At 47.8% G+C, this 50,487-nt stretch carries 29 protein-coding genes and 1 pseudogene; 19 read left to right on the plus strand and 11 right to left on the minus strand.

Annotation, left to right across the window (positions count from 1 at the left end; genetic code table 11):
• Positions 1 to 26 precede the first annotated feature (26 nt).
• A pseudogene (locus CWB99_RS19450) lies at positions 27 to 848 on the minus strand (ectonucleotide pyrophosphatase/phosphodiesterase); the annotation flags it as partial.
• A gap of 169 nt (positions 849 to 1,017) precedes the next feature.
• Complete coding sequence (locus CWB99_RS19455; RefSeq protein WP_138552721.1) at positions 1,018 to 2,058, minus strand: S66 family peptidase; 1,041 nt, start codon at positions 2,056 to 2,058, stop codon at positions 1,018 to 1,020.
• Between the two features lie 169 nt (positions 2,059 to 2,227).
• Between CWB99_RS19455 and CWB99_RS19460 the strand changes: the two genes are divergently transcribed.
• Positions 2,228 to 4,414 (plus strand): carbohydrate binding family 9 domain-containing protein, encoded by a 2,187-nt coding sequence (locus tag CWB99_RS19460; RefSeq protein ID WP_138552720.1) that lies wholly within the window; start codon positions 2,228 to 2,230, stop codon positions 4,412 to 4,414.
• 49 nt (positions 4,415 to 4,463) lie between these two features.
• Here CWB99_RS19460 and CWB99_RS19465 read toward each other — a convergent pair whose 3' ends face one another.
• Positions 4,464 to 6,512 carry a winged helix-turn-helix domain-containing protein gene (locus CWB99_RS19465; protein WP_171045402.1) on the minus strand — a complete coding sequence of 683 codons (2,049 nt, stop codon included), beginning with the start codon at positions 6,510 to 6,512 and terminating at the stop codon, positions 4,464 to 4,466.
• 423 nt (positions 6,513 to 6,935) lie between these two features.
• Here CWB99_RS19465 and CWB99_RS19470 point away from each other — a divergent pair, with 423 nt between their 5' ends.
• Positions 6,936 to 10,433 carry a PKD domain-containing protein gene (locus tag CWB99_RS19470; protein WP_138552718.1) on the plus strand — a complete coding sequence of 1,166 codons (3,498 nt, stop codon included), beginning with the start codon at positions 6,936 to 6,938 and terminating at the stop codon, positions 10,431 to 10,433.
• A gap of 100 nt (positions 10,434 to 10,533) precedes the next feature.
• Here the strand turns inward: CWB99_RS19470 and CWB99_RS19475 are convergent, their stop codons facing one another.
• Positions 10,534 to 11,910 carry a pyridoxal phosphate-dependent decarboxylase family protein gene (locus tag CWB99_RS19475; protein WP_138552717.1) on the minus strand — a complete coding sequence of 459 codons (1,377 nt, stop codon included), beginning with the start codon at positions 11,908 to 11,910 and terminating at the stop codon, positions 10,534 to 10,536.
• Positions 11,911 to 11,996: 86 nt separating this feature from the next.
• On the opposite strand from CWB99_RS19475, the gene CWB99_RS19480 reads away from it, so the two are divergent.
• Together CWB99_RS19480 and CWB99_RS19485 are read left to right on the plus strand one after the other, a co-directional pair.
• Positions 11,997 to 13,427: a PLP-dependent aminotransferase family protein gene (locus CWB99_RS19480; protein ID WP_138552716.1), complete on the plus strand. Its 1,431-nt coding sequence runs from the start codon at positions 11,997 to 11,999 to the stop codon at positions 13,425 to 13,427.
• Between the two features lie 34 nt (positions 13,428 to 13,461).
• Positions 13,462 to 14,115 carry a hypothetical protein gene (locus CWB99_RS19485; protein WP_138552715.1) on the plus strand — a complete coding sequence of 218 codons (654 nt, stop codon included), beginning with the start codon at positions 13,462 to 13,464 and terminating at the stop codon, positions 14,113 to 14,115.
• Positions 14,116 to 14,118: 3 nt separating this feature from the next.
• Here the strand turns inward: CWB99_RS19485 and CWB99_RS19490 are convergent, their stop codons facing one another.
• A complete protein-coding gene (locus tag CWB99_RS19490; RefSeq protein WP_138552714.1) occupies positions 14,119 to 14,739 on the minus strand; it encodes a LysE family translocator in 621 nt (206 codons plus the stop codon).
• Between the two features lie 232 nt (positions 14,740 to 14,971).
• Between CWB99_RS19490 and CWB99_RS19495 the strand changes: the two genes are divergently transcribed.
• From CWB99_RS19495 to CWB99_RS19520, 6 genes are all read left to right on the plus strand, one after another.
• Positions 14,972 to 15,289, plus strand: coding sequence for an antibiotic biosynthesis monooxygenase family protein (locus tag CWB99_RS19495; RefSeq protein ID WP_138552713.1), 318 nt, complete (start codon positions 14,972 to 14,974; stop codon positions 15,287 to 15,289).
• 56 nt (positions 15,290 to 15,345) lie between these two features.
• Positions 15,346 to 16,056, plus strand: a complete 711-nt coding sequence (locus CWB99_RS19500) for a helix-turn-helix transcriptional regulator (RefSeq protein ID WP_138552712.1) — start codon at positions 15,346 to 15,348, stop codon at positions 16,054 to 16,056.
• Between the two features lie 260 nt (positions 16,057 to 16,316).
• The gene (locus CWB99_RS19505) at positions 16,317 to 18,779 is read left to right on the plus strand and encodes a TonB-dependent receptor (RefSeq protein WP_138552711.1); all 2,463 of its coding nucleotides are present in this window, start codon (positions 16,317 to 16,319) and stop codon (positions 18,777 to 18,779) included.
• Positions 18,780 to 18,918: 139 nt separating this feature from the next.
• Positions 18,919 to 19,116 carry a hypothetical protein gene (locus tag CWB99_RS19510; RefSeq protein WP_138552710.1) on the plus strand — a complete coding sequence of 66 codons (198 nt, stop codon included), beginning with the start codon at positions 18,919 to 18,921 and terminating at the stop codon, positions 19,114 to 19,116.
• A gap of 148 nt (positions 19,117 to 19,264) precedes the next feature.
• Positions 19,265 to 20,002 carry a substrate-binding periplasmic protein gene (locus CWB99_RS19515; RefSeq protein WP_138552709.1) on the plus strand — a complete coding sequence of 246 codons (738 nt, stop codon included), beginning with the start codon at positions 19,265 to 19,267 and terminating at the stop codon, positions 20,000 to 20,002.
• 18 nt (positions 20,003 to 20,020) lie between these two features.
• Entirely contained in the window at positions 20,021 to 20,803 is a 783-nt protein-coding gene (locus tag CWB99_RS19520) for a substrate-binding periplasmic protein (protein WP_138552708.1), read from the plus strand.
• Positions 20,804 to 20,810: 7 nt separating this feature from the next.
• Here the strand turns inward: CWB99_RS19520 and CWB99_RS19525 are convergent, their stop codons facing one another.
• Positions 20,811 to 21,305 carry a GAF domain-containing protein gene (locus tag CWB99_RS19525; protein ID WP_138552707.1) on the minus strand — a complete coding sequence of 165 codons (495 nt, stop codon included), beginning with the start codon at positions 21,303 to 21,305 and terminating at the stop codon, positions 20,811 to 20,813.
• Positions 21,306 to 21,380: 75 nt separating this feature from the next.
• Between CWB99_RS19525 and CWB99_RS19530 the strand changes: the two genes are divergently transcribed.
• From CWB99_RS19530 to CWB99_RS19555, 6 genes are all read left to right on the plus strand, one after another.
• Entirely contained in the window at positions 21,381 to 26,096 is a 4,716-nt protein-coding gene (locus CWB99_RS19530) for an ATP-binding protein (protein ID WP_138552706.1), read from the plus strand.
• Positions 26,097 to 26,163: 67 nt separating this feature from the next.
• A complete protein-coding gene (locus tag CWB99_RS19535; RefSeq protein WP_171045403.1) occupies positions 26,164 to 27,369 on the plus strand; it encodes an EAL domain-containing response regulator in 1,206 nt (401 codons plus the stop codon).
• Positions 27,366 to 27,740: a response regulator gene (locus CWB99_RS19540; RefSeq protein WP_138552704.1), complete on the plus strand. Its 375-nt coding sequence runs from the start codon at positions 27,366 to 27,368 to the stop codon at positions 27,738 to 27,740. The genes CWB99_RS19535 and CWB99_RS19540 overlap by 4 nt, the downstream gene beginning before the upstream one ends.
• 33 nt (positions 27,741 to 27,773) lie before the next feature.
• Positions 27,774 to 28,964, plus strand: coding sequence for a response regulator (locus tag CWB99_RS19545; RefSeq protein WP_138552703.1), 1,191 nt, complete (start codon positions 27,774 to 27,776; stop codon positions 28,962 to 28,964).
• Between the two features lie 83 nt (positions 28,965 to 29,047).
• On the plus strand, positions 29,048 to 31,201 hold the full coding sequence (locus CWB99_RS19550; protein ID WP_138552702.1) for a DUF6351 family protein: 2,154 nt from the start codon (positions 29,048 to 29,050) through the stop codon (positions 31,199 to 31,201).
• A 59-nt stretch (positions 31,202 to 31,260) separates the two neighbouring features.
• Positions 31,261 to 31,629: a gamma-glutamylcyclotransferase family protein gene (locus CWB99_RS19555; RefSeq protein WP_138552701.1), complete on the plus strand. Its 369-nt coding sequence runs from the start codon at positions 31,261 to 31,263 to the stop codon at positions 31,627 to 31,629.
• Between the two features lie 55 nt (positions 31,630 to 31,684).
• Here the strand turns inward: CWB99_RS19555 and CWB99_RS19560 are convergent, their stop codons facing one another.
• Entirely contained in the window at positions 31,685 to 32,320 is a 636-nt protein-coding gene (locus tag CWB99_RS19560; RefSeq protein ID WP_212748528.1) for a hypothetical protein, read from the minus strand.
• Positions 32,321 to 32,543: 223 nt separating this feature from the next.
• Between CWB99_RS19560 and CWB99_RS19565 the strand changes: the two genes are divergently transcribed.
• Positions 32,544 to 34,088, plus strand: a complete 1,545-nt coding sequence (locus CWB99_RS19565) for a M20/M25/M40 family metallo-hydrolase (protein ID WP_171045404.1) — start codon at positions 32,544 to 32,546, stop codon at positions 34,086 to 34,088.
• A 61-nt stretch (positions 34,089 to 34,149) separates the two neighbouring features.
• On the opposite strand, the gene CWB99_RS19570 is transcribed toward CWB99_RS19565, so the two are convergent.
• A complete protein-coding gene (locus tag CWB99_RS19570) occupies positions 34,150 to 36,372 on the minus strand; it encodes a M14 family zinc carboxypeptidase (protein WP_138552699.1) in 2,223 nt (740 codons plus the stop codon).
• Positions 36,373 to 36,674: 302 nt separating this feature from the next.
• Positions 36,675 to 38,687 carry an ATP-binding protein gene (locus CWB99_RS19575; RefSeq protein WP_138552698.1) on the minus strand — a complete coding sequence of 671 codons (2,013 nt, stop codon included), beginning with the start codon at positions 38,685 to 38,687 and terminating at the stop codon, positions 36,675 to 36,677.
• 216 nt (positions 38,688 to 38,903) lie between these two features.
• Between CWB99_RS19575 and CWB99_RS19580 the strand changes: the two genes are divergently transcribed.
• Together CWB99_RS19580 and CWB99_RS19585 are read left to right on the plus strand one after the other, a co-directional pair.
• Entirely contained in the window at positions 38,904 to 39,665 is a 762-nt protein-coding gene (locus CWB99_RS19580; RefSeq protein ID WP_138552697.1) for a hypothetical protein, read from the plus strand.
• Positions 39,666 to 39,836: 171 nt separating this feature from the next.
• Complete coding sequence (locus tag CWB99_RS19585) at positions 39,837 to 40,580, plus strand: substrate-binding periplasmic protein (protein WP_138552696.1); 744 nt, start codon at positions 39,837 to 39,839, stop codon at positions 40,578 to 40,580.
• Here CWB99_RS19585 and CWB99_RS19590 read toward each other — a convergent pair.
• Positions 40,573 to 41,514 carry a class I SAM-dependent methyltransferase gene (locus tag CWB99_RS19590; protein ID WP_138552695.1) on the minus strand — a complete coding sequence of 314 codons (942 nt, stop codon included), beginning with the start codon at positions 41,512 to 41,514 and terminating at the stop codon, positions 40,573 to 40,575. The two genes, CWB99_RS19585 and CWB99_RS19590, sit on opposite strands and share 8 nt — an antisense overlap.
• 108 nt (positions 41,515 to 41,622) lie before the next feature.
• Positions 41,623 to 50,487 (minus strand): Ig-like domain-containing protein (locus CWB99_RS19595; RefSeq protein ID WP_138686218.1); only part of this gene is annotated, 8,865 nt, incomplete at its 5' end.

Below are 50,487 nucleotides of genomic sequence, written 5' to 3' on the forward strand. Positions count from 1 at the left end.
ATGATTTAGGAAACAACGCCTAGCCAGACCTGAGTTCCACTGTTCTTTACTATAAAGTCGCTCAGATCAATGCCCAGATCAGAAAGCTGCAAACTCAGCTCAGGATCCAGCTGAGCCATGCCATGGTCTGACACAATGATAAGGTTGACGTCCTGCTCTACTTCGCGCTGTATGCGCCGCGCCAGCTGACCTATCAATTTATCCACCTTTTGCACCGCCTCATAAGTCTGTTGTGCATCAGGACCAAAGTCATGGCCCATGGTGTCGACGAGTGAAAAATATCCGGCAACAAAGCGAGGGCGAGTCTGCTCTGGCAATTTCAGCCACTGAATAATTTGATCAATGCGCTGCTGATAATCACTGTGCTTTGAATAGTGGTAAAAATAGCTGGGAGTCATACCATTGAAGCGGGCATCGGATTCGGGCCAGAAATAGGTTGCCGCTTTTAACCCGTGCATTTGCGCCAAATTCCAAAGCGGGATCCCTTTTAACCAGGAGCTGTCATCCTGACCATGCCCCATTTTGTAACACTGGTTACGGTCTTTGTCGCAAAAGTGGTTGCCCACAATACCATGATTGGACGGCAGCAAACCGGTTACAATAGACAGGTGATTGGGAAAAGTCTTGGTAGGATATACAGGCTCCAGATACTCGGCCCTCACTCCCTGCGCTGCCAAAGAAGCCAGATTCTTTGCATTATGCTTTTCAATGTAGTCCCAGCGAAAGCCATCCAGTGAGAATATCACCACACTTTGCTCAGATGCCTGACCAGGTGACGCCTTAACTGATGCTGCCTTAACAGGTAATGTAAAAGCAGTACTAAAAACCGTGGTAATAAAAATCAGCAAAGCCGATAGTACGCGAGTTGTCATCATGCCCATTTGTTCCTAAAACAATAAACCAACGGGCGCACTGTAAAACTAAAAGATGAATAAAATGAAGGACCTTTTGCCGAGACAGGGCATATTTTCGACTAATCACAGATTTTCAGGACGAGTCACCCCGCCCCGTTTTCAGTTATCGTAGATGCTGAACCAGAGCCCACTGCTCACCTGTGCAACTCACTTCAGCCAGCGCACCATTGATCATCACCAGATTGGGCGCAATATGAGAAACATCCACCCCCGTCACAACCGGAATCGTCAAATCCCCTAACGCCATTTTGACCGCAGTATCTCCGTCAAACGCTTTTCCGGCACACCCCGAAACAGCATTGCGACCGATAAGGATACCAGCGGCGTGTTCAAACGCACCGCGTAATTTGAGACTCTGTAAAGCCCGGTAATAGCCAGTTGGCGACTGCTCGGCGTTTTCAAAATAAAAGATAAGCTTGTCATCCGGGTACCTGTCGAGCAGCCTTTGCGGATCAAAATACTCAGATCCAAACATCAGCATATGCGTGTCCAGGCAACCTCCCAACAAGCGCCCGCTAAACGACACTGAGCCATCAAGCTGTGCATCGTGATTTAATCGCTGCCAGCTACTTTGCTCCGTCAGATTAAAAACCGCTTCGCTGTCTTGCGCATAATTGCTGTAACCTTGTTCAAAAAAAGGCGCTGGATATTGCGTAAACGAACCGCCTGATGCCGTATGCAGGTGTTTAAACGTGTTGGCAGTCAAGGGATCCGACTGTGCCAGTGAAAGCTGCATCAGGTTAGTGCAATGACACGTAGCCCAGCCCAGCTTACTGGTAAATGCACTCAGCACGGTGCTGATATCTGAAAACCCCATTAGCCATTTAGGCCGGGCATGTTGCAGTGCCTCCCAGTCGAGCAAGGGCAACACGTCCATGGCAATTTCACCGCCCCAGGGGGCCATAATGGCATCAACCTGATCGTCCATTAAAAACCGCATAAGCTCGTCAGCGCGCTGAGCTACCGGTGCGCTGACATGCAGCTGGTCGTCCCTTAAACACTGACCTTCGAGCACCTTAAACCCACGTAGCACCAGGTCTTGTAACACTCTATCAAGGCGGGCGTGCAAAGGTGTTGGTACACCACTGGAAAAGGCGGTTACAGCAATAGTACTGCCAGAGGTTAAGGGAGCGGGATAGTACATAAGGCATCCTTTTTACATGCTAAAAATTTAAAACCATTTAATTCATCACGTTAGGCATGTATTAATCACATAATTTCCTCACTTTGTCACCTCGTTTCGCGCCTTTCTCACGCTTTTTGTACTTGTTCAGACAACAATGAGCTCAGCTTTTTACGAAACGGATAAAACAATGAATAAGTTGAACGCACTAAGCTTAACACTCTGTACTTTATATACGACCTGTGGCGCGGCCCAGCAATCGTCTGAGCACATTCGCCCCTGGCAACAATTTACACAAAGCGAAACGGCGATCCCCCGTCTAAACAATGCACCACTGATAGATGGTGAGCTTTCAACCGCTGAGTGGCAAAATGCGCGTGTGATCACGGAGTTTGTTGAATTCCGTCCAACCGTTGGCGGGACACCCAGGTATCCGATCACGGCATATGTTGCCTACGATGAGCAATACTTTTATGTTGCAGCAAAAATTACCCAACCCGCCAATACCATTATGGACAGAGTACTCACTCAGGGTGAGCGGATCTGGAATGAAGATTATTTTGGCCTCATCATAGACACCAACCATGACAAGTCAGACGGCTACCTGTTTCATGTTACTCCTTCTGGTGTGCGTGAAGACGGCCTGGTCAATGGTACCGAGTATATCGCCGAGTGGAAAACGCTGTGGTACGCCAAGACTCAGCAACAGGATGACGGCTGGACCGTTGAAATTGCAATCCCCATGCAGTCTATGTCTTTTGACCCGGATGCCAAAAACTGGGGGTTACAACTACGCCACAAACTATCCAGCCCCTATGTGCAATCTTTCTGGAATCTCAATAACCCCAACTCGTATGGCTGGCATGCCTCACAAACTGCGCCGATCTCCGGGCTCAATAACTTAGATCAGGGTCTGGGGATCGAAGTCAAACCCGGCTTTGCATACAAAGAAACACAGACTGAGAGCCGCTTTGAGCCCTCACTGGATGCGACATACCGGTTTACTCCAAGTCTGACAGGTCAGCTCACACTCAATACAGATTTTTCGGGTACAGATGTCGATGAAATTGAGATGAACATGACGCGGTTTGGCCAGTACTACAGTGAAAAACGCGATTTCTTCTTGCAGGATAGCCAGATTTTTCGCTTTGGTGGTATGGACGATGACGATTACAACGGTATGCCCTTTTATTCGCGCCGTATTGGTCAGGGCCCGCAGTCAGGTGTGCTGGATGTAAACTGGGGGACCAAATTAACAGGCCGGATTGGCAATACAGACCTGGGCTTACTGAGCGTCAATCAGGAACGTGACGGCCATCTCGAGGAAACGACTCAGCTTAGTGTGGCCAGAGCCAAGCAACATATTGGCGAGCGCCACCAGCTGGGCGCTATATTCACCCATGGCAGTGCCGATGACAATCACAGTCAGGCACTGACAGGTATTGACTATCGCTTTGATGATTTACTATTTGGTGAAGAGCAATTTATCGCCAATGCCTTCTATCAGTCTGTTGACGTCCCCAATGAAACAGCCGACAGCGATGGCAAATCCTATGGCCTGGCATTGAAACTGCCCAATGATAAGTTTTACCTGGATACCAAGTATCGTTATATCGGCAAAGACTTTAATCCGGCGATGGGCTTTGTGAACCGAACCGACCTTAAATACTATCACCTCACCAGTCACTATCGGGTTCGCCCACAATCAGGCTGGCTGGGAGACAATCTCAACCTCTATCAGGTCAGAACCTATTACAAACGCTGGGAAAATACCGAAGGTGAGAAGAAAGGTCAGCAACTGTTCGTGCAACCTTTAGTCATACAAACTAAGTCTCACGATTATTTCTCCATCAGTTACGATATGTACAACAAAGTGCTCAGAAACCCCTTTGAGTTTCGCGACAACATTCAGTTTGCCGAGGGAGAATATGATTACAATCAATGGAACATTTATTATGAAACAGCCAGTGACCGGCCCGTTTTTGTTAGTGGCCGACTCGTCAAAGGGGAGTTTTTTGACGCTGATCTGGAGCGCTTTAGCCTGACTATTAATACCCGCCCCAACAAGCATTTGTACGTGCAACTTGGCCGTCATATGTACTATTACGAGCGCGCCGGCGAAAAGAGCAACATGTACAACACCCGACTAAAAGTGAACATTGCCTTTAACAGCGAGTGGTCATGGAACTCTCTGTTGCAACACAACACCCAATCCGACAGCTTCTCGCTCTTTAGTCGGTTGCGTTACGAGCCTGCACCGGATGAGCTTTACCAGCTAAGTATCAACAAGGGATATGATCTTGAGGACGGCTGGCACGATAAAAAAAGCGTTTTTTCCGAAACAGCCATCAAACTAAATTACACCTATCGCTGGTGATCTGGCCCTTAGCTACGAGCGTTGTCAGTTAGCTGCAACGCTCATACCATTACCTGGCAACGGTTTGATAGACATCACTTCTGAAAGCGGCTTTTCGGCCATAAATCACCTGCGCATCATGCACATCAAACCCCATATATGCGCCAATATCTTGCCTGGATAAAGGGTGTAAGCCTTCGTCGGTGATCTTGTACCTGGCCAGCTCATGCCACTCTTTGGTCATCAGGTAAACCACTCCCTGTTCCAATTCCAGATTCGAAAAAGGCTCCAGCTGACCGACTTTTTCGCCCTGAGCCTGCTCCAGACCATTCAAGATACTGGCGAAAGGAAAGCGATACAGTTCATAGTCCATGTTGGTCAGATAAACATAGTCAGGCATTGCGGGATCGGTCATCGCTGACATCCAGCCATGTGGCAGTTGTGCAACCTGTTGCATCTGCCGGTTATATATCTGCACACGCTTAAGTTCGTTTTGCTTTACCGACAAGGCAAACAAACTATTGCTCAACCAGCTCTGACGGTAAATGTAACCATCAAAAAACAACGTATTGCCTTGCTGCGCTTCGTTGGTTGGGATCAGCCACATTGCATGGTTGTCGTGATTGATTAGTAGCAACTCATCATCTGGTGACAGCGTCATATCCCTGAGGCGTACATGATCAGGCAACCTGGGAAGCGGCCTGGCCTGCTCTTGTGGACGCTGATAATACACCTGGGAGCTGCCTGAGCGATCAGAAATGAAATAGACGCCACTTTCGGTATGCGCCAGACGAGGTGAACGGTCAAGTCCGTTGCTGTTGTCCAGCATAAAGCCGGTTTCCAACCACTGTAGCTCGATGTCTTTATCATAAGTGGTGAAGATATAGTCCACGCCATTACTATGACGCGCAATATTACAACAAATCTTGTCACTGAGGCTGCTCAGCAAAGTCTCACGCTTATCATCGAACGACTGATGAAACATCTGAGTACGAGGATTGGAAGATGAAAATACAATGCCCTTGTAAGCGTGGTCCCAAATTGCCCCATGCATCAAACCGGTACGAGAGAGCTGCAAAACCTGCTTGTTTGAAACAGGGTCATAGGTAATAACCCGGCTGTTTCCATCATTAGTATGTGCGGTCAGTAACAGTGTATGTGTGTCGGAGTGAGCATCCAAATACACAAGACGCCAGGATGATTCTAGTTTGACCGGCAATTTGCTAATCTCGCCCGAGAAGCTCAGTGTGTATAAATCGTTTTTGTGCTCAAAACGACGTTCATGCGCCAGCGCATATATGCGGTCTTCGGCCGCAGCATAAATACTGTCGTGATAAATCAGCTCACAGTTGTATAGTGCCTCTGTGGGTGCCTTAAGTTGCTGTGTTGTCAGGTCAAGTCGAGCTTTAAACCAACCACATTGTTCTTTGTAATACCCTTTAAAAATCAAAAACTCACCCTGACTGCCCAATAGCTGTTGGAGGTGGTAATCTGGTGTTTCAACAATCTGAGGCAAGGCATCATTTTGCGCACCATAATTTGCAACCCACAAACTACGTCTCTGCTCTGCGGTGATATTTAAGAATGCAAGGTGTTCGTGCTCTGACAAGACAACGGGGAACATTTTACCGCCACTAACCCGGCTCATTGCCTGACTTTCTCCGTACTGCCATGAAGGTTCACCGCCATAATGCCAAATCAAACCTGCCAGCAAGCCAACAAGTAATACCACACTAGACATAAGAAACCGGCTTAAGGAAGGTTTTTGCTCTGATTGCTGTGAGGAAGAAACTCTGGGATTTTCTACCCCCACCTCGATTGGCGCAATAAAGCGATAACCTTGTTTGGGGACGGTTTGTATATATTGGGGCAGCTTAGGGTCATCACAAAACGCTTTTCTCAGGTTAGCGACCAGCTTATTGATGGCGTTATCGGTGACAATAGATCCCTGCCAAATCACACTCTGTAGTTCGTCACGTCCAATAATACGATTGGGGTTATCGATGAAAAATTGCAGTAGCGAAAGCTGTCTTGGGTCCAGTGTGACGCTGTGATCACCGTTAATGAGTTCGTTAGTTTGGTGATAGAGGCGAAACTCGCCAATTTGAATAAAATCCATGGACTTCTCGTCAATCATGCCTCTTGTTGCTCTACTCACCATGAATAGAGCGCGTATTGGGCAATGGGCTACTTATTATTCTTCTGTTCTGTTATTGCTTCACGACAGTGTGTTGTACCTTACACTTTTTTATACTCACTTAGAGATGAGCCCGAGCGAAACAATGCATCCCTAGTCTATAATCATCTCAATGCATTGCAACCCACCCGTAAAATATCAATACAAAAATCTGCCAGAGCCAGGGAATAAGCAGGTGACATCCTGCCTGCCATAAGAAAACAGGCGTGATACTCCCTCTTGTTGATGGCCAAGAATTGTACAGATTTTAAATTCACTTTTGCCGCTTATAAACTATGCTTACCCTGCTCACAAAACAACCAAAGGAAGTGCGAGTTTATTTCGCTAAACAGAACAGGTGTGTTTATGAAAAGTTTAAAATTGTTGCTGGCAGTCTTTTGCCTGACAGCCCTCATAGCCGGGTGTGGGGGGTCATCAGACAGTGGCCCATCTCCCAGCCCAAATCCAAACCCGAACCCTAATCCAACAACTAATCAAGCTCCGTCAGTCAGCATTACTGGCGATAGTGAAGCACTGGAACAAACCGCCGTTTCGCTCAAGGCCAATGCCACAGACAGTGACGGCGACATTGCCAGCTATAGTTGGAGTATCACTTCCGGACCGACAGCTACACTGAATAACAGCACCACCAGTGATGTCAGTTTTACAGCCCCAGAAGTCACACAAGACACTCCTATGGTGCTTTCCGTTACCGTCACCGATAACGACGGCGCTACGGCTACTACGACAAAAAACTTTACAGTAAAGCGTTTAGTCAGATCGGTTACGCTAACCGGTGTAGTGACCGATGCTCCGATTGCAAACGCCGCTTTAACGGTTTACGTGGGTGACGAATCCTTCCCGACAACTGCGGGTAATGATGGTACTTATACCATCCAGTTAGATGTTGACGATTCAGCCGTAAACAGACTCATTCGTATCAAAGCCAATGGTGGACCAGATCAAGAGAATGTCGAATTTTACTCTCAACTGGAAAGCTTCGAGTCGGTCACTGAGCAGGCAGGGGGCGACGGGGTCGTCAATAGCACCGAGAACTTCGGGGTTAACATTACCAATGTCACAACTGCTGAATATGCTCTGGTCACAAACGCTGTCGGCGGTATTCCACAAACGACCAGCGAGTTAAACAATGCACTGGTTGGCGTTGATGCCAATGAAAAACTCACCCTGTCAGCATTGATCAAATTGGTTATCGACGGCAGTGGTGATAAGAAGTTTTCACTTCCCCAGGGCGTAAGCAACACATTTCAACTGGTTTCCAGCCAAGCTGCCACCACCGAGCTGACCAACACCATCAACGACGACGACCCAACACTGATTGACAAGACCAAAGAAGAAATCAAAAACGACGATAAGCTGGTAGATAATGGCGAAGGCTCTATTGCGGGCTCCTATTTTATTGGCTCAACGCGATACTTCCGCAGTCACTTCACAGAACTGACATTGAATGAAGATGGAACCGGGACTTTCACCGATCATACTACTGGGACTATTACCTGGAGCCAAGCCACGAATGGCGCAGTCAGTATCGTGTTTGGTGATGGTATCTTCTCGCCAAGACACAGCTGTAAAAATTCCGAAGGCATGAACTTCAGCTGTTACTCACGTTATAAAACCGCCTCCTTTAGCATTTATGATGACAATAGCTTTGCCAAAGCCATCAGCTTGACGGCGGTACGAGACGAAATTAAAGCCGATGATGATACCGTACTTAATGCTGATGTCAGTGATACAGAAGATTTCACTCTGGTTGTGCGCGGCAATACCATTAGCCCCACAACAGCCCAAATGCAGGGGGTTTGGCACTTTGACCAAATGTACTACCTGATGGGCGGTGAAACTGGTAACGAATACTATCAACCGCAAACCAGTCAAATGATGTTTAATCAGGATGGAAGCGGTAAATCCACGCTACCCGATGGTACTGAACGAGATTTCAGCTGGCAGATCAGTGACAATAACCTGGTTGTGATGCTCGCCAAGACGGACACTATGGAGGCGCAAACGCTGACCTACTGGCTGTTGAAGTCGCTGCAAAACGGCTTTCAGTTCTGGGCAATTACAAACGATGCGGTAGCAACCACGCCGGATAAAATGGCCTCCATGACACATCGCCGCCGCACCGGGATTATGATGCCCGAGCAAGAGATAACGTTAAACGACTCTATGGTATTAGGTAGGCTGACAAGCTATTTTGGCGCAAATTTACTTCAAGATAGGTTCTTTTTCGACAATTATATCAACGGTACCAGCTTTAATGGCCTTGTTGATCAAACGAGCGTTTGGGAATTAGATGGACGTAGACTATCTATCAACAACTATTACGACTCAATGGCAAACAAATTCGTTTACCAATGCCCTGAAGGGGCTGACCCGCAAGTGTGCCGACTCAATAGCAGTAACATTTATGATGTCATAGCAATAGATGGAGACAGCTGGTACATACGAAACCAGTTGACCATTATCAATAGCTCAGATCCGGGTAGCACCTACCTACTCAAATACGCTAAGTCCAACTCAGTACTAACCTCATTTGAATATGCCTGGTTGCAATACCGCCAATTTATTTTACTTAACTCTAACTCAGAAATTGAATACAAGTATTATATCCATGAGACAAATGACATGGATATGACCAAGCGTGTTATTCGTGATGATAACTTCAGTGAAGTTGGTACTTTTTCCGTTAAAAGTGGCAAACTACATTCAGATATATCCGGCTCTGTCACTGTAAGTGACCTGAAAGGCTTTGACCGTGACTATATTAAAGTCTGTAATTACCCACTGGACACCAACTGCGACCAAGGTGAAGAATCGACTTACTACCTCAACAGTCAGGCTGCAAACAAGGCCAGCATGATAACACCACCCGTGCCGACTTATTCGACTGATATGCTCACCGGTGCCTGGTACGACCCTAACGAGCCAGACTTTGTCGTGGTGATCCGGGATGGAAAATGGGTGCATATGGAGTTGAAATCGGATGATGCACCTGACGCAACGGCGGGTCTGGAAGTAGGCTATGCCAACTGGGATGAAAGCACCGGCGAGTTTACAGTCGATATGGTATTTGACGCCAATGGCTCGTATGGCTTTGACTCTAAGCTCAAGCACATCATAACGATTGACGGCAATACCCTGACGATAGATGTTGAAGGCGAGCCTTCTTTTACCTTGACTCGCCTTGCTGATGCAAATAACCCCTTAGTAGGTGCGTTTGTTGAGTATCCACTCAATCAAGGTCGGATCTGGATCACCGCATTCATGCCTGGTAACAAGTTTTTTGAAGCCGACTTTGAAAGTGAAGACCCAGCCATGGCCGGCATTAATTATGGTAGCTATAACTATGATGCCAGTACTGGAAAAACTACCCTCACCTTCGAGCTTAACCAGCTTGCAGACAGCGACACTATGTTTGCAATGTTCCTCAACGGTGATGTGATCCAGTGGAAAGATGGTAACGACCTGGGCATAGTCCAGCGTGTTAAACCTATGTCTGGTCAGCCCATGTTCGATAGCCATACATTGATGTACGAGCGTTTTGCGCTGATCAACGGCGCACAAACCATGTACGTTGAGCTACATTCTACCAATTCACTGGCTGAGATAGTCACAGACGGGCAAACCCGTGCCTACACCTGGTCTGTTAATCAGGGTCAGCTTATGCTGATGGCCAATACCCCATCTGCGGGACTCAGCGCTGAAGGGTATGTAATTTCACCGAGTTCAACGCTCGACGATGGCTGGAAAGTCTCTGTTCTGAAGATGATGGAGCCTGACCCTGCTACGGGGAATGACGCCGTCGACTCATATATGCGCTTTGATGCGGATATGCGCAGATAGCTTGACCTTACTGCGACCCTGTCACCGGCAGGGTCGCATTTATACCCATTTTACTTATTACCCATCCACCTGATGACGCATCAAATTGCTGATGGATCAGCTAAGCGCCCTTTACTAATCTGGCGAGCTCCGAAATTGCCAGCTCGACATCCGCCTGCTCAGTACGCCAGTTACTGAAAGCACAGCGGATCGCGGCCCTGCCCTGCCAAACCCCGGGTGTCATAAAGACCTGACCTGCCTCATTTAATTGCGCCAGTAATGACGGTGTATCATGCTTATTTGAAGCACTTGCAGAAAACAGCACAACATTAAGGTTGCATGGCTTAAGTAGCTCATACTCTGACGATGCAGCAATCCAATTGGCCAGCGCACTGGCTTGCGCGATATTACGTTGGATCTGCGTTTTTATGCCTTGCTTGCCATAAGCAAGTAATGTAGCCCAGACAGGCAATGCTCGAAACCGCCTGGAATTTTCGATACCCAGAGACATAAAAGGTCGCACATTATCATCATTGGCCAGATAGGGCGCATCAACATTACAAGTCGCAAACAGGGTTTGTGGGTGACGCGTAAGGAACACCCCGCAGTCGTACGGCACGTTTAACCATTTGTGGCAATCAAGCGTGATACTGTCTGCCAGCTCAATGCCCTGAGTTCTGCCAGCAGCGCCTGTTAAAAGACGCTCGAAGATGCCAAACGCCCCATCTACGTGCAACCAGGCCTGATGTTCACGGCATAGTTGCGCCACCGTGACTAAATCGTCAAAATCTGTGCCGGTGACTGTGGCCGCACTGGCAATCACGACCTTTCCCTGACTTGTGCATTGGCGAAGCTTTAACGCGAGATCCTGAGTATCCATAGCTTCAGTATCACTTTGGAAAGCTACTTTCACCCAGCTATCCTGACCGAAACCAGCCAGCCCGAGCGCCTTGACCATACTGGCATGTGGCGTCGCTGAGAACACAGTGCAATCCAAGTCTTTACATCCCGCTTTTGCCACATCAATTCCCTGGCGACTTCCCGCATATTGTCGTGCCGTCATCGCCCCAAGCACGTTAGCAGCGGTGGCCCCTGTGGTCATCACCCCTTCGAATGCAACGGGTAGTTCAAATAGCGATACTAACCAGTCGATGGCCTGACGCTCAACATCACTTGCTATCGAATCACCCCCTTTGGACACATTCTGATTGTATAGCGTGACCAGCCAGTCAGCATAAGTCGCCACAGGGTTTGCGCCTCCGGTAACAAACCCCCAGTAACGCCCTCCGTTACTGGCAGATAATTGAGGCGCGATTTCTGTGCTAAAAATTTGCCTGAACTCCTCAAATCCAGCAGGCTCATCGCTAAGCCCCCGGCGTTTCAGGCAGGCAACCGGATTACTTACCCGCCGTGTATCCAGTGACAGATTGAATGCCTGACATTCTAGCTCAAGTGCACCAAGCATCTGTGCAAATGTCGGTTGTGATAGTGACTGCATAATGACTCCTTTTGACTTTACCCCTAAACCTTAACGTGATAGAGAAAAGAGAACAGATACAAAAAATAGAACTTTTTAGATAACAGATGGGTAGACAAGCAAAATACAAAGCCCTGGCCGGGCAATTCATCACCGCCATAGAAGCCGGTGAATATGAGTTCGATCAGCCTCTTCCGTCTTTGCGTCAGCTGAGTGCGTTGTATCAGGTAAGCATGACCACCGCACTTGCCTGCTACCGATACCTTGAATCTCTGGGTTATATCACGGCCGACCCAAAACGTGGTTTTTTCCCCTGCTTTAACCCACAACACGCCTCTGCTATTGAATATGCGCAGTTTAATGCCAAGGCGTGCACTTTGCCCAACCCCCCTCCCAGCCGGGCCAGATCAGGCTTTGCAACAGCACAACTTGACCCAACCCTGATAGACTCGCAACAACTACGTGCCTCGCTGGCGAGAACGATGCGAAGCGATCATACATTGTTCAACTATGGCGACCCGCTGGGTGAGCAGCCGTTTCGGCAGGCATTATCAGAGCACCTAAAAACACAGGGGTTTGTGATACGTGCACAGGAGTTAGTCATCACTCAGGGCTGTCTGGATGCCGTTAAAACGGCGCTGGAACTCGTCACCAAAGAACAAGATATCGTTGCTGTGCCTTCTCCTTGTTATACAGGCTTGCTTGATATACTCAGCGTGATGGGCAGACAAGTGCTTGAGATCCCAAGCAATCAGGATGGTATCGATCTGGTTCAGCTGGAACATGAGATGGCCCGGCATCAGGTTGCTGCCTGCCTGATCAGTGCTAATTTCCAAAACCCAACGGGTCACAGCCTGAGTACACAGCAAAAAGCAGCATTAGCGAACATGGCCAGTCAGTATCGCATTCCCATCATTGAGGACGATGTATATCGCGAGCTGTGTCATACCGGCACCACCCCCTTACCTATCAAACACTTTGATCAGGATGGCTGGGTGGTCTGGTGCAGTAGTATCTCTAAAACGCTGGCGCCAGGGCTGCGCCTTGGCTGGTGTGCGCCCGGGCGTTTCCACCAGAAGTACAGCGACCTGATCCGCATTCGCTCTTTGGGGTGTAATCGTCCGCTCCAGCTGGCCCTGGCCGACTACATAAGTCGGGGTCATTATGCCCGGTACCTTAAAAAGCTCAATAACACACTTGCGTCACAATGCAATCAGTACATACAGCTACTAACCAGGCTATTACCTGATAAGGTGAGAGTGAATCGTCCACAGGGAGGGCTGGTACTTTGGTTAGAGCTGCCAGACATCAATACCAAACAGCTGCAGAAGCAACTTAAAGAAGAACGAATATACATCCTGTGCGGTGATGCCTTTTCTACAACCACGCATTATCATAACTATATCCGCCTTAATTTTGGGCAATGCATCCATGCAGAAATAGAAACACAGCTTACAAAACTCGCGCAAACCGCCTCGAGTCTTCAGCGTCAGAAATCAGTCAAAAGCGAATCTAAAACTGGTACAAAACTTGTATAATTTTTAAACTACGAATTATGCGGTGATTACTATCATGGATTTGACACAAGATGAGCTGGACTACATTCATCAGGTCGTTGAAACGTCCCAGTTTGATTTACTTCAGGCACATTCTAACTTATGTAATGAGCTCGAAGCGTTTACCAGTGACTTGTTAGAGGAGCTGGCTCAGCATGAAGCGAGCTACGCTCAAGCCGAACGTCTGTTGGATACACATTTACGCGCCGCAAATATTCTTGAATTTCCCACTCAGCCTGTGCTCCAGTCACTCAACCGTCCCCCAAGTAAATGGCACCCAGACCATCAAACTCTGTTGTCCATTATTGATGATTTACCCCATATCGTGGAAGGGCATGGCATGCCACGTAGCTGGCGGTTTACACCCTACCCATCAGTCAGGTTAATGCTGAAATTCCCGCGCGCCTCATTCCATGTGGACTCGTTGTCTCTGACAGGCGCGTGTATCACGACTTTTCCGCTGAATGCTTCAGCGTATCAAGACTTGTTTGCTGTGCAAGGAGCAGGCCTGATGCTGCCAAATGCGCAGTTCATTCGTGTTGACATAGCTTCTGTTGCCAGTCGCGGTGACTATCGACTGGCACTCAAGTTCGACCACTACACGGTCGCCAGCCCGACATTAAAGGTCTTTGTTGTCAGCAACTATGTACGACAACATGGCTGGCAATAAGGGCTAGAAAGTCTGGTAAACAACTCGGACCGCAAGCAATAAAAATGCACAGCCAAGCAGCTTATCAATGATGGCCTGTTTCGCAGTCAGATCGAACCGCTCTCTGGCTGAGGCCGTAACAACAGACACAAAGAAATACCATAGCGCATCGATTACCAGAACCGTCATGCACATGATGACTGCCGTCTGTAATGTGAGCGCTTCCGGATCAATAAATTGAGAGAACAGCGCCAGGAAAAAAATGGCCAGCTTAGGGTTTAAAAAGGCAATGGCAAAGCCATCTTTTGCCGCTGCAAGGTAACTTTTTTGGTCATGCTCTTTAGCGACCTCAATCCCGCTGCTTTTACTATTGAGGATCTTATACCCCATATACGCAAGATACGCTGCTCCAGCATACACCAGCCCCTGATAAACCAAAGGAAACTGCTCAATTAAACTGGCCAGGCCAAGCAAAGACAGGCTCGCGTAGATCCCCACCCCGAAGCCGTGAGACAAGCTTGCCACTATCCCATGCTGGGCACTGTGATACAGACTATAACGCAACACAACCGCAAGACTTGGTCCGGGAGACATAGCCCCAACACAACATATAACCGCCAGACTTAACCAGGCTGTTAATTCCATCACACTTCCCCGCACAATAAAAAGCGCACATTCTAACCGAGGACAAAGAACGGGCCAACGTTTTAAGTTTTCCATGTATCAAAATCAATATCATCCCGGTCCATCCGTTCACTATGAGTCTTTGGCTATCACTCTCATAATTACTTGCAACATGAGGTCAATCCACCCTACTGACGCTCCCTGACAAACCACCGTGTTTTACTGTCACTAACTTAAACAAGGAGACAAAAACATGAGTACTAACAGCATAGAAATCGCAACATTCAAATTGGCTAACGGCGTTACTGAAGCAGATTTTTTAAAGCAAAGTGAAGAGTTTATGGCGTATGTACAGAAGCAGCCAGGCCTTTTGTATCGCTCGGTGTCAAAGCATGCACCAAGCGGCATCTATACTGACATCGTGTACTGGAATACGCTCGAAGATGCCAAGCGCGTGCAAGAAGCCTTCAAGCACGAGCCGGTTTGTCAGCAGTTTGCCGCACTAATCGACAAAGATAGCTTGTCATTAACGCTGACTGAAGCGGTTGCACAAACCCCTTGCAGTGAGTAACCTGACCAGGCTTTTCAATGCCGGGGCCTTGCCCCGGTTTGTCTTTGGAGATCACCTTGCACAAGTCTGAACGATTATTTCAGCTGGTTAATCTGCTTAAAAGCCGGCGTCTGGCCATTACCGCCAAGCAACTTGCCGAACGACTCAATGTGTCAGAACGCACCATCTACCGTGATATCCAGCACCTGCAAAGTTCTGGCGTCCCAATCGAAGGTGAAGCTGGTATTGGTTATCTGATAGCTCAGTGTGATTTGCCTCCCATGATGTTTACCGTTGCGGAGCTGCAATCCCTGCTGTTAGGTACACGCATGGCCAGTGCCTGGACAGATCCAGTCTTATCTGAACACGCCAGCAGTGCCATGGCTAAAATTGAGGCTGCACTGCCCGAACACCTTAAACAACAGATAGACGACTTTCCCTACGTGGCAGCAAGCTTTGGCCACACAGAAGATCATCAAAGGTTTAGCAGTACACTCCGTGAAGCCGTCGTTCAGAAACGTCTGGTCAGGTTGCAGTATAAAGATGCAAAAGACGCTTTTAGTGAACGTGATATCGAGCCGCTTGGGCTGGTGTACTGGGGTGGCAAGTGGACCATTATTGGCCACTGCCTTTTACGCAATGATTATCGTGAATTTCGACTCGACCGGGTGTGCGATATTACTCTGCTCACTCAGCCTTTTGTGCTCACTGAGCACAAAAACATGCAGCACTACATCGCGCTGGTGAAGGCGAAATATCAGGAACAAAGCGACGAAAGCTGTCCTTGAAATCAGTCGTTGTATTAACGCTTATCGTCTATATACACAGCTATCTGGGCTCATCCGAGCTGTGTGCTTTTTTTAGTCGATTGTTCTTATTTAATAAATTATCAATAATTCATTCTCAGCGGGTAAACCAGATCAAATAATTCGCCACACAAGCAACATTTATTAAACGCAAATGAGAGTTGTTATCATTTAAAATCACTGTTAGTATGCGCCCCCTCTGCAGTCCCGAAGCCGGGTTCCTTAGTTGTATGGAGTGTAAAATGCAATTCTCTCGCTCAAAGAATTCACCAAATCTATTGGCCAATGCCGTTAAAATCGCCCTGTTAGGTGCCGCTGTAAGCAGCACAGGTGCTTTTGCTCAAAACGCTGATGAAAACATCGAAAAAATTAGTGTATACGGTAAACACAATAAGCTGATCCTGGAATCAGGCACAGCCACCAAGTCAAACATGGCATTGATGCAAACACCTGCCGCCATTGTGGTTGTTGATAAAGAGTTGCTCAAAGCACAAAACGCCACCACGCTACAAGAGGCGCTGCGTAACGTCAGTGGCCTGGGACAAGCCGGCAACAACTATGGCATAGGTGATAATCTGACAGTACGTGGTCTGGGTGTGAACTACACCTACGACGGTATGTACGGGGGTGCCGACTTGGGTAACAACTTCAACCCGACCCGTTCCATGACCAATGTTGAGAGTATTGAAGTGCTAAAAGGCCCGGCAACCGGGTTATACGGTATTGGCGCAGCAGGTGGTGTGATCAACCTGGTTGAGAAAAAACCTCAACAACAGGAAGCGTTTGAAATCAGCGCCAAAGCAGGCAGCTGGAACAGCTATGGCATTGGATTTGATGCCACTGGTGGCCTGAACGATCAGTGGGCTTACCGCCTGGTAACGAATCACGAGCGCAGTGATGGTTATCGCGACCTGCAATCAGACAGAGACGAGGTTTATGCCAGCCTGAGCTTTGACGTCAATGACAATCACAAGCTACTGCTTTCTGCCGCATATATCGACGATGCCCTGCAAGTCGATTCAATTGGTGATCCGGTCAGAATCATGAACTGGGATAGCACCAGTGGTACGCCAGGTATGTTAACAGCAGCAGATCTGCCTAACGACCCTCAAATGAATGAAAAGGGCGAAAACTACTTAGGCGTTCAACTCACAGCGCAGCAACGCGAACAGCTGGCCGCTTCAATCCAGGCTACAGATGGTCTTAAGCCCTACAATCTGGGTGATGGCAACCTGATCTCGCCGTTGTCTAAGCCAAACGAAGGGGAAGAGCTGCGTATTAAACTGCGCCATGACTGGCATATCAACAATGATTCGACCCTGACGCAACAAGTATTGTGGCGCAGCTATGATTCAGAGCTTGCCCGCCAGACTGGTGCATATAACTATGTTTATTGGAACCGCGCAACATCATACAACAAACAACCAGTAAACATCATCAACCAGGATCCACGCGCCCCGTTAGTCATTGATGATGAGCTCCATCCCTTTGCCGCACGTCGTCAGGAATATCGCCGTCAGATTGCCGAGGAACAAACCTGGCAATACTTTGCCGACTTACAGCTGGGCTGGAGCCTGGGTGGCGTTATGGGTGAACACCTGGTCAGCATCAATTATGAAAACCGGGAAATGGCATTAAAGAGCTGGTCTGTCTACGATGCCGACGGTGGCAATGGCGACAATGCAATCCCTTATATTCTGGATATTCGCAACCCGAACTGGGCAACCGGAGATATCATGGATTATGCCCCGTCACTGCGCAGCAACTATGACAAGTCGTTAGATGCTTATGGGATCAGCTTCCAGGAAGTGTTGTATCTTACAGATCAATTAACCGTGCGTGCCGGCCTTGCCTACTCTGCGATTGAGCAGGCTTATCAGCACAAGGGAAGTGACCGTGCAGAAGCCAGTCAAGAGCAAAATTCCGACGACTCAGGCATGACCTATAATCTCGGTATTAACTATCAGGTTCACCCGCAGCTATCTGCGTTCGTTAATGTTGCCAAAGGCCGTACAGCTTACAGCATTTTAGGCTCACTAACTGATGAGACAAAAGAAGCTAACCGCCCGGATTCAGAATCGCAATCACTGGACTTGGGTATTCGCTTTACTGCGCTGGACGAAGATTTGTTGGGTTCAATTGTGTGGTTTGAAACCAGCCGTACTAACCTGCGCTATAACAACCCGCTTTACAATGACACAAATCCAGAAAGCTCTGACTATAACATTAGCGTTGCGCAATATTTTTACGACAACGAAGATGAGTCAAAGGGTGTTGAAGTCGATCTGAACCTGGCACTGGCGGAGTCGGTTGATTTAAACCTGAACGCTACCTGGCAGGATGCAATTGAGATCCGTAAGGAAAAAGGGACAGAGAACCAGAAAAAAGGCGTTCCAGAAAAAATGGCCAGTGCCTGGGTGAACTACCAGCTGCCAGCCACTGTGTTGGAAAACCTGACGCTTAGTCTGGGTATCAACTATGTCGACGAGCGTACCGTTAACTCATCCGGTTTCGGCTTGCCGACAGCGACTATTGACAGCTATACGCGCTGGGATGCAGCCGCGCGCTACCAAGGTGACAAGTACCAGATCCAGCTGAACATTGAGAACCTGACAGACGAGCGTTATTACAGCAAAGCCCTGTTCCTAGGTGGCTTACCTGGTAACGAACGTAACGTTAAATTGTCGGTGAATTACCAGTTCTAATACTCTGACCTACAGCGTAGGTCCGTACTAAGACAAAAAGCGAATTGAGCCTTGCTCAGTTCGCTTTTTTGTTACTCACACAATTGCATGTTGTAAAGCTGATTTAGGTACGGTCTTTGCTTAATAAGTCAGGATTGAAATGTTGGATCTCACTGAGCTGGAAATCAATGATGATAATTCGCTTCCTGCCTATAAAAAAGACAAGCTCAAAGACAACATTGATGAACTCAAAGCCAGACTGGAAGTGGCAATCGATGAGCTGCTTGGAGACGTACAAGACCCACAGCTGGCACCCGAATCGACCCAAACACCCGACAATCTATTCTCCTTATCTTAATATGTCTTTACGGGGTCCGCGCTTGCACTCAGGGCGCAACCCCTTGCCAGCAAACAGTGCAATCGCGCTCAGCGTACTATACTGACACTATATTCATTTGTAGCTCTTTGCCGATCCCTGCATCGGCCAGATCATAAGGTAGATTGCAATGCGCCAGTTACTACGTTTAGCCGCCTTATATCCACTAGTCGCCTTTAGTGCGACTTATGATACGCCCAACCTGGAGTGGGTAACCGAAGACTACCCGCCTTTTAACTACCATATCAATGGCGAGGTGGAAGGCTTATCCATCCGTATTCTGAATAGCATTTATCGGGAGCTGGGCTGGACACTGGATAAACGAGACATCATGCTGGTGCCCTGGCCCAGAGCCTATCGCATGGCCATGACCTCGCCTAACACCTGCATTTTTTCAATTACATATACACGCGATCGTGCGGAGCTATTTCAATTTATCGGCCCCTCAATTGACAATCAAGTAGCCATTATTGGCCATAAGGAAAATGCGTATCAGGTCCAGGACCTGAACGACCTAAAGAACTACAAAATCGGAGTTGTGAAGAACGACATTGGCCACCAGCTGCTACGAAAGTCGAACATAGGGCAGGATAATCTGGTCTTTCTGGCGTCTGGATTCGAGCTGGTACAAATGCTGAAACTAAAACGTATTGACTTAATTGCTTACGGCGATATTATCGCACGCTTTCAGTTTAAACGGGCGGGCATAGACCCGGCACACTACCGCGTGATATTGCCGCTTTCCCGTTCATATTTGGGCTTTGCCTGTAATAAGCAGGTAGAAACCCAATGGGTTCAGAGTATGAATCAGGCGCTGCGGCGCTTGCGAAGAAACGAACCTGCCTTGTTTTTACCGCAATCCTATTAATGCTTCACAGAGGGTGCAATGGCACGTCTTGATTTACGGGCAGTCCTGGTTCTAATCATTACTTTATTTTCCTTGTCTGGGACTGAGCTGGCGCAGGCTGAAAATACGCAATCCGATGTTGTTTCAGCCCCAATATCCGTCTGTTTTGAACGCTGGCGTCCCTTTAGTTTTATTGATCAGGATGGTATTGCAAGAGGTCAGGAGGTCGACCTGATCAAAGCCGCAGCTCAGGCCCTGAATCGCGCAGTAGAGTTTAGCGAGCTGCCCTTTAAACGTTGCGTTGCTAACGTTAAGTTTGGCAGTACAGACTTTTCTTTGCATGTCGACAAAACAGATGGGTTGGCCATTTTTTCTGACGCCGCGACGTTTTGGCAGCTCAGCCTCGCGGTCTCTGCTGCCAGGTTTAAAACCCTGGATGAGTTCAAAACCATTAGTACACCAAGAATTGTGCTGGCAACCGAATACCCTTACCCTAAAGCGGTTTATCGAAAGCTCGAAGCCCTTGACGCGCGACTGGTCAGGCGCTCTTACTATGAAGAAAACGACGAACACGCGAAAACTTTTTTTGATATCCTGACCACCAAGCGAGTCGATGCTATGCTAGTAGATAAACAGTGGGCGCAGCATATGATAGAAAAGTTCAATCTGCCCGTGAATATACTGGCTCAGGACTTTCACAGAGAGCCCCAGTTTATCGGCTACCGACACAGTAATGCGCCCCTGGCACAACAACTGGAAGCCGCATTATCAGCATTACCAGAAGATGTCCGCACTACCATTAAAAACCAATATAAATACTAGCAATGCGCTACGGTCTGGCCAGTTTTATTAACCGCTCAACCACATCGTCTGCAACTTGCTTTAAAATTGAAGCATCGTGCTCGTTAAACTCTCTGGGTTCACTGTCAATCAGGCATAAAGTCCCCAAATTACAACCGTTGGGATGACGTAAAGGACAACCGGCGTAAAAACGAATACTAAGCCCTTCGGATACCAGTGGGTTGTCATAGAAGCGCTCATCTTTTGCCGCATTATCAATAACAAACACGTCTTCCTGGCAAATTGCGTGGCCACAAAAGGAAATGTCCCGGGGAGTTTGTTCTGCATCAAGTCCTACTCTGGACTTAAACCATTGCCTGTCACTGTCTACCAGACTAATAAGTGCAATAGGAACATTGAAAACATGGGCTGCAAATTCAGTGAGCCTGTCTAACTCGGCGTCAGGGAGGGTATCCAGCGCTTGCAAGTCGTGTAAAGTTTGCAATCGCAATGCTTCATTATCCGGTAGCGGCGGACTTTTCATCCAAATCACCAATTAACAGATGGTTTATACACTATAGTTAAAAATGCCTAAACGTCTAGAATAAGGAAAGCGCACGTGCGAGTGCAAGTCAGAATTGCCATATGGTTAACAGTCGTCCTTGCCAGTTTAATACTGCTAGATAGGTTTGCTCGCACCTATTTTTTAGCACATCATCAGGTGGTGACAGCACAGGAAAGTTTGCAAAACGTCAGTCATATTCAACAAATCAGTGATGCTATCTTTGCGCTGCAAAAAGAGCGTGGCTATACCTTTGGACTGTCGGAACGTGCCAACGGAGAAACCCTGAACCAGCTCAATCAGTATCGTAATGCCAGTAACACCGCACTGACCAGCATTGCATCTCAGAACGCACAAAACCAAAACCTCATCTCGTCCCTTCCAAGTACCGCAGAGTTGATGAATCTCAGAGCGCTGTTTGACCAACGCTTGCTCACCCGAGAGCAGGCTATGACCCTGTATACGGCTAAAATTAACGCGCTACTGGATTTATTCCTGGCCATTGAACTGAAAATTGCTGCCGATGCGCCCAACAACCACTTATATAGTTTAGCGCTTGCCATTGAACAGGCGGGTAAACTCAGGGCACATACCTATGCGCTCCTCAACAACACCATCGACAGCCGGGCAACGGCTATTTTTGAGCTGTCTACTTTGCACAACACACATCTTGCCCTGCTAAAAAATACCCCCTTTAATAATCATATTTCGCAACAAGTGAATACCCTGCTAACGCAGCCAAGTAACGTGGCGCTCGTCCGCCTTGTGGAGCAAATAGAGCACACAGGCCAGAGTAACTTTAATGCACAGCAGTGGTGGCAACAGAAAACCCAGTTTCTTGAACAACTCATCACTATCGTCAACACACAATTGACTGAAAACCAGAGTCGACTCAATACTGAGCTGGCATTACACAATGCAGAAACTTCGGATGCTGTTCTGCTGAGCCTGCTAAGCTTTGTTGCTCTGATCGTGTCCAGCATCCTGCTATGGCGAGCGCTCGGGCATACAGCCAATCCAAAACGATATCAAACTCCGGTTAAGCTTTCCCAGTTGCTGCTACTGTTAGGTTTGATAGTCTCTTTTATCATGTCGGAGCATGATATCAGCCAGGGGGAACTCAGTAACAACCTTTATACTCGCTCGGCTAATGAACTCAGTAATAACCTGGCCTATTCAGTGATAGCCATCGATAATTTATGGCTAACCCCGCTGACCGAACGCCTGCAAACGCTGAGCATTACTAAACAGCCCGTTTTTTCGAATGCGACGGGAACCGAATACATCGGAAAGTTCACCCTCAAAGACAAGGATCTGGTCGGCCTGTTTCCTGCAACTTTGTCCGTGCCAAAGTTGAGGCAAACCATTACGAATAGTATTAGCAGACAAGGTGAAAAGTCTCTCTCTCTTGCATTACTCACAGACAGCAATAACAAGCTATATAGTGTTTCAACCGCACCACAGACAAGCGCAACAGGGTTATCCGACATCCTGCTGGTACTTGTTCAACCCGTCGATGAGACACTCGCTAAAATCCTCAAAATGCCGGTTGCCTATCAGGGGATCACCACACATTTGCTGTTCAATGACATTGTGATTGGGCGTAATGACCATACCTCAGGTCAAGACACCGCGACAAACAAAAATGGCTTAGAGCTGGCCCATCGTAATTTCGCGCTTGGTTTTACCGTTAGGGCCACGCAAGATCCCCAACAGATTGAACGTTATATCAGTACCCTACAGCAAGAGTTTTCGGTACAGCTGGTGCTGCTGCTCACGCTGAGCCTCACTGCATTGGTGCTGGCACACAGAGCGCAAAACCGCATTATTGAACAGCTGCAAAATTCCGAAGGCCAGCTCGATAAAGAACGCCTGTTGTTATCCAATTCCGAGCAGATAATTGGCATGGGGAGCTGGGAGTGGCAAGAAGGTAGCCGCCAGGTATTGCTTTCGAAGACGCTCAAAACCATCCTCAATATTCAGAGCAGTGGAAAATATGCTCCATATACAGATGTGTTGCGAAAACTCACACGTACAAGTCGTCAAGCCCTGTTAAAACACCTGCGAAATCAGTCTCCGGACTCACAGTACCGCCTCACTTTGAACCTGCGTAATGAGCAAGACTCAGAGATACAACTTGAGGTGATTATGACCTCACATCAAAGTGATAAAACACGCCCACTATGTGTGGTCGGAGTCGTGAGAGATATTTCAGAGCAGGTGGCGCAGCAGCAAAGACAACATAAGTATCAGGCATCGCTTAAAGCGGCACGCCAGGAAGCCCTGGACAGGATGAAAGAAGCCGAAACCCAGCGTCATGAAGTCCAGCAGTTGTTACATCGAAACAAAGAAACTGAGAGCCTGCTGGAAGCCACGCTGGATAGTATCCCCGCCTTTATTTTACTGCTGGACGGAGAAGCGAATATCCGTCTGATCAACCGCTTTTGGTACAAAAGCAAGCGCCTGAACTTAGAAGAAAGCGGGCTGTTTATCAACACTCTGATGCGTGTGAACGACAATCTGGTTGACGTGATTTCTTTGCTGCCGCTGTCAGATAAAAAACCTCTGCTGGAAGCACTGGCAGCAGCCAAGACACGAGACCTGTATTATAGAGACATGGAGATATGCTATCAGCTGGATGGCACTAAAATGTGGTTTGAGTTAATTTTAACTAACCTCATGTGCAACAACAAAAAATACATGTTGCTCTATCAGCACGATATTACCCAACGCAAAAACGACGCCACCACTTTGGCCAATGCCAAAGAAACCGCCGAAGCCGCCAACAAAGCCAAATCTCGTTTCCTGGCCACAATGAGCCATGAGATCAGAACCCCCATGAACGGTGTGGTCGGCATGCTGGATATCTTATCCCAGTCACGACTGAGCGATGAACAGCGTCACCTGACCTCAGTCGCTAAAAATTCAGCCATGATGTTGCTGCGAATCATCAACGACATACTCGATTTTTCAAAAATTGAAGCGGGTAAAATGGTCATTGAGCACACCCCCTTCAGCTGGCAAAACCTGACCAAAGAGCTGTGCGAACTCATGAGCCATCAGTGCCACGAAAAACGCATCATTCTGAACTTTTACTTTGACCCCTCTTTGGGTTATTGGCACCTGAGCGACCCTATTAGGATCCGGCAGATCTTACTTAACCTGGTGGGCAATGCGGTTAAATTTACAAAAACATCCGCCAGTAAAATTGGTCATGTTGAGGTCTTTGTGTTGCCGGCCTCTGAGCCTGGGCACCTCGAAATCAGTGTCAAGGACAATGGCAAAGGCATGAATGAGGAACAAACCAAGGGCCTGTTTAAGCCCTTCGTTCAGGCTGATGACAGTATACAGAGAAAATATGGTGGCACCGGGTTAGGCTTGTCCATAACCATGCGGCTTTGTGAGCTTATGCAGGGCACTATTGTGTGCCATAGCCTGGAAGATGTCGGCAGTAACTTTATCGTTACGCTGCCTTTCTCTCCCAGCGCGACAGGCGATCAGGAAATAGCGATTAGCTTTGTGGGTTTAACCGCCTATATCGTCTCTGACGATGATAAATTTGAACAAGACCTGGCACACAACCTCAACGCACATGGCATGCAATGTCAGGTAATCAGTGGTGACGACCTCAATGCCTACTTGCTTGCCCGCCTGAGTGTTGACTACCTGATCATCACCAGCGAAAAATATCAGCACCTGGTGACCAATGGCCAGGATATTATTTCAACGAACGGTGAATTAAAATGCCTGGTACTGGAACACGCCGGTTTTAATATGCCCACCGCAGAAGGCACCAATATTTATGCACTGGAAAACAACCCATACTACGCCTTCAGGGTCATAGAAAAAATTGCCACACTGGAAGGCCAGCTTAGTCCAGAGCCAGACATGAGCTCACTCCCAGGTGATGAGCAACTGCCAACAATAGAACAAGCACAACAAAAAAATGCCCTTATCTTAGTGATCGAGGACAATGTCTACAATCAGGACTTGTTTAAACGCCAGCTCGCTCTGCTGGGGCTGCAGTGTATTATTGCCGAGCATGGCGCCATTGCCCTGGAGCTTATGCAAAAGTACCAGTTCTCGTTGATCATCAGCGACTGTCATATGCCTGTGATGGATGGCTATACATTTGCAAAAACTTTTCGTGAACTCGAAGAGCAAGGAAAGGTACCCAGCCTGCCCATCATCGCTGCGACTGCGAATGCACTCAGTGGCGAGCGTGAAAAGTGCATTAATGCCGGCATGGATGATTATATTTGCAAACCCATTGTCTTGCATGCTTTGCGCAGCAAAATAGAACAGTGGCTGCCTCAGCCAAAATCTGCGCAGCCACTGGGCATAAATGGACACACCGATATAGAATCACACGCAGTGACTGAAGCGCCGCACCCTACTCTGCCAAACGATCAGACGCCTGATAATGAACCAGACGAGAGCGAAACACGTATGGTGGACTTAAGTGTACTGGAAAATTATGTGGGTACTGACAGAGGCATTCAAAAGCAGTTTTTACAAGGCTTTTTGGCAGATTCCCGTCCTCTGGTCGAGGGGTTGAATGCCACGGATGTGACGCTTGGCACCATAAAGAACACGGCTCACCAATTAAAATCGTCAGCAAAAGCAATTGGTGCTCAATCACTTGCCGATGAATTTTATGCGCTAGAACAGGCTGCGAAAGCTGAAGATGTAGAGCAGGTCGAGGTCTTGCAAAAGATCTGTCACCAAAAGTTTAATGCCGCATGTGTGGAAATTGAAACTATACTTGGATAAAAAGTTAAGTCAGGCAGGTCGTAATCAGTGCCCAACATGCTCAAACCTGAAGGTCATTAAAGGCGAGATGAATAATCTGATAAGAGTAATCGCAATCGATGACAACCAGTTAATTATTACTCAACTGGAGTTGTTACTTAAACAAGTCGCCCAGGATGTCGACTACCATGGCTTTACCGCAGGGCGTAGCGCACTGGATTCAGGGCTTTGTGACTCTGCGTCTTTGATTTTTTTAGACCTGAATATGCCCGAAATTGATGGCATAGAGTTACTGCGTATTTTTGCCGATGCCAAATTAATAACCCCAATTGTGTTACTTAGCGGTGAAGATAAAGACGTGTTAGAAACCGCCAGCAACCTGGGTACCATGCATAATCTGAACATCATCTCCAGTATCGACAAACCCGTTTCTCTCGCGCGATTGACCACCCTGCTTGAGTGCCTGGATCAACATCATAGACACTCTCCAGCTCAGCCAGAAAAAAGCTATAACGCCAGTGATATCAGAATAGGCCTGGACCGGCAGCAATTTAAAGCACACTACCAGCCCAAAGTGTCGTTAGAGTCGCTCAATGTTATTGGTATGGAAATTCTCGCTCGTTGGTACCACCCGTTTGATGGTCTGGTCCCGCCTGGTGACTTCATCCCCCAGCTGGAGCGCGCAGGGTTTTCGGCTGAACTCTCACTTCAGCTGCTTGCCCAAACCCTGACACTATATCGCGAGCATTATGAGCAGGTGAAATCCCTGAGTTTTAGCCTTAACCTCAGTGCCGGAGCACTGTATGACATTGACCTACCAAACAAACTCGCCAACTTGTGCGAACAATACTCAGTGCCCCGCAAGCAAATTATTTTAGAAATCACAGAAAGCCAGCTACTCGACAATTTGCCTCGCACACTGGAAGTGTTACTCCGATTCAGGCTTAAAGGGTTTCCGTTGTCTATTGACGATTTCGGCACTGGTTTTTCAAGCTTTACACAATTAAATCAGGTGCCTTTTAGTGAACTTAAAATTGATCGGAGCTTTGTACAAAATTGTGATACGGACAGTAAAAAGCAAGCAATTGTTTCTGCAACCTCCGACCTTGCAAAAAAACTGTCGTTGAAAACCGTAGCGGAAGGCGTAGAACAGGTTGGTGAACTAAACTATTTACGCCAATGCGGTATTGATGTCGCGCAGGGCTTTTTATTTGCCAAGCCTTTAGCAGCCAATGCATTATTGAATTGGCTGGAGCACAATCTCGATAAGCCTCTTTTGGAGTGGGGAACATGAGTCAAAGCGCGATCTTGATTGACGATAATGCCTTGTTTTTAAATCTGCTTAGTAATCAATTAGCGACTCTGGGTGTGAAGGTATCACAGGCTCGAGATAAGGAAGAATTACTGGCACACCTGGAGACAGGTTGGTTTGACTGGGCCTTTATTGATGCGCATCTTGAAGATGGTGAGTGCGGGCTGCAACTGGCAAATATACTGCGAGAGCAGCAGTCGCAGCATGAACAGCCCTGCCAATTGATAGGTATGTCAGGGGATGAGATCTGTGCCAGCCGATACGCCACCGTAGGCATAGAAACATACTTTGTTAAACCTATATCCTTGCATCAGCTCCAGGTGCTGCTTGGCGCATCATCTAAACAAGAGTGAGGTGTCATACATGCGCTTAGGGAACCAATAACTATGGTGGGCACTAATCCTCATCAGACTCAGCCCAAGGTCATTATAGTTTGTGACAAAACAGATGAACTCACGGGTGTCATAGAAATTGTTGCTGCTCATACTGAAGCGTACCGCACAGTGTTTCACTGGGAAGAAATGACAGAGCTGATTATTGACAGCAGTCCGGCCATCATCATTATGGCCAAAGACAATGTCGCAAGCAGCATAGAAACATACACGGAGCTGGCTAAACAAGGGTTACTCAACTACCCCCATAAAAATATCCTGCTGTGTGAAAATAAAGAGTCAGGCATTGCATTTAAATGCTGTATGAAAGACATTTTCAGCGACTATTTTGTTCACAAACCCATGTATGAAAACTATCGCTTCAGAATGATTTTGCACAACGCGCTCAATGAAGTGTCAGGCAATAAGAAAAGCTCGGAGTTACAAGAGGTCCATTTTGGTAAAATAGACAATAATCTGCGCACGCTTATTGACGATGTGGCGCAATACCGAACCAGAACAGAGGAAAACTTTGCACAAAATAGAGATAAGATTGCACAGCAGCCATGTCATAACAAGGTACAAAAAGAGCTGTTAGAAAAACTCAACCAACAGCATATAAGCCCATTAATTGAGCAACTTGAGCATCAGCTTGTTGAGAGTGTCGAGCTGCTAAAGTCGCAACTCAAAAGCAAGCAGGTCTCAATGGCTGAGTTGTTAGCTGTGCTGAATGACAAAGGTGTGCCACGTAGCGTTGCGGCCGCTCAGGCACACCCTGCCCCGAACTCTGCCGTGACAACTTCTTCTGCGTCTAACGCGCCGCCAAAAATGCATATTTTGGTCGTAGAAGACAACGAAATATATCGCGAGATGCTACTCAAGATCCTCCACGAAGAACACCATACCACTGAATACGCCACAACCGGCCTGGAGGCTATTAAGCTACTGAAAAAGCATAAATTTGATATGGTTTTTATGGACTTATTTATGCCTGAGCTGGATGGGTACAATACCACTAAAAACATTCGTACCTTTAAGCACTGCAAAAAGCTCCCTATTATTGCTCTTTCGACCAACCGCAACAAGGACCTGATCCGTAAGTGGGCAACACTAGGCCTGACCGGCTATATCACTAAGCCCTCAACTAAGGTCACCATCCTCAAAGCCATCGACAAAGTGCATAACAGTCACAATCCTGTGCACTGAAATAACAAATAAACAACAATCCCTTTGGCTCTTTCGCCCTACACTTATTATGATACGTGCAGATTGAATCTGAAGAGGTCGTTATGAGCAAAAATGTGGGGTTCATGTTTCTGATCAGCTTAGTACTGATAGCAATCACCGGTGTGATCTTACACTTCTACCCTCACCATGATGAGGTCAGTGCCCGACAGATAGGCGCGATTGCTACACCACAACCTAATCAACTGTTGCGCTTTACTCCCCACATTTCAGAGGTTCCCAGACCACAGGATCCATTTAACTTTCCTATTGAGTTAGACAACACAGGCCCAACAACAAACCTTTATTCAGGGCCGAATCAATACCCCTTCTTTTGTATGACTCAGGAGTCTGAGCTTGGACAACCACTTGTAGACAATCAACAGGGCCTGGGTGTACCCGTGTTTCAGGGGGTGCAGATCATCGGCTACAGTAAAGACTGCTCACTACCCACACGGTTATTCTACTTCACTTTGACAAAGCAAGACGGTAAGTATGCAGCCACCAGACTCGATGAAAACAGCGCCCGCTCTCATGATTCATCGCCCTTGTTCAGAGTGGAACAGGGAACCATTAACCGGTTTATTTACACCCTTGTCATGCCAATTTCCAATGAAGAAGTTGGAGAGCGTAGTAGCCATTCTAAATGGAATCAAAAGCTCATTTATCAGTTTAACGGGGGCTCTGGAATTGGGTACCGACAGGGCCGACAAAAGGCCTCCCGGGTAATGACTCGTCAGGCTCAGCAACTGCTGGACGGGTATGCAGTAATAAGTTCAAGTGGCAATAAAACCAGTTATACCTACAATATGTTGCTTGCAGAAGACACTGCAAGACGTGTCAAGCAGCAGTTTATTAGCCTATATGGTGAGCCTCTTTACACCGTAGGCATCGGCGGCTCAGGAGGGGGACTGGCACAGTACCTGATTGGACAAAATAGTAGAGGGATACTGGACGGGCTTATCCCGCTGTACAGCTATCCCGACATGATCACACAGACCACTTATGCGCTTGACTGTGATCTGCTCAATAATTACTTCACTTTCCGAGCACAAGACCCTAAGGCCTGGCGAGATTGGGAGCGCAGGCGACAGATTGAAGGGCTCAATGCAATCAATGATTTCCCGCAAAAAGCCGGCTTTTTACAGCCTCTGAACCAGCTCATGGCAGGGTTTGTTCCATCATTCCCAGATGGAAACAGTGAGTGCATTAATGGCTATTTTGGCCTGTCAGCATTCATTAATAACCCAAGGCAGGGATTTTTAAGACCGTTTTTTTCCGATGAAGTGGTTGCACAAACTCGCTGGAGCTACTGGCAGGATCTGGTGCATATTTTTGGCACAGATGAGCAAGGCTTTGGCAAAAGTACCTGGGATAATGTTGGTGTCCAGTATGGTCTGAACGCTCTGCGTGAAGGTCATATTAGTTTTGATGAATTCATTCACATCAATCATCACATTGGCGGCTGGAAGCGCCAAGCAGATATGCATCAGGAAGACATAGCGCTGCCACTGGGCACCCGTATCCCTATCTGGCTAACGCTCTGGGGAAACCATAACATAACAAATGCTTCTGCAGGGCCTGCACGTCGCCATGAAGGTTCATTGGAGGCCATGGAGCAAGCCTACCGCTCAGGGCAAGTGTTTATCGGCAAGGTTAATTTGCCGATTATAGACGCTCGGCACTATCTGGAAAATGAGCTAGACATGCATCATATGTCTGCGTCATTTTACAGCCGGGTACGCATTGCTCAACAAAATGGCCACAGTCAAAACCATGTTATCTGGGTTGCGCATAAGGATCACAACCCAACAACAGCCGCTTTTGCAGCCATGGATACGTGGTTACTCAAAATGAAACACAACCCACAGCTTGACGCTGCGTCGGCAAGACCAGCTGCTTTACAAGACACGTGCTTCAATAACGATGGCAGTATCTATGCAACAGGGTCAGATGTCTTTGACGGGCAGTGGAATAATAAATCACAGGGTAAATGTCAGAGTCGTTTTCCTATGTTTAGTACCAGTCGAATTCAGGCCGGAGGAGACTGGGGCGGAGATATGTTTAAGTGTCCACTGGTCAGTGTTGAAACCGCCATCCAACAAGGCTGGTACTTACCGTTTGATGCACGCCCCTATCAGGCATTACTGGCACAGACCTTTCCTGAAGGGGTATGTAATTACCAGGGCAAGGATGTTGGGCGTCCGGCTGACCTGTAAAGCCGCTTTACGAATAGTTAGGAGTCATTTAGAGTAGGCCGAAAACAAAAGGAGTTCTTATGGAAGCTTTGTTCTCGTACGGCACATTACAACAAACGCAAGTACAACTCGACACGTTTGGTCGCCTACTCAACGGACAGGCTGATGCGTTAGTCGGATATCGTGTTGGCCTGGTTAAGATTACTGACCCTGACGTATTGAAAAGTAGTGGTAAAGAACATCACCCGATTCTTATCTATACTGCCGATGAGGCGGATCAAGTAGAGGGAACTGTTTTTGCCATTTCCGAACAAGAATTACTGCGCGCCGACAGCTATGAGGTGGATGACTACGTCAGGCAAAAGGCTGTATTGAAGTCAGGTGAATCCTGTTGGATCTATGCAGCCAGTGAAAAGGCTCACATTCTTGATGCGGTTACCATAGAATAACAGCTTGAAAAGACTGTTATTCTACTTTAAGAAAAATGCTGAGTATCAGCAGGTATTATTCACACGCTTTGCCACAGTTACCAATGGTGACCTGCTTTTGGCCAAGATAGCTCGGAATACCGTAAACACGGTTATAAGCGATAGCGCCTATAAACTGGTTGTTATATAGCAACCCAGGTGTCCAGCTGCTGGTACGCCAGGTCCCGCTTAACGTATATTTACTGATACGGTTAGCACCTGGCGCACTGGCATTAAACTGACCACCCCATGCGGCGGTGATGGTTGGCGCTGTCTGATACACTCCGATATGCGCCTGATGCTTGCCATAACCATGTGCATCCCGGTTGAGGCTGACGGTTAAATTCATGCCTGTTACCAGATTGCCAATGATGTTATCGATGTCTATGTCCAGATAGCGCTCTGCAGCGTCGACATTGCCACGTACCCGACTATCTGACAATATCTCTTGCATACCAAACAATGCGCCAGGCTGTTCCAATGGTGCAAATTGTTGCAGGTTTGCCTTAATCAGATCATCTACCACACCAGTGGCAGCGTCAGACGCAAAGTAGTTTACAAAATGGCTGATCCCCGGAATTGAAAACACGCCACCAGAGCAACTCACATCAACATCTCGGTTGTAATATACATCAATGTCTTCCAGCGCACCTGTATAGTAATTGTATGTCACTGTTGGTCTTAAGTTTTCCAGACGAACAAAACAACAAACAAGCGTCAATATGGTTAACTTTTTGTTTCAAGTACGCTCTCTGCTTTTCGCTTTTTGGCTTGCAAAAAGCTACCTGAATTTAACAAGATCGGTGATTTATCGCACAATTAGTACATATGGTCTCTAAATGCTTTGCTAACACAATGAGGTTCGCTACAACTGGTGTAAAAAAGGAATGATAATAATGTTAAAGCACTTAGTCACTACGCGGTTAACTTCTGCATTGCTCATCAGTTGTACCGCCTTCACAATACCACTTGCACAGGCAAATAAGTCTCTGTCAGTGCCACAAATCCAACAGCAAGTTGAACTCAAAACCCCGGAAGCCATTGCTCGATACCGTGAACTACTCAGCCTGCCGAATGATGCCAATTACCCAAATGACATTGCAAAGCTGTCTGCCTGGCTAACTCAGGAGTTTTCTCGCCGGGCGTTTAACGTACAAAAGCTTAAAATGTCTGGCAGTCCCATCGTTTATGCCGAGCGCCTGGTTCCCGGTGCAAGTAAAACAGTACTGGTTTACTTGCAGGCGGACGGTCAGCCAGTCGACAATTCAGCCTGGGATCAGCCAGATCCTTATACGGCAGAGTTAAAACAACTTGTTAATGGCCAATGGGAAACGCGTCCATGGCCCAACTCAACAGAAAAATTGGACCCTAATTGGCGTATCTTTGCACGTTCGGCAGCTGATTCGAAAGGCCCAATCGCTCAGTTTATTACGGCACTCGACATATTGGATGGTCAGCAAGCTTCACCCAATTACAATCTGAAGATCATCATGGATACTGAGGAGGAGCAAGGCTCCCCTAATTTACCTGCAGCCATAAAAGCCTACAAAGACAAGCTCAGTGCTGATTTACTGCTCATTTTTGACGGTCCGCCGCATCAGACAAATAAACCAACGATCACTATGGGAGCGCGCGGCATTGCCACGGTCCAGCTCACCACCTACGGTCCCCGTAAACCTCAGCACAGTGGTCACTATGGCAACTACGCTCCCAATCCAGCGTTACACCTCGCTCAGATATTGGGATCAATGAAGTCTCAACAAGGCAAAGTACTTATTCCTGGTTTTTACGACGGGATCACCCTGTCAGATGATCTCAAAGCACAGCTTGCCACTGTGCCGGATGATGAACAGCAGATCATGAAAAAACTGGGCTTTTCACAAGCCGATGCCGTTGGCGCCAGTTTACAAGAATCCATCCAATATCCCTCATTGAATATCAGGGGATTGAGCAGTGCCTGGGTAGGTAAACAGGCCAGAACCATAGTCCCGGCCACCGCAACGGCCGCAATGGATATTCGCCTGGTTAAAGAGTCTGACGCCGGTCGTTTGATCCAGCTTGTACGTCAGCATATTGAGAAGCTCGGTTATTATGTCATCGACAGAGCACCGACTGATGCAGAGCGTGCCCAACATCCTTATATAGTGACTATGGCATCGCGCGAGATATATGGTGCGTTTCGCAGCGAGCCAGACTCAGCAGCGGGTCAAATGGCAATCAAAGGGGTCACTAAACTACTGGGCAAATCACCCATAGTGCTGCGTTCCGGTGGCGGTTCAATCCCCATTGCCCCGATAGTGGATACTCTGGATATTCCTGCCGCCATTGTCGCCAGTGTCAACAGCGACAATAACCAGCATAGTCCAAATGAAAACCTGAGGGTTGGGCATTTTATTGAGGGTATCGCAATCATCACTTCCGTGCTCAATGAAAAACTCTGAGCTGGACAACCGAATAGGGCGCACCTAAGTGCGCCCTATTCGTTTTTTACTCACCGCTTGGTTATTCACCTACTGAAATTGTCCGATAGATTTCGTGGTATTCGTAGTGGTTGTCGACAGCGACAAATGCAATCGTATACTCCCCCGCTTGCTCGAAAGTATGCGTCATTTTTTCTGTGCCCAGTGCAAACGGCACGTCACTACCAAATTGCCAATAGCGCGCAATGATCTCACCATCCGGGTCGTAGGAAGCCGACGAGTCAAAATCACATGTTAATCCATTGCACTGGTAATTAAACTGAGCCACGGGTGGACGTAGGCCATCGAGCTCCAGGTGCGCTGTTTTTATATCCCGATAACCATGGCTATCTTCAACCTGCAAAGTTAACAGGTAGTTCCCCGCAGAAAAATACTCTATTTCAACCTGCTGACCGTGATAGATACCAAAAAAACGCTCGCCTTCAAACGTCCAACGATACGTCAGTCCTTCCCTGTCATCCTGACTCAATGCGCCATTAAAACCACAAATACCATAATCACACTGGGAGGTGAAATCAGCCACCGGCGCTGCATTGGCAGCATCCGCTGAATTGTCGATGGTAAGGAATTTGGCATATTTGGTGCCCCACTGACCAGAGCTATCCTGTGCACGTAGCGTGAGGGTATATTTCCCATTGCGCCAGCGGCTTGTATCAAGCATGTAATCAATGGTCTCGCGTGCAGTGTCGAAAAGGCCATCGGCAGCTGGCAAAAGAATTCGCCGCTTAAAGTGTCTGCCTTTCTTCTTAATAGTCAGCTCCACTTTTTTAATCGCTTGGCTTGGCGGTGCCTCACCGACCAAAGAAGGACCAAAATGGTCATCCGCTATAATCGCCTTGATCTGTACAGGCGCCCCCGCAGGTATGGCTTCACGGCCTGCACCTTGTAACCTGAGATCGACAATTTGCGGCCCTCCCGGCAGTTTGTAAGGGCGATTCGCGACTTTTGCTGCATATATCAGTGCATCCAGATTATTCGGGAATATTTCTCCTTCAAAGTTGGTGCAACTTTCAAAGAAGGTGTTACCCAGCTCAAAAGTAAAGGCCGCCACACCAAGTTGGCCATAGGCATAACCATCTGCAGACCCGCCTGTTTTAAAGCGCTCTTTGGTCTGAAATGCCAGATAATTATTGTAGGCTGCCAGTCTGTGCCCCATCATGGACAGTTGCGGGTCATTTGGGCTTGGAGTGAGTTCACTCGACCACGGCCACATGACATAACGACTGAAGCTATGTAAATCGAGAAACACGCCCTGAGTATTCAAAGGCGCGGGGTCGGTGAGCTGATCGCCCCGTCTGTCACGGAACAGGGAGTGAAGATATGCCTGAATTGCTTGTGTTTCCGGCTCAGAAGCGGCACTGGGGCCATGAAAAGTCGCCGCACATTGATCATCCGTTGACCCACCAATAGGCGATGCCCAGGCAAAATCGAAATTACGATTAAGATCGACTCCACGCATACTCTCATCAATGGCGCAATAAGCAGAATTGGTATTTTTTCGCCAAGACACTCCTTGTTCAGCCTGAATCCGACCGTCCGGGTTCGCTATTAACAGAATATGGATCTCTCGCTGGTTCAGTATCCAATTCACATCGGCATTCGTTTCGCGGTTCTCAAGCAAATACTTAGCAAACTTGATTGTTGTTGCACCCGGAGTATATTCCCTGGCATGCAGGGCGCCCTGCATATATAAAGCAGGGCGTTTACGCCACTTATTTTTCTTTTTGTTTTTTAAAATCAACACAGTCAGGTCATGCCCACCCAGCCCCTGGCTTTTTTCCCAGGATGGACCTATCTGTTTTAGCTCAACAAAATCGGGGGAAGTGTCTGCAAGTTGCTGAGCCATTTGATGGGTTTCTGCCAGCGTGGGATAGCAAGGAAAGTTAGGAATGCCGGATTCCTGCTCTATACTGACAGAACGCGTATGTGTGTTGGGCGAAACATGGCTCTGAGTTGCCCTATCTGGACGGGAAAAAATCAACGCCCCCGCATTACGTAACGTATCAAATTCAGTCTGACTTAACGTCAGCAGCAAATACCGCTCCCGAACCTCAATCATGGCATCGTGATATTGGGCAAGATAGTCTGCTTTTTGCTCATCGCTGGTAAACGCCAGCTGATAAATAGAGTGTGATTGGTTTGATGGCAAATATGCAGATGAATGATCGGCTTCAGCTCCCTTGTGAGCGGCGGTCATTGTACTGACCGTACTCAACAGGAGCAGACCTGATAGGCTTTTTTTCATAGTGTTTCCTTCTCATTGTTGAAAATTGTTCCAGTTCTTCAGCTCTATTCTGTCTCTCGATGTTATTCAGTTTCAAAAATAGAGACTGTGAATTAAACATAATCACATCAACCTATGAAAAAGGTCATTATTTACGCTTTTATTACTACTCCATTTGACAACCAGAGCAACATTGGCTCGCCTCTTCCCCTGGATAAGTCTTAATTTAAAAGAAAATAATAAGCGCCTGACAGGTAGTTTGAGCAGGGCTGCTTTAGCTTAGGCTATACGTCAAGCAGACTCAATGTCGCCGATAATTGGCGTTATTGCTGGGTTTTAGGAAATCGTATTACGAACCTCGCACCTTGTTCTTTGTGCTCATAATGTATGTTGCCCTTTAAAACTTGCGCAACAGAGTTATAGGCAATATTCAAGCCTAAACCCAGTTTTCCTTGTCCAAGCTGACTCGTATAAAAAGGGTCAAACATTTGTTGCTGGTCAACTTCACTGATCCCCACACCATTGTCTTCGTACACCACCATCACGTTTTCACCCTCATCCTTTACTTCGATCGTGATCTTTCCGAAGGGCTGATCCATAAACCCATGAGCACAGGAATTATTTACCAATTGAGAGATAACTTTGAGCAAAGCTTCAGGATAAGACACAGCCTGACAAGGCGATCCGTAAACATCCAGCGTGATGCTCTGATCAAGACTTTGCCCTATCAAAGTTCCCCGTTGCTTAAGATAATCAAGTACGTCAAAATTTACTGCATCACCGGTATCCAAAGACGCTGCAACCATTTTAAACCGAGAGATGAGTTCGGCTGCCCGGCTGGCGTTTTTTGCTGTCATCGAAAGCATCTCTGACGCATCGTCCAGAAACCCCTTTAACTGTTTGGCACTGAGCTTTTGATCATTGAGCAATGTACTGATGTCTTTGAGTTTATCTTCCAGACAGGACGCCGAGGTAACCACCAAACCAAGTGGCGTGTTTAATTGGTGGGCCATGCCAGAAACCAGCGTAGTCATTGCTGACATCTTCTCGGACTCCAAAAGCTGCTTTTGCGTGGCTTTAAGGTTGCCCAACGTTTCTGTTAACGCCTGATTCTTTGTTCTGATCCTGCGCATAAAATACAAACTCAGGCAGACTATGATACATGCCGAAATCAGCACTAAGATAAGCTGGTCTCTTGCTGCCTGAGTATGAAGCTGGTAGAGAGTGTTTTCTTGCGTTAACTTAGCAATATCCCGCTCTTTCATCGCCAGATTCATTTGAGCGGCATAAAATGCCACGCCTGTTTCGGCCTGACGTTGTAAAAAGTCGAATTTACTTTGCATGTATAAATCAGATGCGCTCAGGGCATTTTTCCAGTCCTGTAACTGGTTATAGTAATCAACCAATAATTGATAGGCTTCCACTTTTTCCTGAAACCGCTCGTGTTGGCTGCTTAATGAAATCACTTCGTGGATCAAAGGCTCGATCTCGCGATGGCCTTGCTGAAGCTTGAGTCTGATCAACTCTATCTGAGGAGCTATGCTGTCCGCTACAGCGTTGCTCTGCTTACGCAGCGCCACTGCGGATACCAAATGCTGCTCTGCCAACTCAATATTGCCCAATGCCAGGTAAGTTCTGCCTAAATTGTGGTGTGACCAGGAGCTATGATACGTAAGCTCATTCTCCTCCCTTAAGCTCAGGCTGTTCATATGGAATACTAAGGCTTTTTGGTAGTCCTTGAGACCAAAATAAGCCTCACCAAGGTTATTTAACCCAACCCCCATCTGCTGAGGTAATTCTCTCTCCCTGGCATCCTCGTAAAACCGTTCGAAATATACCTTCGCATCCTCATATCGACCGAGTTTTAAATAGACATTACCTATGTTGTTTTCGGTTTGGCGCAGATATAGCTCAGTGTCCATCAAGCCAGCCAATCGGTAGCTTTCGAGATAATTCTCCAATGCTCTTTCGTACATACTCATACGTGTTAATGCACCGGCTGTAAGACTGTAGTAACTAAATAATATCGTCGGATCTGAGATTTCTTTACTCATCCTTTTGCAAACTGACAGAGTCACAATAGCCTCTTCAATATCATCCGTCTGGATCTGAAACCAGGCTTTGCCATAAAGAAGTCGGATTTTCTGTCTTATCGATAATTTCTCGCCATGCTCGGTAAGTATGTCATCCGTCACACTGATTGCCTTTAGCGGTGACTGAGCAGATGTGGTGCGGATTTGTGCCCTCAATTTTTCAAACTCTGCTTCAGTATATGGCGTTGCCAGCACGATGCCGGATACCAATACCCACACCCACATTGCACGACGTAAATACATAAAGCCTCAGCCCTCAAAACCCGTTTTACATTCAAAGCATAGCAGCAAAACTTACCAAAGCACTGGGAATAGCTCGTCAAGAACCACCCGCCCTACCAGAAATTGATTGTTTTAAAAGCCGGGTTGTTTGTTTTAAAATGTAAAACCCCGTTTTTTCCGGGCTGATTCGTGATTAGAATGGGGACTATCAATGACACAAACCTGTAAGGGACAACAATGAATACTGTAAGACTCTCCGTGCTGGCGTTGGCTTGCTCAGCATTGCTGGCATGCTCCACCGAGACCACTGACTCTGAAAATGTAAAAACGGAGGCCATCTGGTCTAAAATCTACGTGACAACACAAGGGGAAACGTCCCGTGTCATTGCTGAATTAAACATTGATGGCCCAAATGGCAACAATATTAGGCTCACGTCAAATGACAAGTTGGTCGCAAAAGCCGCAAATACAAGTCAGGTTATGGTTGAAGATGAAGAGCTATTCGACGTAGATTATCGCGCTATTTTTGATGTTACGACAGGTGGTACAAAATTCACGGTCGACTTTACCAGAGCGTCGGAAAACCAAACCCTGACATCAAGCATGCAATTGCCGCAGCCGTTTAATATTATCACGCCGCAAAAAAATCAATCATTCTCGGTCACTGACACAGTGACGCTTTCATGGACACCGGGTACAGAAGACGATACCGAACTTGAAAGTAAGTTATCTATTGAATGTAAGAGAAATGATGGCGACCCCGTCTTTATTTACGTCAGTAATGACCAACTTGCAGATGACGGTAGCCTCTCCATTGACCTGGATGCCATAGAAGAACTGAAAAATACCTCGATCAATACCCGCCAGGAATGCAGTGCTGATTTTTATCTTGCCCGCACTCGCAGAGGCAGTGTCGATCCCAACTATGCCAGTGGCAGTTCAGCAAAAGCGGTTCAGGAGCGCTACTCTGATAAGTTTGAGATCCGCTTAAGGAATTAATACGCAACTGACGTTATTCATGAGCTCGAACACCGAGCATCAGAACGTATATCAGCCGTAACAACCAAGTAGGCTTAGCTCAGATTTCATCTAAGTGGTCTGAGGTGCTGAACTGGATTTTTATTCGCAAACACGGCAAACTGCTGGTTTTAAGATGATTGCAGTGTGCCTATGCGTTTTGCGTTCTTGTTCGTCCTTTTGTATCTCCTTGTGCCATTTTGTGGTCACACTGCCAGCATCAGATTCGTTGCAGAAGACTTGCCTCCCTATCACTTTCTCGATGTCAACGACAAGCCTACAGGGGCTCTGGTAGAGATAGCGCAACAGCTGCTGAGCGAAACAGGATTAGACGGCAGCATAGAAATCATGCCTATGGCACGGGCGCTCCATGAAATGAGAGAACACAATAATACGCTCATGCTCTCCTGGCTCAAAACTCCGGAACGCGCCACGCAGTACCGCTTTTTGGGTGTTATGTGTCACGCACAGGCCTATTTGATCGGTCTGAAAGAAAGAAGGTTTTCACTACACGACCTAAACAGTGCCCGACAGCATAGGGTAAGTACCATTCGCGGCTACTACAGTGAAAGATTCTTGCGCGCCGCGGGATATTCAGAAGAGCATGAGTTAGTCTTGGTCTCTCATTATCAGACACTCTGGCAAATGCTGTTTAAGGGCCGCACCGACTTGGTGTTAACGAATGCACAAACCATCAGCAAGGAACTCAGCGCACTGGGATTGCCAGTAGAGAAGGTAGAACGCAAATTAGCTGTACCAGCCTTTCCTTCAGAACTACACCTGGCAACCCGGCTGGATTTTGATCAAACACAAGCCGAGCTATTGAAGTCAGCTCTCGCTAAGCTCAAAGACTCGGGAAAATATCAACAGATCCTGACGCACTGGCAACTTAACTAGCGCCGTGGGTATTGAAAACCAAGCATTTTAGACTGCTGTCGTCGTCAATATCCGGAAACTCAGGCGGGTTTGGCAACCGGGATTCAAATTGCATTTGCGGCGCTTCTCTTGCCATTTCATCTATCAGAAACTGAGCACTCACTTCCGGAGAGTTGACACAGGCAAGTACAACGCCCTGTTCAGTCAACAGTTCTCCCAAACGCCTCAGAATACGTTGATAATCCTTGGTCAGTGCAAAACTTCCCTTCTGAAAGCTGGGAGGGTCAATCACTATCATGTCGTAGGGCCCTAGCTTTTTAACTTTACCCCAGGACTTAAACAGCTCATGGCCCAAAAAAGACACCTTGCTTAAGTCGTGGTCATTGAGCTGATGATTTACTTTACCCTGCTTTAACGCGGCTTTTGACATGTCGAGATTCACAACGTGCTCAGCGCCCCCAGCGATGGCTGCAACGGAAAAGCCACAGGTATAAGAAAACAAATTGAGTATACGTTTACCGGCTGCATGCTTATGCACCCACTGGCGGCCCAGGCGCATATCCAGAAACAAGCCCATATTTTGCTTAGCACCCAAAGAAAGACCAAATTTCAGGCCACTCTCGTTTACAACAGGCCGTGCTTGCAACTCACCATAGATGATATCAACAGGTGAACCGCTGGCATAACGGTGTTGCAACAATATCGCTTGTGTTTTCTCGCTCCACTCGGGGTTATTCATCAAATCACACAGGCCGGCTTTAAGCGCCTCCACCCATTGGGGATCATGCTCTTTAAACAAGGAAACCTGAAGCTGTCCCTGCAGCCAGTCGACGGTAAGATGTTCAAGTCCCGGATAACATCGACCCCGGCCATGGAACAGGCGTTGAATTTCACTGGGTAATCTGGGTAGTTCAGAAAGGTGGTTTAATAGAGTTGATAGTGGCGTAGCAGTCATTTAATTTGGGCGCTTTTCAATATTGGCCTCTATTGTACTTAGGTTTTTCAGTCCGATGCAAATAACCGGGGGAGCGTTTTTGCTCCCCCGGTAACTGTAGAAAAGAAATCAGAATCTCAGGCTAAGCCCGGCTGAAATCTCGCTAATCGCATTTTCACTTAAATTGTAGTAGCTGTAGCTGAGGTTAATTGCCGTGTTTTCAAAGACATCATAGCCTAATGTAACTCCCCCATAAGCACTGGTCCCTTCTTTTTCGTACTGACGCAAATGCTTGCCGTCGCGAGTACTGTCTATCTGATATTTCCAGTCAAATGCTCCTAAAAACAGCTCTGCGCTAAAGCTATCACGGCGCCATAACTCGTAGCCGGTTTGCAGTGCAAAGCCTTCAGGAAGTACCGGCGTAGCCCGCGCAACAAGCTCATGAAGTGTTTCAGGTGTCAGCGACTGACCACTCAGAGACAAGCGTCCCTGACCGAGGTCAATAAAGCGTAAGCCAACCTGCCATTTTGGCATGAGCTCATAAAAAGCCCCTGCTGACCAAGACTCACTGCTGTCATCCACTGCCCCCACAGTTAAGCCACCTACAGATGACGGCACCTGATAATCAGCCTCCGCCTGGCCCACGGTTGCCTGCACCCGCCATTGCTCCGCCAATACTGGGTTAGCCAGTAAACAGCTGGTAGTTAATAGCGTATATGCTGGTAGTTTGCTGTTGCGACGGCGCAAAATTAATGCCGACATCATGATCACTAATAGTCCTCCTAAACCACCCGAAGATGAATTTTCCACACTCACAGTCTGATAAGCTGATACTGTTATTTTAACTATACCCTGGCTGGTCGCGCCTTTACTATCTCTGACCTGGTAGACAATCACATCCTCACCAGAGAAGCCAACTTTTGGCACATAGGTGAGGGTGCCATCGATGTTCACCGTTGCCTGACCATGTGTCGCGGCAGCGCTTACCAGGAAGAGTTCATCCCCTTCCGCGTCGGTGTCATTAGCAAGTACATCAAGCACCAGTGTCGTCTGGTCGTTTGTCGAGGCTACATCCAGTGTCGTCTTAGGCGCACTATTTACAGTTAAATTGACAATTGCCTGACTGTTTGACGTTCCGCCCTGTCCATCTGAAATACTATATTCAATGGTCGCAACACCGACAAAAGTTGCAGGTGGTATATAAACCAGCTTATTGTCTTCAATACGTACGGTACCAAAGTCAACTGAAGCTCCGGTAATCATCAATGGATTACCATCGGCATCAGTGTCATTTTCCAGTACATCTATAACTATCTGTTGCCCCGATGCAACGGTGACCTCATCAGCGACAGCCACAGGTAAGGCATTGTCTGTTCTGGGAACTGCAATACCACCTGGGTCAACGACACTGCGGTTAGCAATGCCATCGTCGTCGTTAGGACCACCATCAACGATTTGTAACTGCACACACCAGTCGCCTTCTGTAATGCCATCGGTCCATTCACTGCTACCTGGAGGCGGACAATACCCGGGTTCACCTTTGGCAGACAATATGGCGTTGCCATCGGCGACCACAAAATCAACCCAGCTGCCGTTTTTGAACTTACGGTACACTGCATTGGCAGGAACTGGTCTGCGCTGCGGGATTACAATCGTATAAGTATCACCTGCCTGTGGTAGGCCAGTTGCAATAAAGTCAAACAGACCACCGATGTTTATCGCATTGTCATCACCTGGCAGTTCACTTTCGAGCAACTGAACACCGCCCGTTGAGTTTTGCGCTACCGTTGCACCTTTGCGCAGGCAAACGCCCGGTTCACCTTCAACCAGGAACTGAGCCGATTCAGCAGCTTGTTCCTGCATCACGTTACACTCAGTGATGGCATCCTGGAAGTCAGGTATACCATCGTCATCCGAGTCGATGTAACCTTCCTCGTCATCTGGGATTAAATCGCCATCGGTATCTACCTGAGTCAGAGCCTGTAGTTCAGCAACCACCTCGAGGTAGATATCTCTTCTGGAAGAAAGACTAGGCTGGGCATCATCGGTTGCGGTCACCGTCAACTGGTATATACCCTCTGCTAGCTCAGACGTGCTAAATACAAACGTATTTTCCTCTGCGCTCTGATCCGTCAATGAATTATCAACGGCATTCCAGGTTAAGGTCACGTTATCCTGCGGATTCGCATCTCTGGCTGTTGCCGTCACCGTGACCAGCTCATCATTGATAGTCAGCAGTGAACGGGCTTCACCAGCCTGAGTCACTCTAACGGAGACTTTAGGTGCCACATTTTCTTCAACAATGGTCACCGTAGTGGATGATTTTGCCCCTCGGTTCAACGAATCGGCCAATGTGATGACGATATTCTCGTTACCCTCAATGACGCCATCGCCAAACACATTAAAGTTAATTGGAGCTGAGGTGCCAGATTCAATCACTACTTGACCAGCCACTAAATCATGGTCTGCAGCATCGGCAGTCCCGGAAACCGTATATGGAATGGTCACCGGATAACTGGGCGCAGGGCCATTCAAGAATACATTGACCGTATGGCTTTGCTCTTCCGCGACTTCACTGTTTTTCTCCAGCGAAACAAGCGGATTAACAAATACATTTTGCGTCGCGATTGACTGTAGCCCTTGACTATCTGTCGCCTGCCAGTATACGAAGTGCGTGCCCGGGGCAAACAAGGTAGAGCCATCCACCAAAGACACAGCTAATGTATTACCATTCCCGTCTACTGCGGTTGCCGTGCCCAGAGGTACCTTAGTAAATAACCCTGTTGCATTAGCAGTCACGTCATCAGGTACAGTAATAACAGGCAAAGCCGTCACCGGTGCTGAATTGATCCTGACCTGAGCCGTTGCCTTACTGCGCGCCTTCTGGCTGTCCTCTATCAGGTAGTCGATGACAATTAAGCCCTGGGTATCCGCCTGGGCGACGTAAGACAGCGTGCCATTAACAATAGACACAGTACCTACCGAATCTTTGGCGCCAACAAGCTTCAACACATCGCCTGCGTCAGCATCAGTGTCGTTTGCTAACACATCAAGAATGTAAGTATTGTTGGCCTGCGGTTCAAAAGTAAAACTGTCATTCACTGCCAGCGGTAGATCATTGACTGAATTGATGGTGATCTTCACTTCACCGGCTGTCGAATCCAGGCTGCCATCATTGGCAACGTAGCTGAAGCTGTCCAGACCATTAAAGTTACCAAACGGCGTATAAGTGAACGTATTCCCCTGCAACACCAGTAACCCATTTACTGGCTGACGCTCAATGGCAACCGTGACATTATCACCATCTTCGTCCGAGGTATCTGCCACAAAACTGGTTGTGCCATCCTCGTTAACCACCACGTCCATATTGTTCGCAATCGGTTGGTTGTTAACGAACTGAACTTCAATGTCGAACGCATTCAGGGAAGTCTGTGTAACGCCGTCACTCACACTGATCACTATATCGCTGTAAACACCCTCGTCATCTCTGGCTGGCGTACCCGATAATGTACCCGTTGCGGTATCAAACTGCGCCCAGACAGGCTGATTAGTAATGGCGAACGTCAAAGCGTCTCCATCTGTATCAGAAGCTTGCGGAGTAAAGCTATATTCAGTGTTATGTACCACAGAGGTATCAGGCGTACCAGTAATCACAGGCGCATCATTTACAGCATTAACCGTTAACGTCACAGTTGCGGTATTTGAGTCAAGCGCACCGTCATTTGCCATAAAGCTGAAACTATCTGAGCCATTAAAATCTGCATTTGGCGTATACAACCAGGTTGTATCAGACTGCTGTTGTAGTGAGCCTGACGACACCCCAGAAACTATGCTGTAAGTAAGCACATCCGCGTCTGGATCTGTGCCACTCAGCGTAACGAGTAGCGTATCGTCTTCGTTGAGTGATAATACCTGCCCTTCTACAACTGGCGCGTCGTTTATCGGTGTGACACTCAACGTAACGGTGGCCTCATTTGATACCGCGCCGGCCTGATCTCTCACCGTGTAGGTGAAGCTGTCATTACCGAAGTAGTTTGTATTGGCGGTATAAATTATAGTGCCCTGTGCTGTCACGGTTGTTTGGCCATTCTGAGCCGCACTCACAACGGTGACACTACTCAAGTCGAAGCTGTCTCCTTCATCCACATCAAAGTCATTACCCAGCACGTTAACTTCAAACGACCCTTCTTCTTGCAGTTCAACACTATTGTCGACCGCTACCGGGGCGTCATTCACAGGTGTTAATGTGACTGTGACTGTCGCAGGTAACGAAGCAAGCCCTTCGCTGTCAGTTAATGTGTAGGTAAAGCTGAAGGTGCCCGTTTCGTCTTGCTTAGGCGCAATCTCCAAGGTGCCATCGGCCAAGATGGTGACGTCGGCTTTGGCATAGCTACCCGCCCCACTACCTTGATCTTCCAGCGTGACATTGGCACCGTTAAAGCCCTGATCTTCTACATCCGAATCGTTGGCCAGGATATCCAGAACAACAGTGACGTCTTCATCTGTTGTTACTGAATCGTCACCGACCACAGGACGGTCATTGATAGCGCCAATATTGACAGTAATATTGGCTGAAGCCGAGGCCAGCCCTTCACTGTCTGAGATGGTATAGGTGAAGGTCTCTTCACCCACCTCATTGGTGTTTGGTGTATAGACTAAAGTACCGGCTTCTTGATCCAACGTGACCAAACCCAGACTCGGTGTACTGGTCAGTATCAGCTCCCCAGTTGGGACACCATCTTCAATGTCCGTCGCAGCTGCGCGCACAGCCAATGCCGCTGACGGGGTATCTTCGTCAGTGCTGATGGTTAAGTTTGCTGCAACCGGGGCATCATTCACAGGCGTAATAGTCACAACTACCGTTGCCTGCTCCGACGTATTGAGTGCGGTATCCGCAACAGTATATGTAAAGCTATCCTGACCATTCTCGTTACTGGCTGGCGTGTAAGTCGCTATACCATTAACAATAGACACAGACCCTTTGGTGGGTTCAGTCACGACAACAGCCGAAGCTGCGTTCATATTCCCTTCTGGGTCACTGTCATTGTCCAGCAGGGCTATTTGTACCGCTGTATCTTCATTTGTCGTTGCACTGTCATCTACCGCTGTCGGCGCATCCTCAACCGGGTTAATTGTTAACGACACAGTATGCGTTGCGGAGGCTGCATTTTGTGCATCGGTTACCTGGAAGGTAAAGCTGTCGCTGGTGCTTTCCGAGCCATCATGCTGATAATTAAAGCTACCGTCAGCGTTCAAGGTCAGCACACCATGCTGCGGCTGAGAAAGCGCACTCACAGACAGGCTGTCGCCGCTATCTAAATCGTCATCATTGGCGTTGCTGAGTAAGCCTAACGTGGTCGTGACGGTCAACAGCTGTCCTTCATCAAGTCCAAAGCTATAGTCTTGAGCCGTCGGCGCATCATTTGTATTAATAACCTCAATATCAAAGGCACTGAGTGACTGCTGTGCGCTGCCGTCTGAAACCGTAATCACGATTTGCGTGTCGGTACCCACATCTGCGTCGCTCGGCGTACCCGAAAGCGTACCCGTTGAGGTATTAAAGCTTGCCCAGCTGGGTAGATTGCTGACAGAGAAGACCAGCACATCACCTGCATCCACATCTGATACGGTCGGTGTAAAGCTATAGCTGGCGTCTTCATTCACACTGGTCGCCGGTGTGCCACTGATTTCTGGTGCATCATTGGTATTAACAACCGTGAGCGAGAACGCAGTCAGAGAAGTCGAGGTCGTGCCGTCACTCACCGAGATCACAATGTCGCTTGTAGTACCCACATCGCTGTTGCTCGGTGTGCCTGACAAGGTTCCCGTTTGCGCATCAAAGCTTGCCCATGTTGGCTGATTTGCAATACTGAAGGTTAAGCTGTCTCCGTCAATATCTGATGCAACAGGCGTAAAGCTGTACGCCGCGTCTTCATTTACAGATGTTTCAGGTGTACCGGAAATAACAGGTGCATCATTGACATTCACAACCGTAATTGCAAATGCATCCAGACTCGCCGTTTGCGTACCATCAGTAACACTGACCACTATCCCCTGGTAAGTTCCTACGTCACTGTTGGCAGGAGTGCCAGTTATCGCGCCCGTTGAGGTAGAGAAACTTGCCCAGGATGGCAGGTTAGTGACACTAAAGGTTAAGGTGTCGTTACTATCAACATCTGACGCACTGGGAACAAAGCTATATCCAGTGTCTTCGTTCACGCTGGTCGCAGGCGTGCCAGATATGACGGGGGCATCATTGGTATTGGTAACGGTTAACGAGAAGGCAGCCAATGAGACTGTTTCTGTACCATCACTGACGCTTATCACGATATCCGAGAATGTACCTACATTATCATTCGTTGGGGTGCCCGAAAGCGTGCCTGTTTGCGTATCAAAGCTTGCCCAGCCAGGTTGATTCGCAATGCTAAAGGTCAAGCTATCACCCGCATCCACATCGCTGGCTGTCGGTGTAAAGCTGTATGCAGCGTCCTCACTAACACTGGTCGCTGGTGTGCCTGATATTGTAGGTGCATCGTTGGTATTCACCACTGTGATATCAAATGCCGTCAGACTCACAGTTTCGGTGCCGTCCGTTGCACTGATCACAACCCCCTGATATACGCCAACATCGTCGTTGGTCGGCGTACCTGTTAATGCTCCTGTTGAAGTGTCAAAGCTAGCCCACGATGGTAGATTCTGAACGCTAAAGGTCAGCGTATCCGCATCCGCATCCGTTGCGGTTGGGGTAAAGCTGTAGGCGCTGTCTTCGTTAACCTCAGTTGCAGGTGTACCAGAGAGTACTGGTGCATCATTCACTGCGGTTACCGTCATTGTCACTGTCGCTTCGTTCGACACTGCGCCGGCGGCATCTGCTACCGTGTAGGTGAAGGTATCTTCACCGGAGAAGTTAGTGTTAGGTGTATAAATAATTGCACCAGCTGCCGTAACTTGGGTCTGACCACTGCTGGGGGCCTGAACTACAGTAACGCTGGATGCATCAAAGCTATCGTTTTCGTCTACATCGGTGTCATTACCCAATACGTTGACTTCAAACGAGCCCTCTTCCATGAGTTGTGCAACGTTATCGGCAGCAACGGGCGCATCATTGACTGGCGTTAGCGTCACTGTCACTGTGGCTGCATCTGAACTGAGCCCTTCGCTGTCGGTCAGAGTGTAAGTAAAGCTAAAGGAGCCTGTCTCATCTTGTTTCGGTGCTATCTGCAATGTACCGTCTGTCTGTATGCTCACATCTGCTTTGGCATAGCTACCTGCACCGCTCCCCTGGTCTTCCAGAGTGACATTAGCGCCATTGAACCCTTGGTCTTCGACATCCGAGTCGTTGGCAAGTATGTCAAGCGTCACGCTGACATCTTCATTGGTGGTCACGCTGTCATCAGCAACAACAGGACGGTCGTTCACGGCACCTATATTCACCGTAACTGAGCCTGATTCAGAGGTACTTCCTTCGCTGTCAGTAACTGTATAAGTAAAGGTATCCGTGCCCGTCTCGTTTGCATTTGGCGTGTACACCAAAGTACCTGCTTCCTGATCTACGGCGACACTGCCTTTTGAAGGTTGCGTAGCAACGGCAATATCACCCGAAGGCGTACCATCCTCAACATCACTGGCACCAGCACGTACGGCTATTGCGTCGCTGGCATTGTCTTCGTCTATTGAGACAGTGAAGTTCTGAACTGTAGGTTGGTCATTAACGGCCGTGATAGTCACTGTCACAGTTGCTTCAGCGGATGAATTAAGTGCCGCATCTTTAACCGTATAAGTGAAGGTATCCTGGCCCGTTTCATTGGCATTTGGTGTATAAGTTACAACACCATTCACAATGGTTACAGACCCTTTGCCAGGTTGTGTTGCGATAGCAGCTGAAGCCTCGACCAAATCATTTTCCGGATCGCTATCATTGGTAAGCAAATCGAAAATAACCGCGGTATCTTCATTTGTGGTTGCTGAGTCATCTACCACAGTCGGCGCATCCGCAACCGGTGTGATAGTCAATGTAACCGTTTGGGTTGCAGACGTTGCATTGTTACTGTCGGTGACTTGGTAAGTAAAGCTATCGCTGTGGTTTTCACTGCCATCATGCTGATAGCTAAAGCTGCCATCTGTGTTCAACGTCAACTGGCCGTATTGTGGCTGGCTTACGGCACTCGCCGTTAAGGTGTCCCCGCTATCTGTGTCATCATCCGTAGCAGTGCTTAACAAACCATTAGCCGCAGTGACTGTCAGTGTTGCTTCTTCGTCTAACGTGAAGGTAAAGGCCTGTCCAACCGGTGCATCATTGGTATTTACCACCTCAATACTGAATGCTGTCAGCGTTGCCTGATCAGTGCCATCGGACACTGAAATTTGAATATTTGCATGTGTGCCAACATCACCATCCGTGGGCGTACCGGTAAGGGCGCCCGTCGTCGTGCTGAACTCAGCCCAGTCTGGCTTGTTCACAATGCTATAAGTGTGTGTATCTCCATCATCCGAGTCGGTTAGTGTCGGAGTAAAGCTATAAGCCTCATCTTCGTTTACTGTGGTAGCAGGTGTACCCGATAGCACCGGAGCAACATTATACTGCTTAGTCACTGTGGCAGTGACACCTTCAGCGGCATTACCCGCTTCATCAGAGACTGTCACGGTCAGTGTCAAAGTTCCCTCATCCAGGGTACTCACATCAACGCCTGTCAGCTGCTGACTGCTCGAAGTAATTGTTGTAGCACTATTGCTTGATACGGTATTGGTGCCATCGCTGACTTGATAGGTAAATGTGCCAGACCCTTCTAAGCCAGATAGGGTAAAGCTAAGTGCCGACTCATTGTCTCGGTTGATCAGTGTTTGGTCGATAGCGACGGATTGGCCTGATGGCGTAACATTATCAAGTGTAATACTTTGCGTTGCTGCACTCGATGTATTGCCTGCGGTATCCGCTTGCGTCGCCGATACAGTGAGCGTGCCATTGTTCAGCCCGCTGACATCCAGCTCACTGCC

The organism is Pseudoalteromonas rubra, assembly GCF_005887095.1.
Classification (GTDB): Bacteria; Pseudomonadota; Gammaproteobacteria; order Enterobacterales; family Alteromonadaceae; genus Pseudoalteromonas; species Pseudoalteromonas rubra_E.

What these genes read in the sequence shown, in the direction of transcription:
- CWB99_RS19590 (WP_138552695.1), bottom strand. Translation starts at nt 41,514, where the DNA reads ATGACTGCTACGCCACTATCAACTCTATTAAACCACCTTTCTGAACTA.
- CWB99_RS19550 (WP_138552702.1), top strand. Translation starts at nt 29,048, where the DNA reads ATGAGCAAAAATGTGGGGTTCATGTTTCTGATCAGCTTAGTACTGATA.
- CWB99_RS19515 (WP_138552709.1), top strand. Translation starts at nt 19,265, where the DNA reads ATGCGCCAGTTACTACGTTTAGCCGCCTTATATCCACTAGTCGCCTTT.
- CWB99_RS19510 (WP_138552710.1), top strand. Translation starts at nt 18,919, where the DNA reads ATGTTGGATCTCACTGAGCTGGAAATCAATGATGATAATTCGCTTCCT.
- CWB99_RS19495 (WP_138552713.1), top strand. Translation starts at nt 14,972, where the DNA reads ATGAGTACTAACAGCATAGAAATCGCAACATTCAAATTGGCTAACGGC.
- CWB99_RS19485 (WP_138552715.1), top strand. Translation starts at nt 13,462, where the DNA reads ATGGATTTGACACAAGATGAGCTGGACTACATTCATCAGGTCGTTGAA.
- CWB99_RS19455 (WP_138552721.1), bottom strand. Translation starts at nt 2,058, where the DNA reads ATGTACTATCCCGCTCCCTTAACCTCTGGCAGTACTATTGCTGTAACC.
- CWB99_RS19545 (WP_138552703.1), top strand. Translation starts at nt 27,774, where the DNA reads ATGGTGGGCACTAATCCTCATCAGACTCAGCCCAAGGTCATTATAGTT.
- CWB99_RS19470 (WP_138552718.1), top strand. Translation starts at nt 6,936, where the DNA reads ATGAAAAGTTTAAAATTGTTGCTGGCAGTCTTTTGCCTGACAGCCCTC.
- CWB99_RS19565 (WP_171045404.1), top strand. Translation starts at nt 32,544, where the DNA reads ATGTTAAAGCACTTAGTCACTACGCGGTTAACTTCTGCATTGCTCATC.
- CWB99_RS19480 (WP_138552716.1), top strand. Translation starts at nt 11,997, where the DNA reads ATGGGTAGACAAGCAAAATACAAAGCCCTGGCCGGGCAATTCATCACC.
- CWB99_RS19555 (WP_138552701.1), top strand. Translation starts at nt 31,261, where the DNA reads ATGGAAGCTTTGTTCTCGTACGGCACATTACAACAAACGCAAGTACAA.
- CWB99_RS19580 (WP_138552697.1), top strand. Translation starts at nt 38,904, where the DNA reads ATGAATACTGTAAGACTCTCCGTGCTGGCGTTGGCTTGCTCAGCATTG.
- CWB99_RS19505 (WP_138552711.1), top strand. Translation starts at nt 16,317, where the DNA reads ATGCAATTCTCTCGCTCAAAGAATTCACCAAATCTATTGGCCAATGCC.
- CWB99_RS19475 (WP_138552717.1), bottom strand. Translation starts at nt 11,910, where the DNA reads ATGCAGTCACTATCACAACCGACATTTGCACAGATGCTTGGTGCACTT.
- CWB99_RS19460 (WP_138552720.1), top strand. Translation starts at nt 2,228, where the DNA reads ATGAATAAGTTGAACGCACTAAGCTTAACACTCTGTACTTTATATACG.
- CWB99_RS19540 (WP_138552704.1), top strand. Translation starts at nt 27,366, where the DNA reads ATGAGTCAAAGCGCGATCTTGATTGACGATAATGCCTTGTTTTTAAAT.
- CWB99_RS19525 (WP_138552707.1), bottom strand. Translation starts at nt 21,305, where the DNA reads ATGAAAAGTCCGCCGCTACCGGATAATGAAGCATTGCGATTGCAAACT.
- CWB99_RS19575 (WP_138552698.1), bottom strand. Translation starts at nt 38,687, where the DNA reads ATGTATTTACGTCGTGCAATGTGGGTGTGGGTATTGGTATCCGGCATC.
- CWB99_RS19570 (WP_138552699.1), bottom strand. Translation starts at nt 36,372, where the DNA reads ATGAAAAAAAGCCTATCAGGTCTGCTCCTGTTGAGTACGGTCAGTACA.
- CWB99_RS19520 (WP_138552708.1), top strand. Translation starts at nt 20,021, where the DNA reads ATGGCACGTCTTGATTTACGGGCAGTCCTGGTTCTAATCATTACTTTA.
- CWB99_RS19465 (WP_171045402.1), bottom strand. Translation starts at nt 6,512, where the DNA reads ATGGATTTTATTCAAATTGGCGAGTTTCGCCTCTATCACCAAACTAAC.
- CWB99_RS19535 (WP_171045403.1), top strand. Translation starts at nt 26,164, where the DNA reads ATGAATAATCTGATAAGAGTAATCGCAATCGATGACAACCAGTTAATT.
- CWB99_RS19585 (WP_138552696.1), top strand. Translation starts at nt 39,837, where the DNA reads ATGCGTTTTGCGTTCTTGTTCGTCCTTTTGTATCTCCTTGTGCCATTT.
- CWB99_RS19490 (WP_138552714.1), bottom strand. Translation starts at nt 14,739, where the DNA reads ATGGAATTAACAGCCTGGTTAAGTCTGGCGGTTATATGTTGTGTTGGG.